49 protein-coding genes and 1 pseudogene (1 of these 50 only partly in view) are annotated in these 56,244 nt (G+C 72.6%); 26 read left to right on the top strand and 24 right to left on the bottom strand.

Translation table 11 applies throughout. The features are described from left to right. Together ACFWTE_RS04115 and ACFWTE_RS04110 are read right to left on the bottom strand one after the other, a co-directional pair. Positions 1 to 603, bottom strand: the 5' portion of a protein-coding gene (locus ACFWTE_RS04115) for a D-alanine--D-alanine ligase (RefSeq protein WP_378777833.1). The gene continues 378 nt to the left of window position 1, outside the view; 603 of the gene's 981 nt are visible here — the first part of the coding sequence; it begins with the start codon at positions 601 to 603; its stop codon lies beyond the left edge, outside the window. 27 nt (positions 604 to 630) lie between these two features. Continuing rightward, the gene (locus ACFWTE_RS04110; RefSeq protein WP_378777892.1) at positions 631 to 1,863 is read right to left on the bottom strand and encodes a PLP-dependent aminotransferase family protein; all 1,233 of its coding nucleotides are present in this window, start codon (positions 1,861 to 1,863) and stop codon (positions 631 to 633) included. 556 nt (positions 1,864 to 2,419) lie between these two features. Between ACFWTE_RS04110 and ACFWTE_RS04105 the strand changes: the two genes are divergently transcribed. After that, positions 2,420 to 3,034, top strand: a complete 615-nt coding sequence (locus ACFWTE_RS04105) for a hypothetical protein (RefSeq protein ID WP_378777831.1) — start codon at positions 2,420 to 2,422, stop codon at positions 3,032 to 3,034. A 302-nt stretch (positions 3,035 to 3,336) separates the two neighbouring features. On the opposite strand, the gene ACFWTE_RS04100 is transcribed toward ACFWTE_RS04105, so the two are convergent. Beyond that, positions 3,337 to 4,656 (bottom strand): GAF domain-containing protein, encoded by a 1,320-nt coding sequence (locus tag ACFWTE_RS04100; protein WP_378777829.1) that lies wholly within the window; start codon positions 4,654 to 4,656, stop codon positions 3,337 to 3,339. Positions 4,657 to 5,483: 827 nt separating this feature from the next. Between ACFWTE_RS04100 and ACFWTE_RS04095 the strand changes: the two genes are divergently transcribed. From ACFWTE_RS04095 to ACFWTE_RS04080, 4 genes are all read left to right on the top strand, one after another. Next, complete coding sequence (locus ACFWTE_RS04095; protein ID WP_378777891.1) at positions 5,484 to 6,680, top strand: multidrug effflux MFS transporter; 1,197 nt, start codon at positions 5,484 to 5,486, stop codon at positions 6,678 to 6,680. Between the two features lie 57 nt (positions 6,681 to 6,737). Continuing rightward, positions 6,738 to 7,256 carry a pyridoxamine 5'-phosphate oxidase family protein gene (locus ACFWTE_RS04090; RefSeq protein WP_378777827.1) on the top strand — a complete coding sequence of 173 codons (519 nt, stop codon included), beginning with the start codon at positions 6,738 to 6,740 and terminating at the stop codon, positions 7,254 to 7,256. Between the two features lie 170 nt (positions 7,257 to 7,426). Further along, entirely contained in the window at positions 7,427 to 7,636 is a 210-nt protein-coding gene (locus ACFWTE_RS04085; protein ID WP_378777826.1) for a hypothetical protein, read from the top strand. 180 nt (positions 7,637 to 7,816) lie between these two features. Next, entirely contained in the window at positions 7,817 to 8,572 is a 756-nt protein-coding gene (locus ACFWTE_RS04080) for a methyltransferase domain-containing protein (protein WP_378777824.1), read from the top strand. Positions 8,573 to 8,637: 65 nt separating this feature from the next. On the opposite strand, the gene ACFWTE_RS04075 is transcribed toward ACFWTE_RS04080, so the two are convergent. Together ACFWTE_RS04075 and ACFWTE_RS04070 are read right to left on the bottom strand one after the other, a co-directional pair. Beyond that, positions 8,638 to 9,876, bottom strand: a complete 1,239-nt coding sequence (locus tag ACFWTE_RS04075; RefSeq protein WP_378777822.1) for a cytochrome P450 — start codon at positions 9,874 to 9,876, stop codon at positions 8,638 to 8,640. Positions 9,877 to 10,263: 387 nt separating this feature from the next. Next, positions 10,264 to 10,347, bottom strand: a complete 84-nt coding sequence (locus tag ACFWTE_RS04070; RefSeq protein ID WP_378777890.1) for a cittilin family RiPP precursor — start codon at positions 10,345 to 10,347, stop codon at positions 10,264 to 10,266. Positions 10,348 to 10,774: 427 nt separating this feature from the next. On the opposite strand from ACFWTE_RS04070, the gene ACFWTE_RS04065 reads away from it, so the two are divergent. Beyond that, entirely contained in the window at positions 10,775 to 13,066 is a 2,292-nt protein-coding gene (locus ACFWTE_RS04065; protein ID WP_378777820.1) for a glycoside hydrolase family 3 N-terminal domain-containing protein, read from the top strand. A gap of 86 nt (positions 13,067 to 13,152) precedes the next feature. Here the strand turns inward: ACFWTE_RS04065 and ACFWTE_RS04060 are convergent, their stop codons facing one another. After that, positions 13,153 to 14,796 (bottom strand): glycoside hydrolase family 10 protein, encoded by a 1,644-nt coding sequence (locus ACFWTE_RS04060; protein WP_378777818.1) that lies wholly within the window; start codon positions 14,794 to 14,796, stop codon positions 13,153 to 13,155. A 296-nt stretch (positions 14,797 to 15,092) separates the two neighbouring features. Here ACFWTE_RS04060 and ACFWTE_RS04055 point away from each other — a divergent pair, with 296 nt between their 5' ends. The 3 genes from ACFWTE_RS04055 (at position 15,093) to ACFWTE_RS04045 (ending at position 16,942) form a co-directional block, all read left to right on the top strand. After that, a complete protein-coding gene (locus ACFWTE_RS04055; protein WP_378777816.1) occupies positions 15,093 to 15,485 on the top strand; it encodes a RidA family protein in 393 nt (130 codons plus the stop codon). A gap of 270 nt (positions 15,486 to 15,755) precedes the next feature. Then, a complete protein-coding gene (locus ACFWTE_RS04050; RefSeq protein WP_378777814.1) occupies positions 15,756 to 16,481 on the top strand; it encodes a hypothetical protein in 726 nt (241 codons plus the stop codon). A 35-nt stretch (positions 16,482 to 16,516) separates the two neighbouring features. Then, positions 16,517 to 16,942, top strand: coding sequence for a hypothetical protein (locus tag ACFWTE_RS04045; RefSeq protein ID WP_378777812.1), 426 nt, complete (start codon positions 16,517 to 16,519; stop codon positions 16,940 to 16,942). An 84-nt stretch (positions 16,943 to 17,026) separates the two neighbouring features. Here the strand turns inward: ACFWTE_RS04045 and ACFWTE_RS04040 are convergent, their stop codons facing one another. Continuing rightward, a complete protein-coding gene (locus ACFWTE_RS04040; RefSeq protein ID WP_378777810.1) occupies positions 17,027 to 17,593 on the bottom strand; it encodes a type I-E CRISPR-associated protein Cas6/Cse3/CasE in 567 nt (188 codons plus the stop codon). Between the two features lie 1,251 nt (positions 17,594 to 18,844). Here ACFWTE_RS04040 and ACFWTE_RS04035 point away from each other — a divergent pair. Both ACFWTE_RS04035 and ACFWTE_RS04030 read left to right on the top strand, forming a co-directional pair. Further along, positions 18,845 to 20,200, top strand: coding sequence for an OFA family MFS transporter (locus ACFWTE_RS04035; protein WP_378777808.1), 1,356 nt, complete (start codon positions 18,845 to 18,847; stop codon positions 20,198 to 20,200). 83 nt (positions 20,201 to 20,283) lie between these two features. Beyond that, the gene (locus ACFWTE_RS04030; protein ID WP_378777806.1) at positions 20,284 to 20,418 is read left to right on the top strand and encodes a hypothetical protein; all 135 of its coding nucleotides are present in this window, start codon (positions 20,284 to 20,286) and stop codon (positions 20,416 to 20,418) included. Here the strand turns inward: ACFWTE_RS04030 and ACFWTE_RS04025 are convergent. Next, positions 20,408 to 21,418: a DMT family transporter gene (locus ACFWTE_RS04025; RefSeq protein ID WP_378777804.1), complete on the bottom strand. Its 1,011-nt coding sequence runs from the start codon at positions 21,416 to 21,418 to the stop codon at positions 20,408 to 20,410. The genes ACFWTE_RS04030 and ACFWTE_RS04025 overlap by 11 nt on opposite strands. Between ACFWTE_RS04025 and ACFWTE_RS04020 the strand changes: the two genes are divergently transcribed. Continuing rightward, positions 21,417 to 22,832 carry a PLP-dependent aminotransferase family protein gene (locus ACFWTE_RS04020; protein WP_378777802.1) on the top strand — a complete coding sequence of 472 codons (1,416 nt, stop codon included), beginning with the start codon at positions 21,417 to 21,419 and terminating at the stop codon, positions 22,830 to 22,832. The genes ACFWTE_RS04025 and ACFWTE_RS04020 overlap by 2 nt on opposite strands. A 61-nt stretch (positions 22,833 to 22,893) precedes the next feature. On the opposite strand, the gene ACFWTE_RS04015 is transcribed toward ACFWTE_RS04020, so the two are convergent. The 7 genes from ACFWTE_RS04015 to ACFWTE_RS03985 form a co-directional block, all read right to left on the bottom strand. Continuing rightward, positions 22,894 to 23,793, bottom strand: coding sequence for a virginiamycin B lyase (locus tag ACFWTE_RS04015; RefSeq protein ID WP_378777800.1), 900 nt, complete (start codon positions 23,791 to 23,793; stop codon positions 22,894 to 22,896). Between the two features lie 93 nt (positions 23,794 to 23,886). After that, the gene (locus tag ACFWTE_RS04010; protein WP_378777798.1) at positions 23,887 to 25,392 is read right to left on the bottom strand and encodes a sodium:solute symporter; all 1,506 of its coding nucleotides are present in this window, start codon (positions 25,390 to 25,392) and stop codon (positions 23,887 to 23,889) included. A 102-nt stretch (positions 25,393 to 25,494) separates the two neighbouring features. Further along, positions 25,495 to 26,673, bottom strand: a complete 1,179-nt coding sequence (locus ACFWTE_RS04005) for an anhydro-N-acetylmuramic acid kinase (RefSeq protein WP_378777796.1) — start codon at positions 26,671 to 26,673, stop codon at positions 25,495 to 25,497. A gap of 226 nt (positions 26,674 to 26,899) precedes the next feature. Beyond that, a complete protein-coding gene (locus tag ACFWTE_RS04000; protein ID WP_378777794.1) occupies positions 26,900 to 28,060 on the bottom strand; it encodes an oxygenase MpaB family protein in 1,161 nt (386 codons plus the stop codon). Between the two features lie 17 nt (positions 28,061 to 28,077). Then, positions 28,078 to 29,130 (bottom strand): polyprenyl synthetase family protein, encoded by a 1,053-nt coding sequence (locus ACFWTE_RS03995; protein WP_378777792.1) that lies wholly within the window; start codon positions 29,128 to 29,130, stop codon positions 28,078 to 28,080. Continuing rightward, a complete protein-coding gene (locus tag ACFWTE_RS03990; protein ID WP_378777790.1) occupies positions 29,123 to 29,407 on the bottom strand; it encodes a hypothetical protein in 285 nt (94 codons plus the stop codon). The genes ACFWTE_RS03995 and ACFWTE_RS03990 overlap by 8 nt, the downstream gene beginning before the upstream one ends. A 492-nt stretch (positions 29,408 to 29,899) precedes the next feature. Then, positions 29,900 to 30,499 carry a class I SAM-dependent methyltransferase gene (locus tag ACFWTE_RS03985; RefSeq protein ID WP_378777788.1) on the bottom strand — a complete coding sequence of 200 codons (600 nt, stop codon included), beginning with the start codon at positions 30,497 to 30,499 and terminating at the stop codon, positions 29,900 to 29,902. Between the two features lie 292 nt (positions 30,500 to 30,791). On the opposite strand from ACFWTE_RS03985, the gene ACFWTE_RS03980 reads away from it, so the two are divergent. Beyond that, positions 30,792 to 32,219: a hypothetical protein gene (locus tag ACFWTE_RS03980; protein ID WP_378777786.1), complete on the top strand. Its 1,428-nt coding sequence runs from the start codon at positions 30,792 to 30,794 to the stop codon at positions 32,217 to 32,219. Beyond that, positions 32,216 to 33,406 carry a hypothetical protein gene (locus ACFWTE_RS03975; protein ID WP_378777784.1) on the top strand — a complete coding sequence of 397 codons (1,191 nt, stop codon included), beginning with the start codon at positions 32,216 to 32,218 and terminating at the stop codon, positions 33,404 to 33,406. Before ACFWTE_RS03980 ends, ACFWTE_RS03975 begins: the two co-directional genes overlap by 4 nt. Here ACFWTE_RS03975 and ACFWTE_RS03970 read toward each other — a convergent pair. Then, the gene (locus tag ACFWTE_RS03970; protein ID WP_378777782.1) at positions 33,384 to 34,115 is read right to left on the bottom strand and encodes a TetR/AcrR family transcriptional regulator; all 732 of its coding nucleotides are present in this window, start codon (positions 34,113 to 34,115) and stop codon (positions 33,384 to 33,386) included. The genes ACFWTE_RS03975 and ACFWTE_RS03970 overlap by 23 nt on opposite strands. A 77-nt stretch (positions 34,116 to 34,192) precedes the next feature. Between ACFWTE_RS03970 and ACFWTE_RS03965 the strand changes: the two genes are divergently transcribed. Then, on the top strand, positions 34,193 to 36,187 hold the full coding sequence (locus tag ACFWTE_RS03965; protein WP_378777780.1) for a type II CAAX prenyl endopeptidase Rce1 family protein: 1,995 nt from the start codon (positions 34,193 to 34,195) through the stop codon (positions 36,185 to 36,187). A gap of 184 nt (positions 36,188 to 36,371) precedes the next feature. After that, positions 36,372 to 37,142, top strand: coding sequence for an alpha/beta fold hydrolase (locus ACFWTE_RS03960; RefSeq protein WP_378777778.1), 771 nt, complete (start codon positions 36,372 to 36,374; stop codon positions 37,140 to 37,142). Positions 37,143 to 37,628: 486 nt separating this feature from the next. Here ACFWTE_RS03960 and ACFWTE_RS03955 read toward each other — a convergent pair whose 3' ends face one another. Next, complete coding sequence (locus ACFWTE_RS03955) at positions 37,629 to 38,801, bottom strand: epoxide hydrolase family protein (RefSeq protein ID WP_378777776.1); 1,173 nt, start codon at positions 38,799 to 38,801, stop codon at positions 37,629 to 37,631. Positions 38,802 to 38,904: 103 nt separating this feature from the next. Here ACFWTE_RS03955 and ACFWTE_RS03950 point away from each other — a divergent pair, with 103 nt between their 5' ends. From ACFWTE_RS03950 to ACFWTE_RS03930, 5 genes are all read left to right on the top strand, one after another. Next, positions 38,905 to 39,480 carry a CGNR zinc finger domain-containing protein gene (locus ACFWTE_RS03950; protein WP_378777774.1) on the top strand — a complete coding sequence of 192 codons (576 nt, stop codon included), beginning with the start codon at positions 38,905 to 38,907 and terminating at the stop codon, positions 39,478 to 39,480. Between the two features lie 482 nt (positions 39,481 to 39,962). Continuing rightward, positions 39,963 to 40,883 carry a ketopantoate reductase family protein gene (locus ACFWTE_RS03945; RefSeq protein WP_378777772.1) on the top strand — a complete coding sequence of 307 codons (921 nt, stop codon included), beginning with the start codon at positions 39,963 to 39,965 and terminating at the stop codon, positions 40,881 to 40,883. A gap of 47 nt (positions 40,884 to 40,930) precedes the next feature. Then, positions 40,931 to 41,119 carry a hypothetical protein gene (locus tag ACFWTE_RS03940; RefSeq protein ID WP_378777770.1) on the top strand — a complete coding sequence of 63 codons (189 nt, stop codon included), beginning with the start codon at positions 40,931 to 40,933 and terminating at the stop codon, positions 41,117 to 41,119. Positions 41,120 to 41,223: 104 nt separating this feature from the next. Beyond that, a complete protein-coding gene (locus ACFWTE_RS03935; RefSeq protein WP_378777768.1) occupies positions 41,224 to 42,642 on the top strand; it encodes an FG-GAP repeat domain-containing protein in 1,419 nt (472 codons plus the stop codon). A gap of 46 nt (positions 42,643 to 42,688) precedes the next feature. After that, a complete protein-coding gene (locus ACFWTE_RS03930; RefSeq protein ID WP_378777766.1) occupies positions 42,689 to 43,438 on the top strand; it encodes a YqjF family protein in 750 nt (249 codons plus the stop codon). Positions 43,439 to 43,558: 120 nt separating this feature from the next. Here ACFWTE_RS03930 and ACFWTE_RS03925 read toward each other — a convergent pair whose 3' ends face one another. Next, a complete protein-coding gene (locus ACFWTE_RS03925) occupies positions 43,559 to 44,443 on the bottom strand; it encodes an endo alpha-1,4 polygalactosaminidase (RefSeq protein WP_378777764.1) in 885 nt (294 codons plus the stop codon). A 443-nt stretch (positions 44,444 to 44,886) separates the two neighbouring features. Here ACFWTE_RS03925 and ACFWTE_RS03920 point away from each other — a divergent pair, with 443 nt between their 5' ends. Continuing rightward, positions 44,887 to 45,276: a roadblock/LC7 domain-containing protein gene (locus ACFWTE_RS03920; RefSeq protein ID WP_378777762.1), complete on the top strand. Its 390-nt coding sequence runs from the start codon at positions 44,887 to 44,889 to the stop codon at positions 45,274 to 45,276. Positions 45,277 to 45,333: 57 nt separating this feature from the next. Here ACFWTE_RS03920 and ACFWTE_RS03915 read toward each other — a convergent pair whose 3' ends face one another. Continuing rightward, on the bottom strand, positions 45,334 to 46,128 hold the full coding sequence (locus ACFWTE_RS03915) for an SAM-dependent methyltransferase (RefSeq protein WP_378777760.1): 795 nt from the start codon (positions 46,126 to 46,128) through the stop codon (positions 45,334 to 45,336). A 267-nt stretch (positions 46,129 to 46,395) separates the two neighbouring features. On the opposite strand from ACFWTE_RS03915, the gene ACFWTE_RS03910 reads away from it, so the two are divergent. Together ACFWTE_RS03910 and ACFWTE_RS03905 are read left to right on the top strand one after the other, a co-directional pair. Further along, a complete protein-coding gene (locus tag ACFWTE_RS03910; RefSeq protein ID WP_378777758.1) occupies positions 46,396 to 46,641 on the top strand; it encodes a hypothetical protein in 246 nt (81 codons plus the stop codon). A gap of 148 nt (positions 46,642 to 46,789) precedes the next feature. Beyond that, a complete protein-coding gene (locus ACFWTE_RS03905) occupies positions 46,790 to 50,197 on the top strand; it encodes a PHP domain-containing protein (RefSeq protein ID WP_378777756.1) in 3,408 nt (1,135 codons plus the stop codon). Between the two features lie 94 nt (positions 50,198 to 50,291). Here ACFWTE_RS03905 and ACFWTE_RS03900 read toward each other — a convergent pair whose 3' ends face one another. Continuing rightward, positions 50,292 to 51,086: an SDR family NAD(P)-dependent oxidoreductase gene (locus tag ACFWTE_RS03900; RefSeq protein WP_378777753.1), complete on the bottom strand. Its 795-nt coding sequence runs from the start codon at positions 51,084 to 51,086 to the stop codon at positions 50,292 to 50,294. 165 nt (positions 51,087 to 51,251) lie between these two features. After that, positions 51,252 to 52,109, bottom strand: a complete 858-nt coding sequence (locus ACFWTE_RS03895; protein ID WP_378777751.1) for an SDR family oxidoreductase — start codon at positions 52,107 to 52,109, stop codon at positions 51,252 to 51,254. 131 nt (positions 52,110 to 52,240) lie between these two features. Between ACFWTE_RS03895 and ACFWTE_RS03890 the strand changes: the two genes are divergently transcribed. Next, complete coding sequence (locus tag ACFWTE_RS03890; protein ID WP_378777749.1) at positions 52,241 to 52,627, top strand: winged helix-turn-helix transcriptional regulator; 387 nt, start codon at positions 52,241 to 52,243, stop codon at positions 52,625 to 52,627. Positions 52,628 to 53,012: 385 nt separating this feature from the next. Here the strand turns inward: ACFWTE_RS03890 and ACFWTE_RS03885 are convergent, their stop codons facing one another. The 3 genes and pseudogenes from ACFWTE_RS03885 to ACFWTE_RS03875 all read right to left on the bottom strand — a co-directional run. Beyond that, positions 53,013 to 53,195 (bottom strand): hypothetical protein, encoded by a 183-nt coding sequence (locus ACFWTE_RS03885; RefSeq protein WP_378777747.1) that lies wholly within the window; start codon positions 53,193 to 53,195, stop codon positions 53,013 to 53,015. Positions 53,196 to 53,353: 158 nt separating this feature from the next. Then, positions 53,354 to 53,758, bottom strand: a complete 405-nt coding sequence (locus ACFWTE_RS03880) for a DoxX family protein (RefSeq protein ID WP_378777745.1) — start codon at positions 53,756 to 53,758, stop codon at positions 53,354 to 53,356. Positions 53,759 to 54,227: 469 nt separating this feature from the next. Next, positions 54,228 to 54,425: pseudogene (locus ACFWTE_RS03875) on the bottom strand (ATP-binding protein); the annotation flags it as partial. Between the two features lie 270 nt (positions 54,426 to 54,695). Here ACFWTE_RS03875 and argG point away from each other — a divergent pair. Then, a complete protein-coding gene (argG, locus tag ACFWTE_RS03870; RefSeq protein ID WP_378777743.1) occupies positions 54,696 to 56,147 on the top strand; it encodes an argininosuccinate synthase in 1,452 nt (483 codons plus the stop codon). The last annotated feature ends 97 nt before the right edge of the window (positions 56,148 to 56,244 follow it).

Raw genomic sequence — 56,244 nt, 5'->3', positions numbered from 1 at the left:
GAGCTCGGTGCCCTGGACCTGCTCCTCGACCAGGGCCGAGTCGCTGTAGGCGAAGCAGGAGACCAGTGCGGCCGACAGGTCCTGCACCGAGGCGACCGGGGCGGCGCCGAAGGCCGACCCGCCCTTGTCGGGCTTGACGAACAGCGGCAGTCCCAGGCGCTCGGCGAGCCGGTCGAGGAGCGCGGGGGCGCCCAGGTCGTGGAACGCCGACTTGGGCAGCGCCGCGCCGCGCGGCACCCGCACGCCCTGCTCGGCGAGCAGGGCCTTGGCCGCGGGCTTGGAGTAGGCCAGGCGGCAGGCGGAGGGCCGGGCGCCCACGTAGGGCACGCCGACCAGTTCCAGGACCTCGCGGATGGCGCCGTCCTCGCCGGCCGACCCGTGCAGGACGGGGAAGACGACCTGCGGCGGGTCCTCGGCGAGGCGGTCGAGCAGTGTGGAGTCGACGTCGGCGACCTGGACCTCCACGTCCAGTCGGCGCAACGCCTCGGCGACGCTGCGCCCGGAGTGGACACTCACCTCGTGTTCGGGGGACAGTCCTCCCGCGAGAACGAGGACCCGGTCAAGGTCGGCCACGGCGCGGACCTCCTTCTGTGCTGCGGTCATGGTGCTTGGAGCCCTTGCTCGGGGGTGTCAGGGCAGGTCAGGAGCGGGCGCCTGGTGGCCCTCGGTGCTCGGGACCAGGGTGGTGCCGAACGTATCACGCAGGTCGACCTCCCCCTCGATGGCTCCGACGAGGCGGCGCACACCCTCGCGGATCTGTTCGGGGGTGGGGAAGCAGAAGCTGAGCCTCATGCTGTCGCGTCCCCGGCCGTCGGCGTAGAAACCGGTGCCGGGAACGTAGGCGACCCGCTCGGTGACCGCCCGGGGGAGCATCGCCTTGGCGTCGATGCCCTCGGGCAGGGTCGCCCAGACGAAGAATCCGCCCTCGGGCTTGGTCCAGGTGCACCCGGCGGGCATCATCGCGGTCAGCGCGTTGAGCATCGCGTCGCGTCGCTCGCTGTACATGGTGTTGAACACCTTGATCTGCTCGCGCCACGGGAAGGTGTGGAGGTAGCGGCGCACCACCAGCTGGTTGAACGTCGAGTGGCTGAGCATCGCCGACTCCGCGGCCAGGACGAGCTTGGCGCGTACTGCGGAGGGTGCGAGCGCCCAGCCGATGCGCAGTCCCGGGGAGAGGGTCTTGGACAGCGACCCGAGGTAGATGACGTTGCCCTCGCTCTGCGAGTACAGGGTGGGCTGTGGTTCGCCGTCGTAGCGCAGCAGGCCGTAGGGGTTGTCCTCGATGATGAGCACGTCGTGGCGCCTGCAGGCCTCGACCACCTGGGTGCGCCGTTCGGCGCTCATGGTGATGCCGGCGGGGTTCTGGAAGTTGGGGACGGTGTAGAAGAACTTGACCGGTCGGCCGTCCAGCTCGGCGCGGACGAGTGCCTCCTCCAGCTCGGAGGGGAGGACGCCCTGGTCGTCCATGGCCACGTGGCGGATGTCGGCCTGGAAGGCGGCGAAGGTGTTGATCGCGGTGACGTAGGTGGGGGCCTCGGTGAGGACGATGTCGCCCGGGTCGACGAACACGCGGGTGAGGAGGTCGAGTGCCTGCTGGGAGCCGACGGTGACGATGACGTTCTCGGGGCTGGCGGTGATGCCTTCGAGCGTCATGTACTCGCAGAGCTGCTCTCGCAGGACCGGGTCGCCCTGGGCCGATCCGTACTGGAGCGCGGCCGCGCCCTCCTCGGAGACGACATCCCTGACCAGTTCACCGATCTGGTCGAGGGGGAGGGCCGCGACGTTGGGCATCCCGCCCGCGAGGGAGACGATCTCCGGCCGGGACGCCACCGCGAAGAGTGCCCTGACCTCGGATGCGACCATGCCCTGTGCTCGACGTGCGTAACGGCCGATGTGGGGGTCGATGCGCGAGCCCTGTTGCGCGGGCTGCTGCTCTCGGTGGTCAGCGGACACGGTCCACCTCCGAAGGAAGGACGGTCTGAAGGGTCGACGGGGTGTCGGCCGGGACCCGGATGTGGTCTGCCGGTACGACGCCCCCGACGTCCCCGTGGTTCACACGGTGTTCCCGTGGCGGCTGGGCCGCCGGGGCCGGGCGAGATGGTCGGGTCGGTTGAGCCGTGGGTGAACACGATTCGGTAAATGTGCTGAGTGTAGCCCAGCCCACGGGCTCGGGTCCGGGGGGAAGAGCCATCCGTGCTGTTCGCCACACCGGTCACCCCCAACCACTTCGTCCCGAATCGTCCCCTCGTGGGTACCCACCACGCGGAGACGACTCACGCGGGGATGACGAGAACATGAGGAACTGTTCACTCTTTTCGCCTGAGTCGGACATAGATCCCATCCTTCCCATCGGTGACATTGGTTGCGTGGGACACGCACCTGTGGGGCCGCGTCCGGTCCGACATTCCAGGGGGAAGCCATGAGAGTCCGCTCGACCACCGCCACCGCCACCGTTCCGTTCGCCGTGCTCGTCCTGGGCGGGGTGCTCGCGACGTCCTGCTCGTTCGGCGCGCGCGACATGGAGGCCGACACGGCACAGGTGGAACTGGAGCGGGCGGCCGACGCCCTGTCCGCGACGGTCCTGCGCCCGGCGGCGGAGCGCGCCTTCGCCCGCGAGGGGCACCCCGTCCCGGGCGGTCTGACGTGCGGCAGCCGCCCGCGGCAGGAGCCGTCCGCGCCACCGTCCGACTCCGGCACCCCGGGTGCGAACCGGACCGCCGGAACGGAGGGGTTCGAGGCACCCGCCTCCCCCGAGCCGCGCGGCGGACGCCTGGAGGTCCACTGCAGCGGTGAGACGGAGGACGGCGCGCAGGCGGTGTTCGTGGGGCGGCTCCTGCGCACGGCGATGGCCGAGCGCGAGGCCGGCGACGACAGCCTGCCCGGAAGCTTCACCGGCAGCATCGACGGCGCGGAGGTCTTCGCCATGGACTGCTTCCAGTGCTCTCCCGCGGCCAAGGAGGCCGGGGAGCAGGTGCCCGGCGGCCAGGACGCGGGGAAGGAGAAGGCGGAGAACGTCGAGGAGGCCGACGAGTAGCGCCCGCGCCCCTGGTCCGCTTCCACCGCGGCGTGTGTGCGACGGGACGCCCCGGAGGAGACCACCTCGGGGACGTCCCGCCACGGTGCGCGGTGACCCCGGGGGCTCCCCCGACACCCCGGGGACCACCTGGGCCCTGCAGCACGTACGTTCCTCCCCGTGGCCCCCCTCAAGGCCCGAAGGTCGTGAACGTGCAGGCGGACCGGTCCCCGGCCCCGAGCCCTCTCCGGCCCGGTGACCGGCCCCGGTCGGGCCGCGCAGGCACAGTCCACCGCACCCGCGGACGAGCCGCAACGGTTGCACTAGGTTGCGATGACGTCGCTCAGGGCAACCGGCCTGTCGTCCGACTGCAGTGCCGCGCGCAGGTCCCGCACTCCGGGCGCCACCGACCCTGGCAGCAGGTCGGACGGAGAGGAGGGGGCGACGACCCGCACCGAGACCTCCTCGCTGAACCGGTAGGGGCGGCTCTCGATGATGCCGCCCAGGTGGCGGCGGAGGCGGGAGAGTTCGGCGCGCACCGTCACGACGTGCCCGCCCGCGCCGAACACGGCCTGCGACAGCTGGGCGCCCGTACGCCCCTCGCGGTGGCCCGCCAGCAACAGCAGCAGCTCCGCGTGGCGCGGTGTGAGCCGGTGCGTCCACTCCCCGCTGGTTCCGGCGACCGCCACCGTGGGGGCGGGGCGGGTCAGGTCCAGGGTGACCGTGGCGCCGCCTTCCTCCCGTTCCGGGCGGGGGCGTACCAGCCAGCCTCCCGGGAGGGGCTCCAGCGCGCATTCCCCCAGCGCGGGCAGCCAGGCCGTCCCGGTGTCCCGTTGCGTGGGCAGCAGGACCCTGCGGACCGGCTCCATGTGGACGGCGGCGGCCGTCCACCCCGCGTCGTCCACGACCAGTGCGCGCTCGCTCATCCCGGCCAGGAGGGGCGCGGCCACCGAGCGGAGCCGTTCCAGGTGCGTGTGGTGGATCCCCTGGAGGTGGGCCTCCGCGAGCTGCGCCACGGCGCTGACCAGAGCCAGGGTCGCCGGGTGGATGGTGCAGACGGGTCCGGTGACGTCGATGGCGCCGAGCAGGCGCCCGTCGCGGGGGTCGTGGATGGGCGCGCAGGCACAGGTCAGCGTGTGCAGGTTCCGGACGAAGTGCTCGGCCGAGTAGACCTGGACGGGGCGGCCCACGACCAGGGCGGTTCCGATGGCGTTGGTGCCCGTACTGCCCTCGTTCCAGAAGGCCCCCTCGACCAGCCCGACCCGGTCGCCGACCGACCGCATGCGGTGCGAGCCCTCCCGCCACAGGACCTGTCCCGAGGCGTCGGCGACCAGCATGATGTGGTCGGCCTCGTCCGCGACCGAGACCAGCGACCGGCGGATGAGCGGGAGGACCGCCGCGATCGGGGAGGCGTCGCGTGTGCGCTGGAGCTCGTCCACACGCGCCACCCTCGGGGGCGGCGCGCTGTCGGGGTCGATGCCGAAGCCGCGCATCCTTCCCCAGGAGTCCTCGATGACCGGACGCAGCGGAGCGGGTGCGGGACGTCCGGTGAGCGAGGCCTCGTGCACCCTGCGGAGCATGAGCGCGTGCTCGCGGGCGTCGGCCCCGACTGGCAGCGCCGTGTCCAGTGGAGGAAACGACATGTGACCCCCTGACTTCAGGTTCGCAAAGGAGATACCAAGTGTCCTGGTTGGGCTCCGGCAAGGTGAGGAAACCGGGACACACGCACGTTTCGGAGGCACATCCGGCACAGAGCTTCCGCTTCCGCCGTCCAACAACGGGCACGCGGTGCGCGGAACGGCCGGAGCACCCGCCGGGGCGGCGTCACCAGGATCGGCCACGGCACGCCCCGAACCGTGCGGTTGGCCGAAAGCGGCCATGCCCGCACGAAGGACCGCAGGTGGGAGGGTGCGGGACGTGATGGCGCACGTGCGCTTTCGCCGTGCATCGGTACGCGCGGGCCGCCCCGGGTTCCCCGGCCTCGGTGCGCCCACGGCCCTCCGGAGGCCGAAGCGTGGCGAAGACCCACAGGAACCCGGCCCGGCCGCTCCCGGGCCGGACGGCGGCCCCACCCGCATGGGCACCGTCACAGGCCACCGGATCCGCGTTCCACCGGGGTGATCGCGCCACGTAACACGGATCACGCGGATCACCAGGTCAAGCCAGGACTGCGGCGCCCCGGTCCCGTGTTGGAGCCGGGAGTGTCCCCGCGTGGGACTTCTTCGAGGGTGCCCCGCCCGAAGGCGGTTCACGGCGCCCGAGCACCTCCCCGGTTCTCTCCGTCCTTGCCCTTCCCTGTGCTGGAGCCCCTGTGACCCTTCTTTCCGTGCGTCCGAAGCGCCGTGCCCCGACGGGCGCCCCGACCGACGTCCAGGAGACCGCCGTCCGGAACGGTGCTGTCCAGGACACTGCCGTCCGGAACGCCGACGCCCGGAGCGGTACCCGGCACGGCGGCACCCGGCCGACGCGCCTGCGCGCGCTGCTGCTCGTGGTCGTCCTGGGCGTGCTGTCCGCGCTCGGCCCGCTCGCCACCGACCTCTACCTGCCCGCGCTGCCCCAGATCTCCGCCGACCTCGGCGCCAGCGAGGCCGCTGTCAAGCTCACCCTGACCTCGGTGATGGCGGGGCTCGCCCTGGGACAGCTGGTCATCGGGCCCCTCAGCGACCGGTGGGGGCGCCGCCTCCCACTCCTGGCGGGTATCGGCCTGTTCACCGCCACCACGTTCGCCATCGCCCTGGTGTCGAGCGTGGAGGCGTTCAGCGCGCTGCGCTTCCTCCAGGGGCTGTCCGCGGCCGCCGGGCTGGTGGTCTCCCGCGCGATCGTGCGCGACGTGTTCGACGGCGACGCCGCCGCCACCTTCTTCTCCCGGCTCGTGCTGATCGCCGGGCTGGCCCCGATGCTCGGTCCGGTGCTCGGCGGCCAGCTGCTCTTCCTCGGCTCCTGGCAGCTGCTGTTCGGGGTGCTCGGCGCCGCGGGCCTGCTGACCTTCGGGCTGGTCCTGTTCGGGCTGCCCGAGAGCCTGCCCCCCGAGGAGCGCCAGCGGGTGAGCCCGCGCGCGCAGCTGCGCGTGTTCGGCGGCCTGCTCCGCGACGTCCGCTTCACGGGCCCGACCCTCACGCTCGCGCTGAGCTTCGGTATGAGCTTCACCTACATCTCGACGTTCTCCTTCGTGTCGCAGTCGCGGTTCGGAGCGAGTGCCCAGGAGTTCAGCCTGGTGTTCGCGGTGACCACGCTCGGGATGATCCTCGGCAACCAGGTGAACGCCTTCCTGATCCGGAGGGTGGAGATCCACCGCCGTCTGCTCCTCGGGCTGGGCGGGTCGATCCTGTCGGTGGCCGCCCTCGCGGTGTTGGACACCGCGGGCCTCGCCGACCTGGTGACGGTGACCGCCGCCCTGTTCGTGATGATGGTGTTCACCGGCCTGGTGTCGCCGAACGCGACCGCGCTGGCCCTGAACGGGCAGCCGCCCCGGATCGCCGGAAGCGGCTCGGCCCTGTTGGGCACGCTCCAGTTCGGCATCGGGTCCGGACTCGCCGCCACCGCGGGGATGACCGGTCCGGTGACCCTGTCCAGCATGACGACGGTCATGCTCGCCACCGCCGTCGGCGCGGCCGCGGTCTTCGTCGGCTTCGCGCTGCGCGCCCGGCGGGTGGCGCCCGCCGCATGAGTGTCGGCCCCTCCGGCTACCCTGGTCTGTCCACGTCAGAGCCCAGAGGAGTGTGTCGTGTTCGCTTTTCCGGACCCCAAGGCCGAGTCCCTGACCGGTGAGCCCCCCGGTGTGTGGGCGCAAGTGCTCCCCCACCTGGAGGAGAGCGCCGGGACGTCCTGGCTGACGGTGGCCCGGCCGGACGGCCGCCCGCACACGCGGCCGGTACTGGTCGTGTGGGTCGACGGACAGCCCTGCTTCGCCTCCGGGCAGGAGTCGGCCAAGTCGCGTCTGATGGCCGACTCGCCCCAGGTGAGCCTGGCGTTCGGCGCGGGGCGGATGGACGTGGTGGTGGAGGGGTCCGTCGAGACGGTGCGGGACCCCGAGAGGCTGGGGCGGGTCGCCCGCGCGTACGCCGAACGCCATGGTTGGAAGCCGGTGCCCGGCGACGGCGAGCTGACCGGCCCCGCAGGTGCGCCGACCGCGGGCCCACCGCCCTATGGGGTGTTCGCCCTGGTAATGTCGACAGTGTTCGCATTCCCGAGCGGGGATCTGCCCCACGGGCCGACGCGGTGGCGTTTCGACGTGTGGCCCTGAGCCCCGGACGGGCACGCGGCGGCCGCAGGTCCCGGCGCGGACTCACCCGGGTCACGATCCGACCAGGTGGGCCGGGCGGATGAAACGTCTCGTCTCGCAGGTAGGTCTCCTTCGCAGCAACGCAGCCTCACCAGCTCATCCCCTTAGCTCACCCCCTTTGGAGGCAAAAAGTGCGCGGACGGATCGTTCTTTCGACATTGGTCGTGTTGTGGCTGCTCATCGGACTGTTCGCCGCGTTCCAGCGCGGACTGTTCAACTCGGATGAGGCCTCGTGTTCGACCCTGGGCCACACCGTGGGGACCGTTTTCGTCGGTCCCCTCAACTACTTCGGGGTCAACCCGACGATCGAGTGCCCCTCGGTCCCCGAGCCCTCCGAGTAGTCCTTCTTCCATGGAGCCGCGCACACCCCCCGGGTGTGCGCGGCTTCGGCGTTGCCGGAACTGCCCCTTCCCCCGACCGGGGAGGGGGCAGTTCGACCCCTCCGCCGAAGGGCACCCGGTCCACGGTGGGGCGGGGAAGGGGTCTTGCCGTACCACCGGCGAGGCCGCACACTCCCATCCATGCCGACTCCCGACCTTGCGGACACCGACCGGCTTCTGGCCCGGCTGGACCGATTCGACCTCACGCCGGAGGCGACGGGGCTGCGCTCCCGCGCGCGGGAGCTCCTGCGCGCGGGCCCCGACGACACTGTCGTGGACGTGGGCTGCGGCGCGGGGCGCGCGGCGGCCGAGATCGCCGCCGCGGGGCCGCACGTGGTCGGTGTGGACCTCGACGAGCGCATGCTCGACACCGCCCGTGAGCGCCACCCCGGTCCGGAGTTCCGACACGGCGACGCCTACGCGCTCCCCCTCGCCGACGGCAGCGTCCAGGGCTACCGGGCGGAGAAGGTGTTCCACTCCCTCGGCGACCCCGCACGCGCGCTCGCCGAGGCCCGGCGGGTCCTGGCCCCGGAGGGCCGCCTCGTCCTGCTCGGCCAGGACTGGGACGCGTACATGGTGGACTCGGCCGACCCGGTGCTGACCCGTGCGATCGTCGCCTCCTACGCCGACGGCATGCCCGACCCCCGTGCGCCGCGCCGCCAGCGCGCCCTTCTGATGGAGTCGGGTTTCAGGCGCGTGGAGGTGGAGGGGAGGGTGCTGCTGTTCACCGATGCGGAGGTCCTGCCCATGCTCACCGGACTGGCGTCCGCGGCCGTGGCGGCGGGAGCGGTCCCCGCGGAGCGGGCGGCCGCGTGGGTGGGCGAACAGCGCGGACGCGCCGAAGAGGGGCGGCTGTTCGTCGCGATCCCGTTCCTCCTGGTCAGCGCCGGACGTTAGAGGGCGTCGGCGGTGTGCGCCCGGCCGTGGGAAAGGTGCGCGGGGGCGCACCGGGCACCGCGTACTCAGCTCGGTGACACCGTCCGGACCACCGCACGCACACCCAGGGGCTGGAGCGCGAGGGCCGGACGCGGCCGTACAGCCTCCGGTTCCACGGGTTCCAGCCGCACCCTGGCGTACAGTTCCGCGGCGATCACCTGCACCTCGCGCAGGGCCATCGACGCTCCGACGCAGCCGCGCGGCCCCGCCCCGAAGGGGAAGTAGGCGTACCGGTGGGCGGGTCCCCCCGCGAGCCAGCGCTCGGGTCGGAACTCCCCTGCCTGCGGGAACCACCGCTCGTCCCGGTGGGTCACCCACTGGCTGAGACCGAGGACGGTCCCCGGGGGGAGGGTGTGGCCGCCCACCTCGAACGGGCGCACGGTCTCCCGGCTCATCACCCACGCCGGCGGGTAGAGGCGGATGGCCTCCTTGGCCGCGGCAGGCGCGAACCCCTCCTCCCCCATCCGGGCGCCCGCCTGCGGGTTGCGCCCCAGAAGGTGGAGGAGCCAGGTCAGGGCGTCCGCCGTGGTCTCGTAGCCCGACATCAGCAGGGTGGCGAGCTCGTCCCGGACCTCCTCGAAGGGCGGCCCGTCCGCGAGGAGGGCGCCCAGTGCGGTCCCGGTGCCGTCCTCCCCGTGCTCCCGGACCAGTGTGGCGAGGGTGTCGTCCAGAGTCCGCAGGGACCGCCGCAGGTCGCGGTTGACGCGGGTCGGCAGCCACGCGGGCAGGCGCGGGGAGGACGTGAGCCGCATGATGGCCGCCACCGCACGCGCCAGGGCCTCGCCGTGCTCACCGGGTTCGCGGCCCGCGATGTGGGTCGCGCCCACCAGCATGGCCAGGCGTGACATCTCGTGGTGCACGTCGATGGTCTGCCCCTCGGCCCACGATCCGACCGTGCGGGCGACGCCCTCCCGCGCGGCCTCCTCCAGGTGTGCGAGGCGTTCGCTGCGAAAGGCCGGGCGGAGCCGAGCACGTTTGCGCTCCCAGTCCGCTCCCTCGCTGTTCATCATGGCGAGGGGGAAGCCGGTGGGCCCCCGGCGTGTGCCGTCGCTGATCTTGACGACGTTCTCACCGCGGTCGACCAGGACGCGGCCGATGTCGTCGGGGTGGGCCAGGAGCACGTTGGAGGGGGTGAGGGAGACGACGTCGCCGAACTCGCGCACCGCCCGGGTGAGGAAGCCGAGGGGGTCCAGGGCGTAGTCGGCGGCGTTGGCCGTGCCGCGCCCTCCCCGGGGCCCCGGAGGGGCGGTGTACGTGGCCGTCATCGGGTCCGTCCTGGGGTGGCGGCGGGCCCGTGCCCCGGAGGATCGGCACGGGCCCTGAGAGCGGCGGGGTCAGGTACCGGGGTCCGGTGACCGGACCGGTTCGTGGCCTCGGGGGGGTTCGGGTGCCCGTAGGAGCCCGGTTACGTCGGCGGTCACGCCCTGCGGGGCGGCCTCGGATGCCCGGGAGGCGAGGGCGGTGGCCCAGGCCGTGTTCCGCGGATCATTCCGGGCTCGCGTCCCCCAGGCTGCCTCTCGCTGCGCCGAACGCGCTCGGACAGCCACACCCGGGCTGACCTGAGCTACTCATCCTGCGAGAGATGGCCTGGCAGCCGCCCGCGTCGATCGGCGCAAGCGCCGAGTCAACCGAAAGCATCCACGGACCACGCCCTAGTAGTAGATGTAGGGACGGGTCAGGCGCTCGCTGTCGACGATGCCCAGCCTGGCGGCGATGCGGTAGGCGAATTTCCTCATCGGTTCGTTCCCTTCTGCGGGGTTGCCCGGTGGCTCCGGGCGATCTGCTGAACACTACGCGGGGCCCCGCCGCCCGAGGCAGTGGCGGGAGAGTGAGCGATCGTAGGTGCGAAGGTAAGCCGCGGGTGGCGCCGCGGTCAGGTCCGTGCGGGCCCGCGGGTCCGCCCGCCCACACCTGGCACCCGGTACGTTCCGGCCCCCGGTTTGACGCGGGTGACGGGGACTGCCGTAGCGTACGACCGTACGCGGAGCGCGCCGACCCGGGACGGAGCCGTCCCCGGCTCCCGGACACCGGCGGCCCCCGTTCCCGAGGAGGGCCGCTCTCACGGAACGTGCTCATGGGAGCGTTCCCATGCCTGTCCGTGACAGTTCCACCACTGTCGACACGACACCGCGACCAGACGCCGACGCCGCAGGAGAGACCCCTTTGAACGCACCCCTTCCCTACCTCGATCCCGCGCTCGGCCACGCCGAGCGGGTCACCGACCTCCTCGGGCGCATGACGCTGCCCGAGAAGATCGGCCAGATGCTGCAACTCGACGCCAGGGACGGGGTCCGCCCCCTCATCGAGGACATGCATGCGGGATCGATCCTGCACACCTCCCCCGAGCTCGTCCTGGAAGCGGCCGCGCTGACGGAGCGGACACGTCTGCGCATCCCCCTCCTGGTCGCCGAGGACTGCATCCACGGCCATTCCTTCTGGGAGGGCGCAACGATCTTCCCGACCCAGCTCGGCATGGCGGCGACCTGGGACGCCGGACTCGTCGAGAGGGTCGCCCGCACCACGGCCGTCGAGGTCTCCGCGACCGGCATCCACTGGACGTTCTCCCCGGTCCTGTGCATCGCCCGCGACCTGCGTTGGGGGCGCGTCAGCGAGACCTTCGGCGAGGACCCCTTCCTCATCGGCGAGATGGCCTCGGCGATGGTCAGGGGCTACCAGGGCGAGGGGCTGGACGACCCGACGGCGATCCTGGCCTGCGCCAAGCACTTCGCCGGGTACTCCGAGACGCAGGGCGGGCGGGACGCGAGCGAGGCGGACATCTCGCGGCGCAAGCTGCGCTCGTGGTTCCTGCCCCCGTTCGAGAGGGTCGCGCGCGAGGGTTGCCGCACCTTCATGCTCGGCTACCAGTCGATGGACGGTGTGCCGATCACCGTCAACGACTGGCTGCTCAACGACGTCCTGCGCGGTGAGTGGGGGTACACCGGCACGCTCGTGACCGACTGGGACAACGTGGGCCGCATGGTGTGGGAGCAGCGCGTGTACGCCGACCACACCCAGGCCGCCGCGGCCGCGGTCCGCGCGGGCAACGACATGGTGATGACCACTCCGGGGTTCTTCGAGGGCGCACAGGAGGCGGTCGCCCGGGGCGCGCTCACCGAGGCGGAGATCGACGCCGCCGTCAGCCGCATCCTCATGCTCAAGTTCGAGCTCGGGCTCTTCGAGGCCCCGCGCCACCCCGACCCGGAGCGCCAGACCGCGGTCATCGGCGCACGGGAGCACACCGCGCTGAACCTGGAGGTGGCCCGCCGCTCACTGGTCCTGCTGGCCAACGACGGCACCCTGCCGCTGGACGGGGGGTTCGGTACCGACTCCTCCGGGAGGGCCGACGCGCCCGCGGACGCCCCGGACCGCACCATCGCCGTCGTCGGCCCCAACTCCGACGACCCCCAGACCCAGCTCGGCGACTGGGCCGGCTCCTCGGGCCAGGTCGGCTGGCTCCCGGACGGGCACCCGCGCGAGATGATCCAGACCGTCCTGGACGGTGTGCGCGACCACTCCCCGCAGGGGTGGAAGGTGCGGCACGCCCGCGGCGCGGACATCCTCCGACTCGCTTCGGACCCGGAGGGAGAGTTCTTCCCCGACGGGCAGCCGCGCCCCCGCGTCGTGGTCCCCGCCGAACCCGACGGGGAGATGATCCGCGAGGCCGTGGAGGCGGCCGAGGCCGCCGACTACGTCGTCGCCGTGGTCGGCGACCGCATCGAACTCGTGGGCGAGGGCAGGTCCACCGCGACCCTCGAACTCGTCGGCGGCCAGGTCGCGCTCCTCGACGCTCTCGCCGCGACCGGGACCCCGATGGTCGTCGTCGTGGTCGCCTCCAAGCCGCTCGTGCTCCCGGACTCGGCGCTGGGGGCCGCCGCCCTGGTGTACGCGTCCAATCCGGGCATGCGCGGAGGGCGCGCGGTCGCCGAGCTGCTGCTCGGGCTGGTGGAGCCCTCGGGGCGCCTGCCGATCTCCTTCGCGCGGCACGCCGGACAGCAGCCGACCTTCTACAACCAGGTGCGCGGCCAGCACGGCGACCGGTACGCGGACCTCACCCAGCGTCCGGCGTTCGCGTTCGGCGAGGGCCTCTCCTACACGACCGTCGAGTACGCGGACCTTCGGATCCCACAGCCCGCGGTCGGGCTCGGGGACACCGTGCGCGCACGGGTCACCGTGGCCAACACGGGTACGAGGCCCGCGTTGGAGACCGTCCAGGCCTACGTCGGTGACACGGTCGCGTCGGTCACGTGGGCGGAGAAGGAGCTCAAGGCGTACCGGCAGGTGCGGCTCGCACCGGGCGAGTCCCGTGTCGTCGAGATCGAGGTGCCGGTCTCGGACTGCACGATCGTCGACGCCTCGGGGGCCCGCGTGGTCGAGCCGGGCGGGTTCGAGCTCCTCGTGGGGCCGTCCTCGCGGGCGGCGGACCTGCTGCGCGCGGACTTCACCGTCGAGGGCTGAGGGCGGACGGGGCCGCGGGCGGCACGTCCGGGGGCCGTGCCCGTGGCACGGCTCCCGGACGCCGCTCTTCCCGGGGGTGGTCTGCGTCAGCGCACGTAGCGCGGGTTGCTCACACCGCTCTCGTGGTGCAGCCGGTCCAGGGCGGTCACGTAGTAGGTGCGGTCGCCGTCCCCGGCGGGCGCGGTGAACACCGTCTCCCCGTCGGCGGCGCGCACCGTGCCGACCATGGAGCGCGGGTCCTCGACACCGCACGCGACCCCGTCCCGTCCGGGCGGGCCGTCGAGGGCGTAGACCGCGTAGTAGGCGGGGTCCTGGCCGCGTCCGGGCCGGATGGTCACCTCGGTGCCGCCGTCGCCCCGCGCGGCCCGGGTGACCACGGGTGCGGCGGGGGCGGCCCCGCCGAGGCCGTCCTTGACCGGGATCAGGGCGGGGTGGGCGTAGTGCTCCTCCACCACGACGTCCATGGCCTCCCTCGCGTTGGTGTCCAGCGACGTCGCACTGAAGTAGACGTCGCCGTGCACCCCCGGGTGGTCGCGGTTGAACTCCAGGTGCCGGGCGAGTTCGCGCGGGTCGGACCAGGCGCCCGCGTTGCCCGCCTTGTAGGCGGCCTGGCCGATGTACAGGTGCGTTCCGGTGCCCTCCGCGACCTCCTCCCACCACGGGACCAGGACCGCGTAGTCGGCCACCGGCAGGCCGATCTCCCAGTAGACCTGCGGGTTGATGTAGTCGAGCCAGCCCTCGGTGACCCACTTGCGGCTGTCGGCGTACTGGCCGTCGTAGGACTGGGAGCCGTTGGTGTCGGAGCCTTCCGGGTCGCTGGAGGCGTTGCGCCAGATCCCGAACGGGCTGATGCCGAACTTCACGTGCGGTTTGGCGGCGTGCACGGCCTCGCTCATGCCCTGCACCATCAGGTCGACGTTGTTGCGCCGCCAGTCCGCGATGCCGTCGAACCCGCCGCCGTGCTCGGCGAAGGTGTCCTCGTCCGGGATCGTCTGCCCGGCCACCGGATAGGGGTAGAAGTAGTCGTCGAAGTGGACCCCGTCGAGGTCGTAGTTCTCGACCGAGTGCATCATCGCCTCGATCACGAACTCGCGGGCCTCGGGGATGCCCGGGTCGTAGTAGAGCCTGCCCCCGTACTCGAACACCCAGTCCGGGTTCTGCCGTGCGGGGTGGTCCTCGACCAGCCGCTCCGGGTCGGCGTGCATGGCCACCCGGTAGGGGTTGTACCAGGCGTGGAACTCCAGGTTGCGCGCGTGGGCGGCCTCGACGGCGAACTCCAACGGGTCGTAGCCGGGGTCGCCGCCCTGCTCGCCGGTGAGCCACTCCGACCACGGCTCGTGGGGGGAGGGCCAGAACGCGTCCGCGGTCGGCCGGACCTGCACGAACACGGCGTTGAGCCCGTTGTCCACCGCCCGGTCGTAGAGCGCGGCGAGTTCGGCCTGCTGCTCCTCGGGGGTGAGGCCCTGTTCGCTGGGCCAGTCGATGTTGTACACCCCGGCGATCCACTCGGCGCGCATCTGGCGTTTGGGCGGGGCCTGGGGATCGGTCTCGCACACCCCGTCCGGGGTGTGCGTCCCGGCCGCGCGCGGGGCCGCGCCGCTGGAGGGCGTGTGGACCAGGGACGTGGTGAGGACCGCGGCGAGGGCGCCGCAGAGGAGAGCCGTGCGGGGGATCAGAACCGTGGCCCGCGAGGACCGGGGCACGGGGCTGTTCCTGTGCGATGACGCCAACGTGGCTCCTTCCGACTTCTGCCTGCGTGGAGGGGGACGGGCCCGGAAGCGCCGGGGCGGCCGGTCTCGTCCCGCGACAACTGTGTGCGATGGTCAGCGTGCTTTTAGCAGAGAACCTTCATGATTTACCGAACGAAGGCAAGAGTCCTACGGAAGGTTGGTACGCACGTGAAAAAAGAGGCTTTTGGGCATACCTGTCCCACTCGAACGGCCAGACTGCCCACCACCTTGACCTCAATCACCCTTGAGGTTCTATGGTGGTCGGATTTCCCGGCCGTCCGAACAGGGGAGCCTCCGTGAGACGCACCGTGGTCAATCCGTGGACCTACCCGGAGGGCCTCGACCAGGGCATCCTGGTCGAGGGCCACCAGCGCCTGCTGTTCGTCAGCGGCCAGTGCGCCGTGTCGGCGGACGGGGCGTCACTCCATCCGGGTGACATGCGCGCCCAGACGGCGGCGGCGCTGGACAACGTCGAGGCGGTCCTGCACAGGGCGGGGATGACCCTCGCGAACATCGTCCGCATGAACACCTACGTCACCGACGTGGACGGTTTCCTCGATCGGGCCGGGAAGATGATGTCCGAGCGTCTGGAGGCGTTCGACGTCAGACCCCCCGGAGTCCTGGCGGGCATCACGCGGCTGGGCCGCCCGGAGCTGCTCGTGGAGCTGGAGGCCGTCGCCGCCGACTGACCGGCGACTCCCGACCCGGACGGTTCACCGGCCCCACGGCCCCGGGGCGGACCCGGCCCGCGCCCGCCCCTTTCGCGGAAACCGCCGCGCACACCCTAGAATGCCCGGGATTCCGGTCCTGCGTTCCCCCGAACGCGGGCGCCGGAGAGGGCGAGGCCCCCGGCCCCCGGGGCTGGTTCCCCGCCCGGCCGCTCCCCCGCGCCCCGGTGGTGTCCCATGCCCGGGCCGGGGCCGGCCCGCCCCCTCACCCCGTGGAAAGGGCCGTATCCGGTGGACCTCTTGCGCGTCGTCGTCGGCGTGGGCATCTCCGTGCTCCTCTCCTACAGCCTGCCGTGGGCCCGCCACACATGGTGGCGGGCCGCCCTGGTGGCCCTCGCCTTCGCGCTGTACGCGCTGGCGCCGTTCCTGCCCGGTTGGGGCCCGGTGGTCCTCGTCCTCGCCTGCCCGGCCATCGCGGTCGCCCTCGCGCGCCTGGCCAGGAGCGACGAGAACGCCCAGACGTCACCGTCCCTGTTCAACGACCGCCGCGGGCTCGTCCTGTGGCCCCTGGGCGCGCTCGCGGGCACCTGCCTGGTCGGCGCCCTGGTCCATGACGCGTCCGGTTTCCTCTCCCTGGCGGCCGGGCTGCTCGGCGACGACCGCGTCTTCGTGGTCGTCGCCGGGTTCTTCCTCGCGACGTTCGTCGGCGGGGAGGTCGTCACCCACCTCCTGCGCCCGTTCACGAACGCCCTCGACAGGGAGGAGGGCGAGGAGATGAGGTCGCTCAGGGGCGCGGGCGCGGTGGTCGGCTGGCTGGAGCGGTCGCTGATCTACACCTTCGTCCTCGTGGGCCGGCCCGAGGGCGCCGCCCTGGTGGTCGCCGTCAAGGCCCTGGCGAGGTTCCCCGACCTGCGGGCCAACCAGAAGGGTTTCGCGGAGTACTTCATGATCGGCACCCTGAGCAGTCTGGGGGTCGCGGCCTTCGTCGGATTCGCGGCCCGCACTATACTGTCGTGAGATGGGTGCGAGGCCACCCGGACCGGAGGGTTTCCGTGAACCTCAGAGAACACGACCTGATCAGGAAAGTCCTGTCGATCGGGCTCCCGGAACACGACTTCGTCATCGCCGGTAGCGGTCCGCTCCTGGCGCACGGCATCCGCTGGGACGTCGGGGACATCGACGTCGTCGCCCGCGGGGCGGCCTGGGAGAGGGCGCTGGCGCTGGGAGAGCCCGAGGACGCCCCCTTCGGGGACGGGGTCCGCAGGGTCCTGCTCTTCGACGGCCGGGTCGAGATCCTCAACGGCTGGTTCCCCGACATCTGGACGGTCGACGAGCTGATCGAGGGCGCCGAGGTGATCGACGGCCTGCGCTTCGCGGTCCTGGACAACGTGCGGGTGTGGAAGACACTGCTCGGCCGGAGCAAGGACCACCTCGACGTCAAGCTCGTCAACGAGTACCTGGACTCCGTGTTCCACTGAGGTGTGTCCGGCCCGCCCGCGCGGGCGGGCCACGGCGGCGGCCGCCCCGGCCGCCCCGCCACCGGAAGGCACGCCGCGCCGCCCCTACACGTTCGGCGCGGTGCTGGTCAGGAGCAGACCGGCGCCGGTGCTCAGGCCCGCGCCGATTCCTCCCAGGCACAGCTCCTGCAAAGCCTCGCTGTCCTCCACGACGGCCTCGCCCGTGAAGTGGTACCGGGCGGGCCTGCCGCCCAGCCGCTTCCACCGGGCGGAGGTCACCCGCAGCGCGCCCGCCGTCTTGGCCTGCAGCCACCCCTCGAACTCCGGCTCCTCCAGGGCGACCCGCTTGCCGCGCGGACGCGGGTCCTCGGCGGTCGGCTCGGCACCGCGCTGCCCGGTGGGCGCGGCGATCAGCTCCCAGCGGATGGTCTCGCCCTCCGTGTGCCGGGGCGGCGGCTGCATCGTCGCCGCATACGCGCCGGGGATCTTCCCCCACGCGGGGGCTGTGTCGGAGCTGACCACCAGGGTGGTCGGGGAGACACGCGCCCACAGGACCCGGGCGTCGGAGTCCGGGTCCGGGTCGACCGCTTGGCGCACGGCGCGGCCCATGGTCGCCCACTGCTCCATGGGTGTGCTGCGCTTGGAGTTGAGACTGATGCGAGCCAGGTACAAGGATTTCCGATCCGGGTCTGGTCCCCGCCTGGGCGGGGCACGTGTGCGGGCACGGACCGCCGGGGGCCTCCCCCGTCCGCGCTGGACCCTTCAGTCTACGAGGCGCGGACGCCCGTTCCGCCCACGGCGGGGCGGGACGCCGGAAGACGCGGGTGCGCCGGGCCGTCGAAGGGGGCACCCGCGTCTTTCCCGCGGCCGGCTCCGTTGTCCACAGGCGGCTCGGGCGACCCGGGCGGCGGAGAATGCGATCCCGCCTCCTCTGCCTTCCGCGCCGCCCTTTGCCGCCGTTCCCCGGTCCGCGCACGTGTGCGCACACACCTTTTCTCCCGTGCCCGCCGGGGCCGAATGCCTTCGATCACCGGTGCCCTGTCGTACGTTCCCCGGCCCTTCCCCGCCACGGAGGCCGCCCGGGTCGACCGGTGGGCGGAGGGGGTGCGCGTCGCGCCCGCCCGCGCGGAGGAGGCAGGGCGGCCGGTGCGCCTGAGAGCGCCCTCACCGGCGGTGAGGGCCCGCAGGTGCGCGCGTTCGACCGGCGGCCGATCGCCGAGGACCGGACCGAAGCACCCTGGGGAGTCGACAGTGCAGTTCAGGGGCATGGATCGGGGCGCGTTCGATCCGGCCGGGGGTCACGTCTGCGCCCCGGCTGGAGCGGCTTCCTCCGATGATCCGATCACCCAAGGTGATCCATGATGTGCCGCTCCCACCGCAGTCGGCCCCGCCCTTGTTCGGTGGGATACGCGCCTGTACTGTGTCCGCATGTTGTCGAGCCAGCTCAGGTACCTCGCAGCGCTGGCGAAAGAGCGTCACCCCACCCGGACGGTGAAGGCGTGTCCCTTTACCCGGACCGCGATCTCTGCCGCGACGAGAGAACTCGAATGCGGGTTCCGCACCACCGCCGCGAAGCGCAGAAACCGTTCCACCCGTCCCGTTTCCGGGGGCGGGAGAACCGTCCGGCGATCCCGGCAGATCCCCACCGGGCACGACACTCCGGCTGATCCGGAAGTCGACAACACCATCGGGCCCGTCATCGCGGGTGGGCCCCCTGGCCCCGTGCTCGCCCCCGCCTCCCGGTCCGCAGTGTCCGGGACCGGCGTCAAGGGCGGTCCGGGCCGGCACCACTCCGGCCGGCCCGCCCCCGCGGATCCCCCCGCCCCGCATCGTATGACCCCGTGAAGAACGGGAACCGCACCTGAAAACCCACGCGCGGCGTCCGGTACGCCGCGCGTGTCCGATCTGTGAAGAGGATGGTCCATGCCGTCGTTCCTTGACCGCGAGAGAAGTGTGGCTCCCCCGGGCTACAGCCGGTGGCTCATCCCTCCGGCAGCACTCGCCGTCCACCTCTCCATCGGCCAGGTGTACGCGTTCAGTGTCTTCAAGACCCCCCTCGTCGAGCGCTTCGACACCTCGCTGACCGCGATCGGGGTCGTCTTCAGCATCGCCATCGTCATGCTCGGCCTGTCCGCCGCGTTCGGCGGCAAGTGGGTGGAGCGCAACGGTCCGCGCAAGGCCATGTTCGTCTCCGGGGTGTGCTGGGCGGGCGGGTTCCTGGTCGGCGCGCTGGGCGTGGCGACGGGCCAGCTGTGGCTGCTCTACCTCGGCTACGGGGTCCTGGGCGGGATCGGCCTCGGTATCGGGTACATCTCGCCCGTCTCCACGCTGATCAAGTGGTTCCCCGACCGGCCGGGGATGGCCACGGGCATGGCCATCATGGGGTTCGGGGGCGGTGCGCTCATCGCGTCCCCGCTGTCCTCCGCCCTGCTGGACCGGTACGCCGAGACGCCCTCCGAGGCGATCGTCCCCACGTTCCTCACCCTGGGAGCGGTGTACTTCACGGCCATGATGCTGGGGTCGGCCACCGTCAGGGTGCCGCCGCCGGGCTGGACCCCCGAGGGCGGGACGCCCGTCCGGGCCCCCTCCGGTGACGAGCCCGCCCAGGAGGGCGTCAGCGTGGAGACGGCCTTTCGCACCCGGCAGTTCTGGTTGCTGTGGATCGTGCTGTTCTGCAACGTCACCGCCGGGATCGGCATCCTCGAACAGGCCGCCCCCATGGTGCAGGACTTCTTCGGCGGCGTCGGCGCGGCCGAGGCGGCCGGGTACGTCGGCGTCCTCTCCCTGTGCAACATGCTGGGGCGTTTCGTCTGGTCCTCCACGTCCGACGCCCTCGGGCGCAAACGCACCTACATCGGCTACCTCGGGATCGGCTGCGTGCTGTACCTGCTCATCGCCGTGGCGGGCACGAGTTCGGTGGTGCTCTTCGTGGCGGTCACCGGCGTCATCCTGTCCTTCTACGGAGGCGGTTTCTCGACGATCCCGGCCTACCTGAAGGACCTGTTCGGCTCGTTCAACGTCGGGGCGATCCACGGCCGGCTCCTCACCGCCTGGTCGTGCGCGGGTATCGCGGGGCCGCTGATCGTCAACGTGATCGCCGACAGCCAGCTCGCGGCAGGCCGTTCGGGCGCCGACCTGTACACCGCCTCCCTCTACCTCATGGTGGTGGTGATGGCGGTCGGTTTCACGGCCAACATGCTGGTGCGCCCGCTGTCGGCGTCCGTGACCCGGCACCCGGGGGCGGCCGGCCCGGAACGGTCCCGCGAGGCCGTCTCGTGAGCCCCGGTCGCACGACCGGGGCATCCGGCGGACAGCGGGAACAGGAAGCGCCCGGAGGTACCGGGCCGCGGAAGGAGGCCCCTGTGGGCGGTGGAGAACGAGGCGGGCAGCCGCTGTCGAAGGCGGCGGCGCTCTTCCTGTGGGTGGTCGTGGTCATGGCCCTGGGCTACGGGGTGGTGCAGACCGCGGTCCAGGCCACGGCCCTGTTCACCGGCTGACAGAGGGGGGCCGGCGCGGAGGCGGGGCCGCGGTGCCCGCCTCCGCGGCGGTCCCGGCCACGGCGCCGGCCCCCGCGGTCGGTCGCAGGCGGACGCGGACGGCGATCGCGGCGCAGGCGACCACCGCGGCCCCACCGAGGACAGTGGGCCAGGTGAGCTGCTCGTGCAGGAGCAGGGCGGCCCATCCGATGGTCATCACCGGCTGGACGAGCTGGACCTGGCCGACCCGCGCCATCGGACCGATGGCGAGCCCCCGGTACCAGGCGAAGAAGCCGAGGAACATGCTCACCACCGCCAGGTAGGCGAACGCCGCCCACTCGACCGGGGTACCGCTCGGGGGCTGCCGGACCACCGCGACACCGGTGAGGACCGCCATCAGCGGCGCGGACAGGACGAGCGCCCAGGAGACGGTCTGCCAGGCACCGAGTTCGCGCGCCAGGAGTCCGCCCTCCGCGTAGCCGACCGCGGCGGCGGCCACGGCACCGAACAGGAGCAGGTCGGGCCAGTGCGGCCCGCCGGGACCTTCGCCCTGCAACGCGGCGAACGCGGTGGCGGCCACCGCGCCGACGGCCGCCATGGTCCAGAAGGACGCCGGGGGCCTCTCACTCCCCCGGAGCGCCGCCGTCACCGCTGTCGCAGCGGGCAGGAGGGCGATCACGACAGCTCCGTGGCTTGCCTGTGCGAAGGTGAGCGCGAACGAGGTCAGGACGGGGAAGCCCACGACGACGCCTCCCGCGACGACCGCCAGGCGGCCCCACTGGGCTCCGCGGGGCAGGCGCTGCCCCGTCCACGCCAGCGCCGCGGCGGCGAGGAGCGCGGCGACGACCGCCCGGCCCGAGCCGGTGAACAGCGGCGACATCGCGCCGCCCTCGACGGTGACGCGCGTGAGCGGGACGGTGAGGGAGAAGGCCGCGACTCCGAGCAGTCCCCAGAGCAGACCGGCACGGGAGGTCGATAGCGCTGTCGGCGCCGGAGGAGTAGCGCTACTCTTATCATTCATGAACAACGATAGCAGTGCGCGTATTGTCGCGGGACTCCGCGCGTGGATCGCCACAGCCCCGCCGGGGGCGAGGCTGCCGTCCACGAGGGCGTTGGTGGCGCAGTACGAGGCGAGTCCCGTCACGGTGCAGAAGGCGCTGCGGACACTGGCCTCGCAGGGGTCGGTGGAGAGCCGCCCCGGTGTGGGCACCTTCGTGCGCGCGGTCCGGGTCGCGCGCCCGAACGACTACGGGTGGCAGACCGCGGTACTCGGCTCACCGGCCCCCAGGGCCCCTCACTCCGCCGCGGCGCTGCGGACCGTGCCCAACGACGTGGTCGCGCTGCACTCGGGCTATCCGGACCGGGAGCTCCTCCCCGAGCGCCTGGTACGCGGCGCGTTCACGCGCGCCGCACGCAGCGGGGCCGCCGTCGGCAGGCCCCCGGCTGCGGGCCTTGCCGAGCTCCAGGCCTGGTTCGCGACCGAACTGGGCGCGGCCTCCCCGGTCGGGGTGGCCCCGCCCGCGCCCGGCGACGCGGTCGTCCTCCCGGGGAGCCAGAGCGGGCTCAGCACCGCCTTTCGCGCACTGGTCGGCGCGGGTCGGCCGCTCCTGGTGGAGTCGCCCACCTACTGGGGCGCGCTCCTGGCCGCCGCGCAGTCGGGCGTACGGGTCGTGCCCGTGCCCAGCGGCGCCGACGGGCCGGACCCGGACGGCCTGGCCCGCGCGTTCGAGCGCACCGGGGCGAGCGCCTTCTACGCCCAGCCGAACTTCGCCAACCCCACCGGCGCCCGCTGGTCGCCGGACCTGGCCGACGGGGTACTGGACACCGTGCGCCGGTACGGTGCGTTCCTCGTCGAGGACGACTGGGCGCACGACTTCGGGATCGATGCCGGCCCCGCGCCCGTGGCCGCCCGCGACGACGGCGGGCACGTCGTGTACCTGCGTTCGTTGACCAAGAGCGTGTCCCCTGCCGTGCGCGTCGCCGGGATCATCGCCCGCGGCCCCGCCCGGGAGCGGATCCTCGCCGACGCCCGGTCCGAGTCCCTGTACGTCAGCGGCATGCTGCAGGCGGTGGCGCTCGACGTCGTCACACAGCCCGCGTGGCGCACCCACCTGAGAGGGCTGCGCCACCAGTTGGCCGCCCGGCGCGACCTCCTCGTGGGGGCCCTGCGCGAGCACGCCCCCGGCGCGCACCTGGAGGCCGTGCCCCGGGGCGGGCTGAACCTCTGGGTGCGGCTCCCCGACGACACCGATCTGGCACGGTTCGTCCCGGACTGCGAGGCCCTCGGAGTCGTCGTCGCCCCGGGCGACGAGTGGTTCCCCGCCGAACCCACCGGTCCCCACCTTCGGCTCAACTACGCCGGCCCGAACCCGGGGTCCTTCCCCGACGGGGCGCGGGCGATCGGTCGGGCGATCGCCCGACGCGGCTCCCCCTGACCTCGCCGGGGCGGCCCCGTGGTCCCCCGGGGCAGCGGAGGGCCTTCCTCCGTCCCCCGGTTCAGGTGGCCAGGCGGACCAGGTTCCCGTTCTCCAGAGCCGCCCAGACCGCACCGTCGGCGGTGACCGCGATCCCGTGGGGCTCGCTGTCCGGGGTCGGCAGGTCGACGAGGTCGATGTCGCCCTCCGCCGTGACGTGTCCGATCCGGTTCGCGCCCCACTCGGTGAACCAGCACCCGCCGGCGGGGTCGGCGGCGATGGCGTGGGGCCGCGCGTCGCGGCGGGGCAGGGGGAACTCCCGGACGTCTCCGTCCACGGTGAGGCGTCCGACCTGGCCGGCGCCGATCTCCACGAACCACAGAGCCCCGTCCGCGCCCGCGGTGATTCCCACGGGGGCCGCGCCCCCGGTGGGGAGGGCGTGGACGGTGACCATGCCGTCGACGGTGATCCGGCCGACCGCGTCGGCCTGGTTGAGGGTGAACCACAGGGCACCGTCGGGCCCGGCGGTGATGACCGAGGGCAACCCGCCCCGTGTCGGCAGGGGGAACTCCGTGATCTCTCCGTCCGTGGTGACGCGCCCGACCCTGTCGGTGTTCATCTCGGTGAACCACAGCGCCCCGTCGGGCCCGGCGGTGATGCCGAAGGGGCGTGCACCGGGAGCGGGCAGCGCGAAGGATCCGGCCTCCCCGTCCGCAGTGATCCGGCCGATCCTGTCGTCCTGGGTGCGGGTGAACCAGAACGCCCCGTCCGGGCCCGGGGTGATGAGCGAGGGGCCGCAGGTGGCGGAGTCCAGCGGGTACAGGGTCGCCGCGCCGTCCGGGGCCATGCGCGCGATCTGCCCGTGGTGGACGAGGGTGGCCCAGAGGGAGCCGCCCTCCCCGCCGGTGACACCGTAGGGGCCGGCGTCCCTCGCGGCCAGCGGGTGTTCGAGGACGGTACGGGCACGGGCGTGGTGGGTCATCGGCGTTCTCCTGTCACGCGGGCCATCGTGGTCGCTGGGGGAGCACGTGCGCAACCGCTTTTCGGTGGGACGTGTGAAGGCCGGGTGCGCGGGTCAGGGGTGCTCCTCCCCGGTGGTCCTCGCGGGCTCGTCGCCGGTCTCGTCCGCAGGGGCCGGCCCGCGGTGGCGGAGCGAGAGCAGGGAGCCGAGGCCGAGCACGATGGCCGTGCCGATCGCCGTGTACCAGGTGAAACCGACCAGGTCCGGTGCCAGGAGGAACAGGGAGGCCATGGTCGCGACGGCCGCCCCGAAGGCGACGGCTGCGTCGAACTGGCGCGCCCTGCGGACCCACAGGCCCAGGAGGAACGCGCCGAGGAGTCCGCCGTAGGTGAGGCTGGCCACGGACAGGCCCAGTTCGACGACGGGGGTGTCGGTCCCGGTGAACATGGCCCCGGCACCGACGAACACCAGCCCCCAGCCGAGGGTGAACAGGCGGCCGAGCCGCAGCCCCTGGGCGTCGGAGAGCGCACGGCGGGTGAACCGCTCGTACAGGTCGGCCATGGTGGAGGAGGAGAGCGCCGACAGCGACGAGGACAGGGTGCTCATCGCCGCCGCGATGATCCCGGCGAGTATCAGCCCCGAGAGGCCGGCGGGAAGTCCCTCGACGATGAACACCGGGAACAGCTCGTCGGAGTTGGCGAGCCCGAGCTGGGCGGTCGAGGCGCCCTCGAAGTAGGAGTACAGCGCGAGACCCACGGTGAGGAACAGGGCGAACTGGAGGAACACCACGACGGCGCTGCCGATCACCGCCTTCTGGGCGTCGCGGAGGCTGCGGCAGCCCAGCAGCCGCTGCACGATGATCTGGTCGGCGCCGTGGGAGGCGGTGGAGAGCAGGGCACCGCCCAGAACCGCGGTGACCGTGGCGTACGGGGAGGAGACCGGGTTCGACGTCAGGTCGAGGAACCGGGTCTTGCCCTCGTCGGCCGCGACCGCGAGGAAGTTCACGTCGAGGCTGTTGACGATGACGGCCAGGGCGACGACGCCGCCGACCACGTACAGCGCCATCTGGAGGACGTCGACCCACACCACGGCCCTGATCCCGCCGACGAGGGTGTAGAGGACCGTGAACCCGCCGAGCAGGGCGATGATCGCGAAGTAGGGCAGTTCCAGCCCGTAGGAGTCCAGGACGATCTTGACCGGGATGGCGGCCGCGAACATCCGCACGCCGTCCGCGAGCAGCCGGGTGAACAGGAACGTGACCGAGGCGGTGCCCTGCATGCCGCGGCCGAAGCGCAGGCCCAGGTAGGCGTAGGCCGTGGTCATCTCCCCCTGGTAGTACCGCGGCAGCAGCACGAAGGCGACGACCACTCGCCCGATCAGGTAGCCGACGGCCACCTGGAGGAAGGTCACGTCGCCCAGGTAGGCGACGCCGGGGATGCTGATCACCGTGAGGGCGCTGGTCTCGGTGGCCACGACGGACAGGCACACCGCCCACCAGGGCAGGTTGCGGCCTCCGATGAAGTAGTCGCGTGTGTTGCGCTGGCGGCCGGACAGTCTCAGGCCGAGCCACGCCGAGCACAGCAGGTACACCACGATGACCACGAGATCGACGGCATGCACGGGAGGGCTCCGGAGGGTGGGGGGCGGGTGGTCGTGCGGGCGGGTCACGGCGCCGGGGTGGGGCGGAGTCGGGGCGGAGGGGCGGTTCGGCGTGCGGTCTGTTCAGGGGCCCCGGACGTCGACGCGCAGGCGTGCGGGGGCGGTGGCCGCCGGTTCGGGGAGCCGGAGGGGGCCGGCTCCCGGGGTGAGGCGGCCCAGGAGCGGTGACCTGCGCGCGCCCGTGCAGGCCGGGACCGACCCGGAGAGCCCGTGCCAGGTGAGGAAGCCGATCAGCGCGAACAGGTAGGCCTCCTTGGCGTCGTTGTCCAGCCCGAGGGCGTCGAACGGGCGGAGCCGCGCCGGGTGGAGCCGGGCGGCGAGCCGTTCCATCAGCGCCGGGTTGCGTGTTCCGCCACCGGACGCGAACACCTCGGCCGTCCCGTAGGGGCGCAGCGCGTCCGCGACGGTGACGGCGGTGACCTCGACCAGGGTGGCCAGGAGGTGGCCGGCGCCGGGTGTGCCCGTGCGCCGCAGCGCCGCGTCGAGGTGGGCGGGGCCGAACAGCTCCAGCCCGCTGGTCTTGGGCGGGGCCAGCCGGTAGTAGGGCTCGGCGAGCAGGAGTTCGAGCAGGGCGGGGTCGGGGCGGCCCGACCGGGCGAGCGCCCCCTCGGCGTCGAAGTCGGAGCGCCCGCCGGTCACCCGGCGCGTGGCCGCGTCGAGCAGGGCGTTGCCCGGCCCGGTGTCGAAGGCCTCGGGCGGGGCCCCGGACCGGACGACGGTGGCGTTGGCGATGCCGCCGAGGTTCAGGGCCGCCGTGGGTGCGGCGCGTCCGCCGAGGAGGAGGACGTCCAGCAGCGCGGCCAGCGGCGCCCCCCGGCCTCCGGCGGCCACGTCGGCGGTGCGCACGTCCGAGACCACGGGCAGGCCGGTGGCCTCGGCGATCCATGCGGGCTGGCCGAGCTGGAGGGTTCCGCGCACCGCGGCCCCCTCGACCCAGTGGAAGAGGGTCTGCCCGTGTGAGGCGACCAGGTCCGCGCGGCCCCCGGCGAGCTCCTCGGCACCGAGCCGCGCCGCCTCGCCGAACGCCTGCCCGATGCGGGTGTCGAGTCGGCACACGGTCTCCATCGTGGTTCCCTCTGGAGGCAGTGCGCCCCGGATCTCCTCCCGCAGACCCGCCGGGTAGGGCACGGTGCGGTGGCCCAGGGGTGCCAGTCCCACCAGGTCGGCGTCCAGCTCCAGGTCGGCGGCGGCGACGTCGATCCCGTCGGCCGAGGTTCCCGAGGACAGTCCGAGGACGATCACGGGGCCTCCCCGCCGGGGGCCGCTGGACCCCGACGGCGCGTTCCGGGTTGTCTCCGGTGCTCTCGGACACGTCCGGTACCCATCCACACCTCCGGTAGCAAACTGTCCACCAGGCTTATACCGTGCGTGAGGAACGCGTCAATCCCCCTTCTGCCGAAGGGGTGTCGGCCCGGTGCGGCGGGGCGGCTGCCCCGCCCTCGGCAGATGTGCTGGGACGGCCGGGCCCTCAGACGGGCGTCGGGGGCGGCGGGGTCCAGCGGTGGAGTCGGGGTGCGGCGGAGGCGACACCGTACTCGGCCTTGAGCCGTTCGGGAATGGCGTACTGCATGATCCGGCCGCGGGTGAGGGAGCTGAGCTCCAGGTGGGTGGTGAGATGGCCGAGGCGGTCCAGGGCCCACTCCCCCAGCGGCGAACGGTCCTCGATGTGTTCGAGGACCCCGAGCAGGGCGGGCGAGGCCTTGACCGCCGTGTCCCATCCGGTGCGCGGGACCTGGAGCCAGTCGGCGCAGGTGTCTCCCATGAGGTAGCGGATGAGAGCGGCGACCACCGGGTCGAGGACGGTCCCGGGGACGACCTCCTCGTAGAGGTCGATGAGCTGTCGGGTCAGCCGCGCCCCCTCTGCGGAGGGGCCCATGTACCGGGTCATGTAAAGGTCGGAGAAGCGCCGGGCCTCGTCCATGTCGGTCGGAGCGTGTTCGGGGCTGACCCCGAGCATCGCGCCGACGATGCGCCAGGCGTAGAGGTAGGACTCCGCGCCGTCGACCGACATGTGGATGCCCAGGCGGTGCAGTGCGTCCAGGACCTGGATGGAGAAGATCATCTGACCGCCGATCATGTCCTCCTGACAGATCGGCGTGCCGAGTGCGGCTGTGTCCCAGCGGCCCTCGCGGCGCATGTGGTAGCGGATGGAGGCGTGCAGCAGACGCACCTTCTGGGCCGCGGGGACGAACCTGCTCCCCGCCTCGAAGGCGTCGGGCTGCATCAGGTAGACGGTGAACTGACCGGTCTCGGCCATACGCCGTGAGGGGTACTCCAGTGCGTGGGTCGCGCTGAGAAGCCTGGCCACGTGCGGGATGACATAGCAGGCGGGCATCGCGGAGAAGGCCAGGGCGGTGGAGATGTGCACGTTGTTGTCGATGAAGAACAGTCGGGCCTTCTCCATCTCGCCCCAGTCGACCCAGGCCGGGGGTGCGGAGGTGGTGTGCAGGTACTCGCGGGCCACGTCGGGCAGCCCGTCCGGCACCTCCTGGCCGACCGTGGTGAAGTAGCGCATGAGGGTGTTGAACGTGCCGACCTCCCCGCGCTCGAACAGCGTTTCCACCGTCGCGTCCGCGAGTTCGTCGCCCATGAGCCGCAGTGCGTCCATGGAGTCGGGTGTGTAGGACATGGGGGCCTTTCGACGGGTCAGGACTGGCGGGCCGCGGCCGCGGCGACCATCAGGGACAGTGCGGCTGCGGCCTCGTCCGGCAGGTCCGTGCGGACGAGCACGTCGGTCGCCGCTTCGACGCGCTGGGCGATCATCTCCTCGACCCGGCCGGGGGCCCCGGTGCGCAGCGTGATCGAGCGCACCTTCGACAGGCCCTCGCCGTCCAGGCTGCGTCTGCCGAGCAGACCGCGCAGTTCCCGGCGTTCGGTCGCGGTGGCGGCCGACCAGGTCTCGGAGAACAGGGCGGTCGGCCGGTTGCCCCGGATGTCGTCCAGGTTCGGCTTGCCCGTGACCTCCGGGTCGCCGAAGAGCCCCAGCAGGTCGTCGCGCAGCTGGAACGCCTCGCCCAGGGGGAGTCCGTAGGCGGTGAAGGCCTCCATCAGCGCACCCGGGGCGCCGGCCAGGGCTCCGCCGATGCGCAGGGGGTGTTCGACCGTGTACTTGGCCGTCTTGTACCGGACCACCTGGAGCGACCTGGCCGTGTCGGGCGGGGCGCCGGTGCGCAGGACCTCCAGGCACTCGCCGGCGATCAGTTCCCTGGCCATGACCGCCCACAGCTCGCGGGCGCGGGACAGGTAGGCCGAGGGCAGGCCGCAGGAGACGAACAGCTGCGCGGCCCAGGACATCAGCAGATCCCCGGTCAGCATGGCCAGGGAGCGGCCGCCTGTGCGGGGGCGCGCCCTGCCGGTGAGCGCCGCGCTGAGGGCGACGTGGGCACTCGGCAGGCCGTGTCTCATCGCGCTCTCGTCGATGAGATCGTCGTGGATGACGGCCGCGGCGTGCAGCAGTTCCATCGCGGCGGCAGCCCTGACCAGCGCGTCGCTGTCCGGCTGCCCGGCGGCGCGCCACCCCCAGTAGCAGAACGCCGCGCGCAGGCGCTTGCCGCCGTTCACCGCCGCGAGCAGCTGTTCGACCACCGGGAGCAGGTCGGCGTCGATGGCGATGAGCTTGTGCGTCTCCTGCTGCGCGAACACCTGGAGCGCCGCGTCCACCCGTGCCCTGAGCAGGATCTGTTCCTGGGTCTCAGTCATCGCTGCGGCCGGTACGGTCGGCGGCCCGCCGGGCCAGCAGTTCCATGTGGCACTCGGGCACCGACACGTAGCGCCGCAGAGCGAGCTGTCCCCGCCGGCGCAGCTCCTCCCGGCCGTCCGCGGCCAGCTCAGGCAGGTCCGACCGGCCCAGCAGCGACCTCGCTCCCCGCAGGGCCCCTCCGACCCGGTCGAACACCAGGTCGGCCACCCCGGCCGCGAGCAGCACCGGCTCGCTCACGCGTTCGGGCCCGTCACCGTCATCATCACCGGTGCGCATACGGCACTCCCCATCCCCGACTGACACGAAAAAGGACCGCGGTCGAAAACACGTGGAAGGTCCGTGAGAAATACGTTCGGACGGCGGCCCACTGCGAATCCCCTGCCGGTCGATCTTCTTCCGCAATCACCGTTTTTGTCAATGCGATGGCGTTATCCGGTTCTCTTACGAGAGGACCGAAATGCCAGAGGATGGCGCTGACCGGGGAAAATGCTTTCGGGGTGTGCCGAAAATACTCGGGCGACACCTTCCCCCTGCAGGTGCCATGCACGAGGGCTCGTCAATCGAATATTACCCTTTTTCGGAAATAAGGGAATATGAGGCAACCAGAAAGAAAGGTTCGCAGAACCACCCCTTCTACCGCAATCTTGTACTTATAGCGATTTTAAGCGTCGAAATAGACGATAAGTACAAGATCATCGAGGTCAGAGGCTCCCGCGTCCCACCGGCAACGTTCTTACTCGGTCCACCAGGTGCGCCGGGGGGCTCTGTTCACTCCGCGGCGCGCCGGAACCGGTACCACTTCGGCGAGGTCCGGTTCATGGGCCACCCCAGACCGGTGGGGTCGGCGTCCTCGACCGTGAGGAGCTCCCACCCCGGGAACGCGGCCTCGACCTCGGCCCGCGAGACGCCCTCGACGAGCCGCCGGTACCGTGACGGCCCGAAGGCGAGCATCACCAGGGTGGCGCCCCGTGCGGCGACCGCCGTCACAGCTCGCCCCTCCGCGGCCCGCTGGTCCGGGTCGAGGCCCTGGAAACAGCCGATATCGAGGAAGAGGTCGAACGTACCCAGGTCGGCCGGGCGGAGGGCAGTCACGTCACCCACCACGTAGGTGACCTCCTCCGGCCCCTTGCGCCGGGCGGCCCCGATCGCCTCCGGCACGATGTCGACGCCCACCGCCTCCCAACCGTGCCGGGCCAGCACGGGAGTGAACTGCCCGCGTCCGCACCCCACGTCCAGAGCCCGCCCGGGGCCGGTCGGACGTTCCCTCCCCTCACGGTCGAGGAGGCCCTCGATCTGTGCCCCGCCCGCGGCGCCGTAGCGCTCCCAGGGGGTGAGACCGAGGCGATACATCCACGCGTATTTCGCCATGGCCTCAACGTAGGCCGTCCCCTCGGCGCGAGCCGTTCGGCCCCCGCCGACCGGCGCCGGGGGAGCGAAGCGGAGCGTCCGGGGCCCACCTGCCCCACCCGTCCGGGACCCGGTGGGCCACAGCTCGGCGTTCGCGAAACCCGGTACCGGCGGTGGCGGGGGGTTTGCTACGGTCGGCGCGGGGTGGGCCGTGGGACTCGACCGCGACTTCCGAGAACTGCCTTTCAAGCACCCTTCACGCTGATCGCGCCACCACTTCCCGGCCCGCCCTCCTCCTCGCGCTGGAGTTTTGATGACCGACACCTACGCCGACCTGCTCGCCTGTGAGGACCTGCTGCTGTTCGCGGGCGCCGCGATCTCCTCCACCGGGCAGCGCGAGTTCCACTCGGGTGCGGCAGAGCAGCGGTTGTCCCTGGAGTTCCTGCACGAGTACGTGCACGGGACCCATCCGGACGTGTACGCGTTGACGCTGGCCCTGCACGTCAACGACCACAACGCCGCCATGGTCGTCCACCGGCTGCTGTCGGCTCCCCGCTCGGTGGCACCCGCCGAGGAGCGGGCCAGGGAGAACGGCCTGATCCGGCGCCGCCTCGCGAAGATGCCGCCGCAGCGGGTGTACCGCCTGTTCACACGGCTGGCCCGGGAGCGGGTCAACAACCGCCGTACGCGGGCCGTGATGCGCGCGTGGATCGGAGCCCGCCCGAACCTGGCCCTGGACGCGGTCAAGTACCGGTCGGGCCTGCGCGCGGCCGCCCGGCACGCACGCGTCGACCTGCCCGGCGAGGTGGGCGTGTTCCTGTTCTCACCCCCCGCGAAGAGGCGGCGGCACCGGTACGGGTCCCCGCTGCTGCGGGCCCACGGCAGGGCCCACTACTCGGCGTCGGACCTGTACGACCTGCCGTACACGGTGGCCGAGGGGTTCGCGGCCCATCACCGGGTGCCACGGGTCGTGTTCCTGGAGGGCGTTCGCGAGCGCGCCACCCGCGCGGAGCGACTGCGTCTCAGCGAGGGGGCCCGGCGCCACGGCGTGGACACACGGGTGGACCTCACCACCGCCCCGCTGCTGCGCCTGTGCGTGTACGTTCTGTCCCTGCCGCTGTCCGAGCGCCGCGACCGCCGCGCGGAGCTGGAGGACGCGCTTGCCGGGTCGGCGCTCCGCGCCGCGGGCACGGCGGCGGGGACGTGGCCGCGCACGGCCGCGGTGCTGGACGACAGCTACTCCTCGATCGGCTCCCCGGTGCGGCGCCACCACCCGCTGGCGGCGGCGCTGGCCTGCCACCACCTGATCCGGGCCCTGGCACCGGAGGGCTCCTCACACTGGGTGTCGGGGCACACCGACCCCCTGACGGTGCGCCCGACGGGCCCCACCCACCTGGCGGAGCGGATCCTGGACGCGCTTGAGACCGGGCCCGCGCGCGTGGTCGTGGTGTCCGACGGACACGACAGCACCCCGCCGCTGCTCGCCGACACCCTCACGCTGTGGCGGCGGCACGTGGACCCGGGCCGCGAGACCGCGATGGTGCACCTCAACCCGGTGTTCGACGCCGAGGGGCTGGGTATGCGGCCGCTCTCCCCCGCGGTGCCCACGATCGGCCTGCGCGATCCGCACACGCTGCCGTCCCTGGTCGAACTGGCCCGGTTCGGCGAGGGTCGCCTCGGCCTGTCCGACCTGCGCGAGCACCTGCGCGCCACCGCCGACGCCTACCTGGAGGCCACGTGAGCGAGGGGTTTCCGGGGCTCTCCCTGGGCGAGGACGTGCGCACCGGCCCGGCCCAGCAGTGGGGGAACGTCCGCCTGGTGCCGCTGCTCCGGTCCGCTCCGGTCCCACGGCTGCGACTGCACCCGCTGGCGGCCGGTGACCTGGTGGACGACCCGGACGCCCCCTACGACGAAATGCACTGCTTCGTCCCCCACGCGTACGTGCTGACCTGGGAGGGTGATCCCGCTCCCAGCGCCTCCTACGGAACCCAGATCGTTGACCACCGGTCCCCGCCCCCGCGCCGCGTGCACCTGGACTTCCGTGGCCGTCAGGTGCGCGCGGCCGTCCGGGGCAGGGCGCGGTTCCTGCCCCTGCACATGGCGGCGGACGGGTTGGTGTCCCTGCAGTCGGGAGGCCCCTCGATCGCTTGGGCGGAGTGGTCCAGGTCCACCGTCCGCCACGGCCTGTCGCCCGCCGCACTGACCACGTACCTGGGCGGGGAGGTCGAGGGCCTGGCGGAGGCGCTGCGGGTGTTCGAGATCCACCCGGACCAGTGCGGCGTGGTGGTCCACGTCGCCGACGTCCTGGCGTCGGCTCACCTGTACCCGCACCCGGAGGACTACCGGGCCCTGCACGCCAGCCTGCTCATGGACATGTTCGGGGAGAGCCTGTACACGTACGGGCTGCTCGCGGGCGGGGTACAACCGCTGTACACGCCGGTCCGGGCGCGCGGCGTCAGGTCCCTGGGGGACCTGCGCGCGCGGGTGGAGCGGAGCCGCGGCGACACGCTGCGCGCGCACGACGACCTGATGCTGTCCTCGTTGACGGGGAGCCTCCACGAGACCGGGGGGAGGTGGGACTTCGGCGGCCCCGCTGACGCGGACCCCCGCGAACGCGCGTTCACGGTGGGGTGGCTGGCCCCGGCCTTCACGCGCGGGAGCGCCGACCACGTCGGGGAGGTGATCACGGACCGGTACGGGCGCGTCGCCTACCTCAAGTCGCTGCGGCTCTCCACCGCCCAGAGCCGCCGCGGGCACCTGATTCGGGTGATCGGGGAGGCCGGCTGGGAACTGGACCGCGCGGCCCGCTCCCTGGGCGTCACACGCCTGGACCTGGTCACCCGGATGGAACGGGCGCGCCTGGCCCACCTGCTCTCCCCCGGCCTGCTGGCGGAGCACCGCGCGGTTACCCGGCGGCGCGCTCCCTGATCCGCTGCGCGACCCCGTCCAGGAGCCATGCGAGCCCCGCCTCGAAGGCCTCCTCGGGGCCGGGGGCCCCGGTGAGGCGTTCGATCGCCGGGTAGCGTCCGGGCTCGGCGCGGGCGTCCAGGAAGGCGTCCTGTACCGAGTCCCACGAGCGGCCGTCGGGGGTGGTCCACCGCGCGGCCCGGTCGGCGTCGACCACCTTGGCGACGTGGCCCCGCACGTAGCCGTCGACGGCCTCGACGACGGTGAGCGCCTCGCGGCCGGTCAGCCCGGTGCCGTCGAAGACCCGGAGCGCCGAGTCGGCCCAGGCGAAGGCGTGGGGTCCGACGGGGCGGGCGGCGCTCATGAGGCTGACGAGCCAGGGGTGTTCGCGGTACCCGCGCAGGTCCTCGCGCGCCCATGCCTCGACCCGCTCCCGCCAGGTCCCGGGGCGGGTGTGCGGCAGCGGCGCCTCGCCGATCATCGTGTCCACCATCAGGGCGATCAGGGCCGACTTGTCGGGGACGTAGGTGTACAGGGTGGCCGCGCCCACGCCGAGCCGGGCCGCGACCCGGCGCATGGAGAGGGCGTCGACACCCTCCTGTTCCGCGACCTCCAGTGCGGCGCCGACGAGTGCCTCGACGGTGAGGTGGTGCCGGGGTCCCCGCCGGGGGCGGCCCGGGCCGCCCCACAGCAGTTCGAGGGTGCTCCTGGGGTCGTGGACGTCCGCCACCGTTGTCTCCTCCCGAAAACTCCGTACACTGTTCGATAAGCCGAACGGCGTACGGAGTTTATCTCGGGGAGGCCCCCATGCCCGAACAGACGCCCCCACCGGGGCAGGAGTCCCGACCTGGGCAGGAGCCCCCGTCGGAGCGGGTGCCCCGGCCTGCGCAGAAGACCCCGGCAGCGGGGGACCCGTCCCCGGCCCAGCCGCCGTCGGCGTCCCGCCCTGCCCCTGCGCCGCGCGCGACGCCGCTCGTCCGGGCGGTCCTCGTGGCCGCGGCCGCCACCGTGATCGGGGTCCTGGCCACCGCCTCCACCACGTTGTTCCCGGGGCCGGACGCCGCCGCGGACGCACCGCTCGTCCTGGCGGTGCGCACCGCCTTCACCATGGCCGGGGTGGTGCCCCTGGTGTGGGCCGCCGCCCGCTTCCTGGACCGCCGCCCCCTGGCCGCGTTCGGCCTGGGCCGCTCACCCCGGGGCTGGGCCACGCCTCTGGCCGCCCTGCTCGCGCCCCTGCTCGCCACCGCGCTGCTCCTGGGGGTCGCGGTGGCGGTGGGCGCCGCCTCCGTCGACCCCGACGCCGCGACCGACGCAGCCCTGACACTGGCCGTCGTGCTTCCACTGCTCCTGCTGGCCCAACTGCTGCCCGAGGAACTGGTGTTCCGCGGCTACGCGCAGCACGTCCTGGGCGACCGCTTCTCCCCCTGGGCGGCCCTGCTGATCCAGGCCGCCCTGTTCGCCGTGTCGGCCGCGCTGGTCACCGGCGCGTACGCGAACACGGGATATCTGTTCCTCCTGGGCGTGTTCACCGGCGTCCTGCGGATGAACACCGGCGACGTGTGGACGGTGCTCGCGGCGCGCACGGCCCTGGCCGCCGGAGGCCTCGTGTTCACCGCGCTCGACCTGCGGCTGCTCCAGGCGCCCGGCCTGTGGGAGGCACTGCTGGTCTTCGGTCCGGCGCTGGCGGCCCTGTGGGCCGTGACCGCGCTCCGCAGCCGCCGGCCCGCACTCGCCTCGGGTGTCCCGGACGCCGTGCCCGGCCCCCGCCGCGAACTCCAGCAGAAGGGGATCCTGTACGACGTCGGCTCCAGCTACCTGCCGGGGCAGCACTCGCGGCCCCGCTGGCGGTCCGACGTGGTGGACGAGGAGATGCGGGTGATCCGCGAGGACCTGCACTGCACGGCCGTGATGGTGTTCGGGGAGGACCTGGGGAGGCTGGAGGAGGCGGCCCGCCTGGCCCTGGCCCATGGGCTGTACGTGTGGGTCCAGCCCCGGCTGGTGGACGGCGCCCAGGAGGAGGTCGTCGCCCGCCTCGCGCGGACGGCGGAGTTCTCCGAGCGGCTGCGCGAGGAGCACCCGGACAGGGTCGGCGTCAACGTGGGCTGCGAGCTCAGCGTGTTCGTGCGGGGCATCGTCCCGGGCCGTGACTTCGGCTCGCGCAGCTCGGCTCTGGGCCTGCTGTTTCCGCTGTTTCCGCTGTTCAACCACCGCCTCGGCCGCCTGTTGGGCAAGCTGGCCGCCACCGCGCGGGCGCGGTTCGGCGGACCGCTCACCTACGGCGCGGGGACCTGGGAGAGCGTGAACTGGACCCCGTTCGACGTCATCGGGGTGGACTACTACCTGGACGTGCTGACCCGCGCCACCTACCGGCAGGGACTGCGGCGGCTTCGGGCCACCGGCAAACCGGTCCTGGTCACCGAGTTCGGCTGCTGCTCGTACGAGGCGGCACGGTACCAGGGGGGCTCCGGCGCCGACATCATGGACTGGGCCGACCTGGACGATAGACGGGTCACGGGCGACCACGTCCGGGACGAACGCGTCCAGGCCGAGGTCATCGGCGAGATGCTGGACGTGTACGAGACCGAGGACGTGATGGGCGCGTTCGTGTGCATGTTCATCGAAGGGGACTGCCACCACTCCTGCGACCCCACCCGCGACCTGGACATGGCGAGCTTCGGGATCGTGCGTCCGCCGACGCCGGAGTCGGGGCTGTCCCCCGACGACGGCCACTGGGAGCCCAAGGAGGCCTTCCATACCCTGGCCGCGCGGTACGCCGCGAGGGTCACGGCCGAGGACTCCTGACCCTCGCCCCGCCCGGGTTCCGGTGCCGCAGGACGGCACCGACCGGGCGGCGGCCCTACCGTGGGGCGCGGGAAGGAGGCGGGGGCGCTCATCGCACTCCCGTCTCCCCCGTTCACCTCACCCGCGCACGGGCCCGGCCCCGATACGACGCCCGCGCTCCCGACCCGAGGAACACGCCGCCCACATGATCGCCCAGACCCCCGTCACACTGCGCGGCCGCGCCTTCAGCTACCTCGACCACGGCGGCGACGGCGTCCCGCTGGTCGCACTGCACGGGGCGTTCGGCCGCGCCTCCTCCTTCGCCGCGCTCGCCCCGTACCTGGCTCCGGAGTTCCGGATCATCGCCCTCGACCAGCGCGGCCACGGACTCTCCGAGCACGGCGGCGACTTCGGCCGCGACGCCTTCGTCGAGGACGCCGCCGCCTTCCTGAGGCATCTCGGGCCCGGCCCGGCACTCGTGCTGGGCCACTCCCTCGGCGGGGTGACCGCGTACCAACTGGCCGCCCGCCACCCCGGACTCGTGCGCGCCCTGGTCGTCGAGGACGCCGGGGCCGTCACCGACGCCTCGGAGATCGACCCCCCGGTGCTCGACATCACCGGCTGGCCGCAGACGTTCCCGAGCCGGGACGCACTGGCCGGGTTCCTCGTCGGCGAGGGCGTGCCCGCGCTCGGGTACTTCATGGACAGCGCCCACGAGCGGGACGGGGCATGGCGCATGAGGTTCGACCACCAGGACGTGATGGCCGCCCAGCGCGGCAACGTCGGGAACTTCTGGGACGACTGGCTGGGGTCCCCCCATCCCGCCCTGCTCATCCGCGGCGGGCTCAGCCCACTGCTGTCCGCGCGGCAGGCCGCGGCCATGGCGAAGCGCCGGGCCGGCGCCCGGCTGCGGGTGCTGCCGGGCTGCGGGCACTGGAATCGGAGGAGGACCCCTTCTAGGTGTACTGACCACTGAGGTTGGTAACACCCGCACCGCGCGACACAGGCGAAGAGGGCCTCCGGTAACGGTGTGGATCGCGACGTCCACCACCGGACCGGCAGGCCCTCGATGCCCTGCACCACCCACGCCAACGCGCCCCTGCCCCCGCAGGGCGCCTCGCGTCGGCCCGCTGCGTCGTCGAGGAGGGCCGTCCCCTGCGCAGGCCGGACAGGTCGCGTCCGGCCACGGCCCGCCCGGCACTGGTCCATCCCCACGTGCGTGACACGAAGGCGGGGATTCGACAAAAAAACACGACCGGCTCTTCGCATGAAGGGTGCGGTCGGGGCGGTGGCGGGTAGCCGCCGAGGCCTACATCCGAAGGACCTCGGCATGTTCCACGCCGTCTTCGCCGCGCCCTGTCCGACCACGTTCTGCCGTCTCGACGAGCTCGGTCCGAAAGCCGTCGGGCAACGCCTTGAGTCGGATCAGGCGGGGACCGGGTGCCGGATCGCCGAGCCGCGTTCACCGATGGGCGGCCAGTACTGCCGCGAGGCCTTCCTGTAGGTCCTTGACGAAACACTCGGGGACCTCCAGCGACGGGAAATGTCCCCCCTTTTCGGGCGACCTCCACCGGACGATGTTCCGGTACCGCTCCTGTGCCCAGGGGCGCGGACACTTCTCGATGTCGCGGGGGTACATACTGATCGCCGACGGGACGTCGACCCGAAGTTCGGGATCGAGCGAGTTGTGGCTTTCGTAGTAGATGCGGGCCGACGACGCGCCGGTCCGCGTCAGCCAGTACAGGGTGACGTTGTCAAGAACCCTGTCTCTGGAGATCGTCTCGAACGGGCTGTCCTCGGTATCCGACCACTCGGCGAACTTGTCGAGGATCCAGGCGAGAAGCCCGACCGGCGAGTCGACGAGCGAGTAGCCGATGGTCTGCGGTCGGGTCGCCTGCTGCTTCGCGTACGCCGCGCGGTGGCGCCAGAAATCGCGGGTTTGTTCGGTCCACTCGCGCTCGACCACCGTCAGCCCGTCCGTTGTCAACCCGGGCGGCGCCTCCGCGAACGTCGTGTGGATGCCCAGAACGTGCGCCGGGAACCTGCCGCCGAGAACCGTGGTGATATTACCTCCCCAGTCGCCGCCGTGGGCTACGAACTTGTCGTAGCCGAGCCTTCCCATCAGTTCCACCCATGCGGCCGCGATCTTCTCGGTTCCCCACCCGGTGGTGGCCGGCTTGTCGCTGTAGCCAAAGCCTGGCAGCGACGGGGCCACGACGTGGAACGCCGTCGTGTCTGCCTCTTTGGGATCTGCCAGCTCGTCCACTACATCGATGAACTCGGCGATGCTGCCCGGCCAGCCGTGCGTCAGGATCAGCGGAGTGGCATCCGCGCGCGCGGATCGGCGGTGCAGGAAATGGATTCCCAGATCGTCAATGGTCGTGCGGAACTGGCCGACACGGTTGAGGCGCTCTTCGAACGACCGCCAGTCGTACCCGGTGCGCCAGTAGTTCACGACATCGACGAGGTCGGCGAGAGGAACGCCCTGTTCCCATCGGCGAGGGTCGGGCGCGGCGTGATGGACCGTCTCGGCTTCCGGTAGCCGCGCCGCGGCCAGTCGCGCGCGCAGATCGTCGAGGTCGGCGTCGGTTGCGTGGACTTCACATGCTTGCACGTCGCTGGTTGGACGGGGCACGGGACCTCCTGGCCATCGCGGAACCGGCTGCGAACTATTGCGAACCGGCTAAGGCGGTTCTAGCAGGCCTTTGCGCCAGAGTGCAACCTGCTAAGGTGGTTCCATGCGCGCCGAGTACCCTGACTTCCGCCTCGGCAACGTGCTGGCGACCAGCTTCACGGCGACTCTGACGGAGCGTCGTGGCAACGCTGTGGAGCGCATTCCCACGCCGCACCGACTCATCGACTGGTTGGCCGTGAACGGCCTCGCCGTGGACTCCTGCACCGCTGCCCAGCTCGACCTCGCCCGGGAGCTGAGGGAGTCGATTCACGCCGCCGCGACAGCGTCCGCGATCCAGGGCGCTCTCCCCGCATCCGCTGTCCAGGTCATCAACGACCGCAGCGTTCAGGGCCGGGCCGCGGCGATCCTGACGCCCGAGGGTCAGCGGCGATGGCGGCTCGGCTCGGCTTCCCGCGTGGAAGACGCCCTCAGCGTGATCGCCGCCGACGCGATCAGCGTCATCGCAGGCGAACGAGACGGAAAACTGGCCTTGTGCGCATCTCCGACCTGCCAGGCCGCCTTCTTCGACACCAGCCAGAGCCGCACCCGCAGATGGTGTGACATGAACACGTGCGGGAACCGTCAGAAGAAAGCGCGCTTCCATGCCAACCGGCGCAAAAACACCAGATCAGCGGAGTGATCGTCACCCCGGTGCATCCACGTGGGCCCCACGCCCGCGCGCTCTCCTCCGGCTTGCCGCAGTGCCCCCGCACAGCTGCGGCGACCGGTGGACCACCTCTCCCGGTTCCCCCGGTGCCACGTCCCGTGCCTCGTCTTCCACCGCCTGCGACCTCCCCGGGGTGCCGGAGCCCCAGCTTCCGAACGCGTCCCCGGTGCGGGGTTCGTCGTGTCCCATGCCGAACGAGCCTTCCAGGGCGAGCCGGATCGCGCACCCCCTTTCACGGATCCGGTCCGGCAGGGGAGGCGGGCCCGTGCCGGGCGTGCACGTGGCGGCGTCCGGGTTGAAGGGGTTCCGGAGTTGAAAGGCAGTGGTCGTGGCCCCTGACACCTCCCGGGGAAGGTCGGCACCGCGGCCCTGTGCGAGCGGGGGCACCCCCTTGCCTGCGGGTGTCCCATGGTCATACGTTTTGCGGTGTTCACCAGACACCGGGTAGGAGAATCATGAAGATCCTTGTCGTGGGTGCCGGAGCCGTCGGCGGCTATTTCGGTGCACGCCTGGTTCAGGCGGGCCGGGACGTCGACTTCCTCGTCCGCCCCGCGCGCGCCGAACTCCTCCGGCGCAAGGGGATGGTCCTTCGCGGCGTGGACGGCGGTGTGGAGACGGTCCCCGTCACCCCGGTGACCGCCGACCGGCTGGGGGCGGACTACGACCTGGTCGTCCTCGCCGTGAAGTCGTACGGCTTCGACGCCGCTCTCAAGGACGCCGCCCCCGCGGTGGGGCCGGACACCGTGGTCCTGCCGTTCCTCAACGGCATGCGGCACGTCGACGCGCTGGTCGAGCGGTTCGGTGCCGACCGGGTCTACGGCGGTGTGGCCATGGTGATGACCCGGCTGGGCGCGGAGGGCGAGATCGTCGAGGTCGGCAGGATGGGCCGACTGATCTACGGCCCCCTCTCCGAGCACCCCGTGGTGGCTCCGTCCGACGTGCACGCCGCCCTGGACACGGGCTCCTACGCGGCTTCCCTCACCGGTTCGGTGCGCCAGGAGCTGTGGAACAAGTGGGTGTTCCTCGCGGCCCTGGGCGCGTGCACGTGCCTGATGCGCGCACCGATCGGCCCGATCAACAGCGCGCCCGGCGGCCAGGAGTTCACGTCCGGGATGTTCGCCGAGGCCATCGCGGTGGCGACGGCGGCCGGGTACCCGCCCGGCCAGGACGCCCTGGACCGGGCCGACGCGTTCGTCGCCGACACGACGGCGACGACCACGACCTCGATGTACTGGGACCTGACACAGGGCAACCCGGTGGAGGCCGACCAGATCATCGGGGACCTGGTGGCGCGGGGTCGCGAGCTGGGGGTGCCCACCCCGCTGTTCTCGCTGGCCTACACCAGCCTGAGTGCGTACTCGGCCGCACGCGCCTGAGCCCCGGGGCCGCGCCGACGAGCAGGACCCGGTCGGCGAACAGGTCCATGAGTCCTCGCCCCGTCCCCGGGGGCCGGGGCGGCTGGGTCGCCGACGACGTCGACGGTGACGGCCTCGCGGACCTGCTCTTCCTGAGCGCCTCCACCGAGGTCGGGGAGGTTTTCGGGGCAGAGCCGCGCCCGGTGGTGGTCCACGGCTCGGAGAGCGTGTTCGACAGCGGTTCCTTCGGCCGCTGAGCCCGGCTCCGTGTGCCCTTCGAGCCTCCCACTACCCTGGCGGGATCCCCGAAGGCCGACCGGGCACGCCCGCCGTGCCGGCTCCCCGACGATCGGACGATCCCATGTACCCCCTCCGCCCCGTCCCGCTCGCCCTCGCCTGCGTCCTCCTCCTGGGCGCGTGCGCGAACGCCCCTGAACCCGGGGGTTCGTCGGACGGGCAGGACCAGGGGGCCGACGAGGTGTACGGACTCGCCCCCGTCCCCGAGGGCGGTGGCGGCGAGGTCCCCGACGACGTCAACGGGGACGGCTACGCCGACCTCCTCTTCCTGGGGCCCGTGGAGACCCCCGGACGCGAGGGGGCCTGGGAGCAGACCCGGCGGCTGGTGGTCGTCTACGGCTCGGAGCACGGCCCCGAGCCGACCACGCGCACGGGCCTCGAAGCCGGGGCCGTGACCGCCGTCGCCTCCGTCGGCGGCGGTCAGCACCTCCGGGCGGGGACCGCCGACCTGGACGGGGACGGTTTCGCCGACATCCCCGTCACGACCGCTCCGCCCTCGGGGCAGGGGATCGGCGAGGCAGCGGTGTTCTGGGGCGGCCCCACCGGACCCGCCGCGGACGAGGCGCCCGTGCCCGTGGCGTCCGCGTCCTCCGGGGAGGGCGAGGACGACGAGTGGTCGCCCAGCGGGGCGGCCCCGGCACCCGGCGACTTCGACGGCGACGGCCGCGCCGACCTCGTCTCGTTCGAGGAGTCGGACGGGGGTTCGCGTCTGAGCGTCCTGTACGGGCCGTTCGACCGTGAGGGCGTTCCCGAACGCACCGGCCACCGCACGGTCGGGGCCCGGGCCGGCGACCTGGTGCCCGCCCCTGTCGCGGAGGGGGTCCCCACCCCTCTGCTGGTGCGGCGCGGCGACGACGGCGAGCAGCCCGGCAACACCCTCTTTCTGACCGGGGAAGGCGACCCCGAGGAGTGGGGGGAGGCCGAACTGCGCGCCGGGGGGATGTCCGTGTTCGGTGACTTCGACGGCGACGGCGAGACCGACCTGGCCGTCGGCGACGACGGGGGCAGGAACAACGAGCCGGGGTACGGGACCGAGCTCCCCGAGGTGGACGACAAGCTGAACGTGTACCACGGCCCCTTCGGCACGGACGCGCCCGAGCCCTCCTCCGTCTCGCTGCCCCGGGACGAGGGCTCCTACGGAGTCTTCCGCTCGCTCGGCGGGTGCGACCTGGACGGGGACGGCGCCGACACGCTCGCGGTGGGCCTGGGCGGCCACGGCGTCGACCTGGTGGACGACACGGACGCGGGCCCCGTCCTGAGCGGGGCGCCTCCGCTGGTGCGCCCGGCTCCCGGAACCGGCTCCTCCGGCGGCGGCGCCCCGGCGGCCCACGTCTTCGCCTGCGCGGACCACAACGCCGACGGATCCGACGAACTGGTGCTGTACCAGGTACCGAAGGCGGACTGGTCGACGCCGCTGCGCTGGTGGGTCACCGACGGGAGCGAGGACGAGGTGGCCTTCGACGGCGCGGGCTTCGAGGACTGAGGCGGTCCGCGCACCCCGGCGGCGGCCGGGCTGACACCATGCCCGCATGACTCCCGAACCCAACCCCCCGCGGCTCCCCGCGCTCACCGCCCCGCCGCTCCCCCGGCCCGCCCTGATGCTCCAGGAGTGGCGGGACGTCGCCTTCTGGCACTGGCCGCTCCCTCCGGAGGCCGCGGCTCCGTTCCTGCCCCCGGGCACCGAACCGGACGTGCTCGACGGTGTCACCTACGTCGGCGTCGTCGCCTTCCGCGTGGCGCGCACACGCCTGCCGGGAGGGGTTCCGGGCGGCGGCTACGGCGAGGTCAACGTCCGGCTGTACTCCGTCGACGGCCTCGGCCGCCGGGGGGTGGTCTTCCTGTCACTGGAGGCCTCCTCCGCCCACACCGTCCTCGCCGGACGCGCGGCCGCGGGGCTCCCGTACATGTGGTCGGACGTCAGTGTCGGCAAGCAGGGCTGCGGTGTCGCGTACGCCTCCCGGCGGCGCCTGCCCCGGTCACCGGACCCCGCCCGGGGGCGGTTCCACCTGCGGGTGGGCGGGCCGGTCGACGACCCGTCCCCGTTCGAGCGGTTCGTGACCGCCCGGTGGGGTCTGCACACGCGCCACGCGGGCCGCACCCGCTGGGTGGCCGCCTCCCATCCGAGCTGGCGCCTGTACCGGGCGGTCCCCCTCGGCTGGGACGGGACTCTCCTGGAGCACGCGGGGCTCCTCCGCCCCTCGGGGGAGCCGAGCGTGCTGTTCTCACCGGGCACGGACACCCGGTTCGCGCCGGGTGGGGCTCTCGTGCGCCCCAGGTGAGGAACGCCCGCCCGCTCCGCCGCCTTCCGGCGACGGACCGCCCCGGCCCGGAAGAAGCGGGCCGGGGCGGTCCGTCGGGGCGGAAGCCGTGCGCATCCGGCAGGGACGGGCCCTCCCTCGTCAGCAGGCCTCGAAGAGGTACTCCTCCTCCTGTGGGCCGACCAGGTCCAGGTCGCGCAGGATCATCCTGGTGGGCGCCCCGGGGGAGGCGCAGGCCTCGGCGAAGGTCAGCCCGGCCTCCTCCAGGGCCTCGGGGTACTCCACCGCCAGCACGTCGTCCCCGTAGGCGTCGGTGTAGGCGCCGCACTCGTTCCAGACGGAGCATTCCTCGGCCATGGCGAAGTCGAAGCCGACCTCGTCCCTGCCCTGCTCGGTGACCTCGGCCGCGTTCTTCTGCCCTGCGGCCATCCCGTGCCCGTGGGTCAGGGCGACCAGCTCGGCGGCGAGCGCCAGGTTGTCGTCCGGTGTCAGCAGGCCCTCGGAGCGCAGGTCGGAGTCCAGGTTGTCGAACTCGACCGCGTCGAACCCCTTCTCCGCGCAGGAGGCGACGGTCTCGGCGAGGACCCCGGCGATGTCGGACCTCTTGTCCTCGGTGGAGGTGTCCAGGAGCCGCTCGTCCGGCCAACCCGGGTCGACGACCGGTTCGCCGGAGCCGTCGCGCAGGATGAGGTCGGGGTGCTCGGTGAGCCACCACTCCAGGTCGCCCGGCTGGGTCTGGAACCCGTTGACGTAGCAGACCGAGTACATGTCCGGCTCGGGTTCGGCCGTGGAGTCGCGGACCACCGTGCCCACCCCGGCGGGGGGTTCGTAGGACGCGCCGAGCTGGTAGTCGAAGGTGCCCTCGGGAAAGTCCACGTCGGACGCGGACGCGCTCTCGTCCGCGGTGTGGGAGCTGACGGGTGTGCTCTCGCCCGGCCCGGCGCAGGCCGAGGCGGTGATCACGGCCAGGAGTGCCGCCAGGAGGCCGCCCGGTGCCGTTCTCAGGATCGGTCGTGGTGCGGGCATGGGTGGGTCCCCGTTCTGTCGGGCGGGCGTGTCCGCCGCCGTCTCGTGCCGGCCGGGTGGTTCCCGGACGAAGTGTGGTGATCCTCCCGCAGCGCCCCGGTGCCGTGCGCCGGAAGCGGAAGTGATCCTTCGCACTCGCGTTCGGCCGCCCCGGGGCGGTCTCCGCCAACAGGGTGCGTGCCCGGTCCGCTCCGGCGCCGGACGGTGGCACGCCCCATCCCTGTGACCTGGCCCCGGGCCCCGCGCTCCGGGGCAGGGCCGCCGCACGCGGCGACCCCTCGCGGCGAAGTGCGCGGTATGCGGCTTTACCGACAAGGAAGTTGAATTTTGAACGAGATGCAGCACAGTGTATCTTCACGGTTTCCGAGCGTTATATCCGTTCTGCGTCCGATCCCCCGCGGTGCGCCCGGTTCCGCCTCCACCCGACTGCCGGAAGGTCCGCGATGAACAAGACCGCCCCTCCCAGTACCAGCCCGGCGTTGAGCACACTCCTCGCCCAGGTCCCGGGCGTCGAGCACGTGGTGCTCTGCACGGAGGGCGGCCTGGTCCACACCCTGGCCCTCGGCGCGGAGCGCCGCCAGGCCGACCAGCTCTCGGCCCTGGGCAGCTTCCTCTTCAGCGGAGCCGAACGCATCGGCTCGCTGACGAGGTACGGCTCGGTCGACCACCTGGTGATCCGTCTCCAGGGGGGAGGCTCGATGCTGGTGCGCCCGGTCGGCACGCTCCTGAGGGTCGTGATGCTGACCAGCACCGACACCCCCCTCCCCCGCGCGGCGGTCTCCCTCGACCGGCTCGTGCGGGAACTGGAGGGCAACCTCCCCGCGACTCCGTAGCCCGCCCCCCCGGGCGGAGGTGCCGGGAGCCGCCAGGCGGCGGCTCCCGGCGCGTCGTCAGGCCTTCCTGCCGACGCCGCCGTACTGGTCCAGCTCGGCGGGCTGCTCGGCCCCCACCGCCAGGGGCCGCCACCGGGTGACCGGGACCAGGCCCGGCTCCAGCAGCTCCAGCCCCTCCAGGTAGCCGCCGATCTGCTCGGGGCTGCGGGAGATGTAGGGGACGGCGCCGCTCTCGTTGTACTCGTCCTGGGCCGCGGCGTTGGCCTCGCTGTGGACGTTGCTGCCCTCGCTCACCGTGAGGTGGCTGCCCGGGGGGAGGCCCGCCATCAGCCGCTGCACGAGGAAGACGGCCTCCTCGTACTTCTGCACGTGGCCGAGGACGCCCATGAGCATCAGCGAGACCGGCTGGTCCAGGTCCAGCAGCTCGCCCGCCTGTTCCAGGACCGACTCGGGCTCGTACAGGTCGGCGTGGATGTACTGCGTGCGCCCCTCCGGAGTGCTGGTGAGCAGCCCCCGCGCGTGGGTGAGGACGAGCGGGTCGTTGTCCACGTAGACGATCCGTGACTCGGGCGCCACCGACTGGGCCACCTCGTGGGTGTTGTTCGCGGTGGGCAGGCCCGTGCCCACGTCCAGGAACTGCCGGATGCCGACCTCGCCCGCGAGGTGGCGGACGGCGCGCTCCTGGAAGGCCCGCGAGGCCCGCGCCATCTGCGCGATCCCCGGGAAGGTCTCCAGGAACTGCTCTCCCGCCTCACGGTCGACCGGGAAGTTGTCCTTGCCGCCCAACCAGTAGTTCCACACTCGCGCCGAGTGCGGAACCGTGGTGTCGATCGTCGGTTCCCGCCCGCTCATGGGTCGCCCGCCTCACTGCTGTCGCTGTACCGGGACCTCGATCCTACGGTTCGCTCGATCCGCTGTATCCCTTACGCCACAGTCGTTTCGCGTTTGTCCCGCCCGTCCCGCCCCCGGCGCCGGGTCCGCGTCGGGGTGGCCGGGAACCGTCGCGGTCGCGGGCACGACACCCCGGAAGCCGGCGGCCCGCCCCTGGGGCGGCCCCGCGTCGGAGGACCTGGCGCGAAGACCCCGGACACTCACGATCCCACCTGCGACAATGGGCACATGCCGAGTCCGCTGACCCGTGTGCCGCCCCTCGTCCGCGCCCGTGAGGCGGGCGGATACGCCTATCTCCTGGCGTGGGTCGAGACGCGCGCCGGGCTCCGTGCCCGGATCACCTGGGTGGAGCAGTACCGCGAGGAGCCCTACCAGTGGCGCTGGGAGGTGGCCGAGGTCCCTGCCACGCGGGTGACACAGATGGCCGGGCAGTCCTACCAGGGGGTTCCCCGGGAGCGGCGTGTGGACGGCTGACCGCGCCGCCGCCCCCGCGGGCCGGTCGGGGGTGCCACCACGCCTCCCATGGTCTAGAATTCGTACACAAGTTCGATCGTGTCGCTTCTTCCCCACCGGCACCAGGACCGGGCCGGATCCCGGCACGCCACACGGGGAGGGAGAGCGCATGCGGCACGGCGGCGAGCACACCGACTTCGCCCACCTGGGGGTCGTCTCCTCGTTCTCGACCCACCACGGCACCTGCCCTCCCGACCGGTTGGCCGCCCGCGCCGCCGACCTGGGGCAGGGCATCCTCGCCCTCGCCGACCGCGACGGCGTGTACGGCATGGTCCAGCACGTGCGCGCCTGCCGGCGAGCGGGCATCCGTCCCGTGCTGGGCTGCGACCTGGCGCTGGCCTCCCCCGGCGGCGGCCGCGTGACCCTCCTGGCCCGGGGGCGCCCCGGCTGGGCCGCCCTGTGCCGCCTCGTCACCCGTGCCCACGCCCACACCCGCACGGGCGCCGACCTCCCGGACTCCCAGCGGGTCCAGGGCGCGGCCCGCGCCCCTGCCCTCCCCCGCACCGCGGTGGCGGAGGACTCCGCGGGCGTGGTCGTGCTCCTGGGACCGGGGTCCGACGTGGGCGAGGCCCTCGCCCTGGACCGCCCCACCCGTGCCCGCCACCTGCTCGCCCGTTGGAAGGACGCGGCCGAGGTCGCGATCGCCGTGGCCGACCACGACCTCCCCGGGCAGCGGCGCACCGCCCGCGCCCTGCTGTCCCTGGCCTCGCAGACCCGAACTCTCGCCGTACTCACCAACGCCGTCCGCTACCCGGTGGCGGAGGACGCCGAGGTGGCGCACGTCCTGGACCAGGCCCGGCGGTGGGCACCCGGCGGTTCCCGCCCCGGCCCCGCCACGGACCAGGCGTATCTCAAGAGCGGCGCCGAGATGCTCACCGTCGCCGAGCGGCTGTGCGGCGGGGACACCGCCCGGGCCCGGCGCCTGGTCGCCCACACCACGGCCCTGGCCGCGTCCTGCACCCTGGACCCCGTCGCCGACCTCGGTATGGACGACGTCCACCTGCCCGATGTGCCCCACGCGACCGACCGGCTCCTGCGGGCCTGCGAGGACGGCCTGGTCCGGCTCGGGCTGGGGCGCGACCCCCGGGCCCGGCGCCGCCTGTCCCACGAGATGGGGATCATCGAGGGCAAGGGGCTGTCCGCCTACTTCCTGACCGTCGCCGACGCCGCCGCGCGCATCCGCGACAAGGGCATCCGCTGCTCCATCCGCGGTTCGGGCACCGGCAGCCTGGTCAACCACCTGACGGGTATCTCCGCCGTCAACCCCCTGGACCACGGGCTGGTGATGGAGCGGTTCCTCAGCCACAGCCGCACGGGGCTGCCCGACATCGACCTGGACGTGGAGTCCGCCCGCAGGCTGGAGGCCTACGACGCGGTGTTCGGCGGCTACCCGGACGGGACTGCGTGCGTGTCGATGATGGAGACCTACCGGGCCCGCAGCGCCCTCCGGGAGGTCGGTGCGGCCCTGCGCCTGCCCCCGCTGGAGGTCGACCGCCTCGCCAAGGCGTTCCCCCACCTGCGTGCGGGCCGCATCCGCGAGGCCGCCCGGGAACTGCCCGAGCTGCGGCGCTACGACGGCACGGGGCTCGACGACCCCGCCACCCAGGACCTGTTCCGGTTGGCGGAACGGTTGGACGGCCTGCCCCGGCACGTGGCCATGCACCCCTGCGGCCTGGTCGTCTCCGACGCCTCCCTGCACGACCGCGTCCCGGTGGAGCCGTCCCTGGCCGGCTACCCCATGGTCCAGCTGGACAAGAACGGCGTGGAGCGGATGGGGCTCGTCAAGCTGGACGTCATCGGGGTGCGCATGCAGTCGTCGCTGGCCCACGCGCGGTCCGAGGTGGAGCGCACCACCGGCCGGGCACCGGACCTGGAGGCCCTGCCCCGTGACGAGACCTACCAGATGATCGGGGCCTCGCTCACCCTGGGCTGCTTCCAGATCGAGTCTCCCGGCCAGCGCGAACTCCTCAGCCGCCTGCGCCCCACCGGTATGGCCGACCTGATCGCCGCCATCTCCCTGTTTCGACCCGGGCCGGTCAAGGGCGACATGATCACCCCCTACCTGTCGGCCCGCGACGGCGCGCCCCCGGCCAGGTCGCTCACCCCGCTCCTGGACGACGTGCTCGCCGAGACCGGCGGGGTGGTGATCTGGCACGAGCAGATCATCGCCCTCCTGCACGCCATGACCAGCTGCGGCCCGGACCGGGCCGAGGCGATGCGGCGGCGGCTCGGTACGGTGCAGGGGCGCGCCGACGTGCGGGAGGCCTTCACCTCCATGGCCTACGACTGCGGACACGACGAGGAGACCGTCGAACGCGCCTGGGAGGTCGTCGCCTCGTTCGGCTCCTTCGGGTTCTGCAAGGCGCACGCCGCCGCGTTCGCGCTCCCCACCTACCAGTCGGCGTGGCTCAAGCGGCACCACCCGGCCGCCTTCTACGCGGGCGTCCTCACCCACGACCCCGGGATGTACCCGCGCCGCGTGCTGGTCGCCGACGCCCGCCGCTTCGGGGTTCCCGTCCTGGGGGTGGACGTCAACCGGTCCGAACGCTCCTGGCGGGCCGAGCGGACGCCGAAGGGCCGGTGGGGCGTGCGCGCGTCCCTGGCCGACGTCCGGGGGATCACGGGGGCGGAGGTCGACCGGGTCCTGGCCGAGCGGCCCTTCCTGTCGCTGCCGGACGCCGCGGACCGGGCGCACCTGTCCCGCGAGGCACTGGACAACCTGGTGCGGGTGGGTGCCTTCGACGCCCTGTGCGGGGTGGACACGGGCGCGCGGGGCGGCCCGGGCGGGGCGGACACGGCACCGGGGCCTCCCGACCGCCGCGACCTGCTCCTGCAGGTGTCCGCCCTGGAGCGCTCCCGCAGGACGCGGACCGACCGGGGGCAGCTCCCGCTTCCGCTGGGGGGCACCGCTCCCGCGCGGGGCTCGCTCCCGGCGACCACCGCGGACGAGCGGGTGTCGGCCGAGCTGGAGGTACTGGGGTACGAGGTGGAGCGGCACCTGCTCGACGGCTACGCCGACTTCCTCGCCTTCCTGGCCGTCCACCACCGCCTGGTACGCGCCCAGGACCTGCACCTGGTACCCGCGGGAGAGGAGGTGCTGGTGGCGGGGGTGAAGGTGGCCACCCAGACCCCGGCGGTGCGCTCGGGGCAGCGGATCATCTTCGCGACCGTGGACGACGCGACGGGGCTGGCCGACCTGACCTTCTTCGCGTCGGTGCAGCACCGGTGCGCGGCCACGGTGTTCTCCTCCCTGCTGCTGGCGGTGCGCGGCAGGGTGCGCAGGGCCGGGTCGGGGATGGCGACCCTGACCGCCTCCCACGCCCACGACCTGGCCGACCTGCACCGCGTCTGGGAGGAGCGGGGGGCCGGCGGGTTGGCGGAGGCGATGCGCGCGGACCCGCCGGCGACCCCCGTGGGGGTGCCGGCGGGGCGTGCGGCGCGGCACCTCTCCCCCGGGCCCGTCCCGGGAACGGTCCGGCGCCTGTGGCACGCCAGCCCGGGCAGCTCGGGCCGCTGAGGCCCGCGGGGCCGGTGTGCGCCCCCGGCCGAAGGGGGCCGCGAGGCCCCTCCCCGCCCCGGCCCCGCGGGGCTCGGGGCTCAGGCCTCGGGGATCAGGGCAGGATCGAGTCCACGTACCCTCCGTCGACGCGCAGCGCGCCCCCCGTGGTGGCGGAGGCCAGGGGCGAGCTCAGGTAGACGACCATGTTCGCGATCTCCTCCGGTTCGATCAGCCGCTGGAGGAGGGACTGCGGCCGGTGCTCCCTCATGAAGGTGCGCTGTGCCTCGTCCCACGGCAGGTTCTTGTCGACGAGTTCGTACACGAAGTCCTCCACGCCGCCGGTGTGCGTGGGGCCCGCGATGACCGAGTTGACCGTGACACCCGTGCCCGCGGCCTCCTTGGCAAAGCCCCGGGACACGGAGAGCAGCGCGGTCTTGGTCACGCCGTAGTGGATCATCTCGGCGGGGACGACCACGGCGGAGTCGCTGGCGATGTTCAGCACCCGCCCCCAGGCCCGCTCCCGCATGCCCGGGAGGTAGGCACGCGTCATGCGCACCGCCGTGAGGACGTTGACCTCGAAGTAGCGGCGCCACTCGTCGTCCTCCACCTCCAGCGCGGGCCGGGCGCCGAAGATGCCGAGGTTGTTGACGAGGACGTCGGTGTGCTCCACGGCGTCGAGGACCCGGCGCGCACCCTCGTCGGTGGCGATGTCCCCGGGGGCGGCGATCAGGTCCGCGCCGGGAAGCTCCGCGGCCAGGCGTTCGAGCGCCCGCCCGACGGACTCCTCCGTCCGACCGTTGACGGCGACCCTGGCGCCGGCCCGGGCCAACCCCAGTGCGATGGCGGCTCCGATCCCCTGGGTGGATCCGGTGACCAGCGCGGTCTTGCCGGACAGGTCGATCTGCATGCGGACTGCTCCCTACCGTCGCAACATCGCTCCGGGACGACGGAGCGCGGGACACGAAGGTAGTTGCACACGCTGTCTTTACGCAAATGCATCTATCGGGGTGTCGTCAGGAGGGGTCGCCCGGGGCGGCCCCGGGCGACCGGCGGCACGGCCTCCCCGCGGGTGTCAGACCAGGGAGCGCAGGGTCTCCACCAGAGGGGTGGTCGGGCGGCCGATCAGGCGGGAGAGCTCACCGCTGGTGGCGTCGAGCTCCCCGTCCCGGATGTTGGCGTCCAGGGCGACGAGGAACCCGGCGGTGCCCTCGTCCAGCCCGGCGCCGGTCAGGGCCGCCAGGTGCGCCTCGGGGGTGAGGTCCCGGTACACGACCTCGCGGCCGAGCACCTCGCCGAGGTCCCGGGCCAGGGCGGGGAAGGCCCAGGCGGTGTCTCCGGACAGCTCGTACACGGCGCCCGTGTGGGCCCGGGGGTCGCGCAGGACGGCGGAGGCGGCCTCGGCGAAGTCCTGCCGTGAGGCGCTGGCGACCCTGCCCCCGCCGGCGCTGCCGATGACGACTCCGCTCTCGCGCGCCGGGCCGAACTGCTGCTCGTAGTTCTCGTTGTACCAGCCGTTGCGCAGGATCGTGGTGGGGATGCCGGACGCGGCGAGGACCTCCTCGGTGGCCTTGTGCTCGGGGGCCAGGACCAGGGTGGTGACGGTGGCCCTGGGCGCGCTGGTGTAGACGATGTGCCCGACGCCGGCCTCCCTGGCGGCCTCGACGGCGTTGGTGTGCTGGGCCACCCGCCTGCCGACCTCGCTACCGGAGATCAGGAGCAGGGTGTCGGCGCCCCGGAAGGCGTCCTTCAGCGAATCCGGGTCGTCGAGGTCCACGCGCGCGGTCCGCACACCGGTCGCGGCCAGGGCCGCCAACCTGTCGGCGTCCCGGCCGGTCGCGATGATCCGGTCGGCGGGGTGGCCGTGGGCCAGGAGGTCGGCGACGACGAGGCGGCCGAGGTGGCCAGTGGCACCGGTGATGACGACGGACATGCTGGTCCTTCCGATCGCGGGCCGGGGGTCCCCGGCCTTCGTGGGGTGGTAACCGGCCCGCTCTTCGGAGCATTCCAGAAGTCATGTACCCACCTTTAGGTGAGGTACCTACCTTTTGGTAAGGTCGAGTCATGACAACGTCGGAGAAGACCCCCGTCGGCCCGCCGCTCCGGGGAGAGGTCCTGTCCTCCGACTGCCCCTCCCGGAGGCTGCTGGGCGACATCACCAGCAAGTGGGGGGTGCTCGTCCTGATCTCCCTGTCCAGGGGGCCGCTGCGCTGGAGCGGACTGCTGCGCACCATCGGCGGCATCAGCGAGAAGATGCTCGCCCAGACCCTGCGCACCTTCGAGGCCGACGGGCTGGTCCTGCGCGACGCCCGTCCGGTGGTCCCGCCGCACGTGGTCTACAGCCTCACAGGCGAGGGTCGCCAGGTGACCGACCTGCTGCTGCCGCTCGTGGAGTGGGCCCAGGACCACGTCGCCCCCGCACCGGGCGCCGAGGCGGACGGGGAACGGTAGGGCCCCGGGCGGCCGGCCCCGCCGCCCCGAGCCGACCGGGCAGCGCGCCCCGCACGCCGTTTCCCTTCTTTCACACCGCACCCAAAAACAACTCGTTTCCCCGTGAATCCGGGTTCAAGCCCGCGGGACCCATGGCGGCCCCGGGCGGAAAACCCCCTGACAACACGCAATCCTTGATAAAAGGGATTCCCCGCTTTTCATGAGCCCCCGACGGTGGCCCACCTCCCCACCTGCGGCGCGCCACGAAAACACTTCCGCACATCGTTCGCCGACGCCTCGTACTGCCGGACGGGGCCGGTGGCAGCCGGTGAAGCCCTACTTTGGTCCATGTTCTGATCTGGGAGAACGTCGCGAAAGCGGGAGCGACGGGCCACCGGAGCACCGTTCACCGCGCGGTCACGGTACGTCGGCGGCGCGGGGCGATGCCAGTGCCCCTGACCGCGACCGTCAGGTCGGCGCCGAGGTCCTTCGCACTCACTTGTTCGGCCAGCGTGAGCAGGTACCGGCGCTGGGGTTCGGTGATCGGGATCAGCGGCCGACTCCGACCGCAGCCGCGGTCAGCGGGCACACGGTGAGCGTCACCGCCAACGCCGCGGGCGAGGGGCACCAACGGTGCTGGCCCTGCCATGACGTCTGGTGGAAGGCCAATGAGGGCCGCCTCAAGGCCCAATGCCGAGGGGTGCCGCGGCACTCGGCTTCGCCGGTCGGGCCCGCAGGTGATGCCCATCAGCGGCGCACCATCCGGACGAGGGCGGCGGTGTCGTGTCGGCGGAACCAGGCCACGACACAGACCAGGACCAGGGTGCACGCCGGGATGGCGACCAGGTCCGGGGTCACGACGGCGCTCAGGACCGTCGCGCCGATCATCAGCGGGACCTGGCAGAGCGAGGCGAGGCCGCACAGCCGGGGAACGAGCAGCGCGATCGCCCCGGCGAGCTCCAGCCAGCCGACGACGACCATGCCGGGGATGCCGAGCCCGATCAGATCGAATGGCGCGACGGCGATGGGGTCGGCCATCGCCTTCGGGAGGGCGATGAACGCGAACACGACGGCCAGCAGCACCTGCAACGCCCAGAGGGCGACGGTGCCGGCGATGGGTCGGGGTCGGGTTGAGGGCGTCGTCGTGGGCATGTCGGTTCCTGTCGTCGTGGTCGACCGTGTCCCGGTCGGAGTCGGTGGAGGCAGGCGTTGCCCCGGCTCGCCGGGGCGAGCCCGGCGTGCGAGCCTGCGGGGTGCCCCCCGGCCACGAGGTCGATGACGGCACGGCGTTCTTCCTCCGACGGCCCGCGCGAACCCCATGTCTGAGGTGGCGCAACAAATGAGAATCCGTGCCGTTGCGGCATACTCAAGCCGAACACCCCCGTTCGTGGCGGAGATCACGTGCCATTCCTGCGGTTCCAGTCGGGCGGCGCTGGCGCTGGGCCGAAGACCCCTCTCCCGGCCCGGTCGAGCCGCGGACGCCTGCGGCCATAGGGATGAGGGGGGTCTACCGCCAACGGCTGTAGCAATCCTCCTCGACCCCCGACTTCCACTGGGCGAGAGCACGAGTGGAGGGCGGGGCCGTGGCCCCGCCCTCCATCAAGAACTCCCTGATCGGTGGTCAGCTCGCCGTGGCCTGCTCGTTCCTGGCCCGAGTCTGCGCCAGCCGGTAAGGGTCGGTACCGGTCTCGATGATGGTCCCGCCGAAGGTGAGCCGGTCAACGATCGCTGCGCGGAGCCGAGGGTCGGTGAAGGTCTTGGTCCATCCGCCGAAGGACTCGTTGGAGGCGATGGCCAGGCTGTTCTTCTCCTCGCGTTCGGCCCCGGGGACGAGGAGACGCTGGTGCTGGAGTGTTGTGACCGCAGCGTCCCGGACAGGGCCGCCCGTGGGGGCGGGTCCGCCTCCGGTGCGTTCGACCCGGTGCGCTGGAGGCACCTCGCCCCGGACCCGTGAGTCGGGGGCCGGGTCCCGCAGGTCGGGCGCGGGGTCGGGGTCCGCCCTCGTCCCCGAGGGCGGGAACGACCACGTCAGCGGCACGGACCGCGCCCCGTTTTGCATGTTCATTCATTTTTCTGCATACTTATTTCTATGTCCAAGGTACTCACTTCCCTTCCTGTCGGCGAACGTGTCGGAATCGCCTTCTCCGGGGGCCTCGACACCTCCGTGGCCGTCGCGTGGATGCGCGAAAAGGGCGCTGTCCCGTGCACCTACACCGCCGACATCGGCCAGTACGACGAGCCCGACATCGCCTCGGTGCCCGGTCGCGCCAACGCCTACGGCGCCGAGGTCGCCCGGTTGGTCGACGGTCGCGCCGCCCTGGTCGAGGAAGGGCTCGCCGCCCTGGCCTGCGGTGCGTTCCACATCCGCTCGGGAGGGCGCCCCTACTTCAACACCACCCCGCTGGGGCGGGCCGTCACGGGCACCCTGCTGGTCCGCGCCATGCTCGAAGACGGCGTCCAGATCTGGGGCGACGGCTCCACCTACAAGGGCAACGACATCGAGCGGTTCTACCGCTACGGCCTGCTCGCCAACCCCTCCCTGCGCATCTACAAGCCGTGGCTCGACGCCGACTTCGTCAACGAGCTCGGCGGCCGCAAGGAGATGTCCGAGTGGCTGTCCGAGCGCGACCTGCCCTACCGGGACAGCACCGAGAAGGCCTACTCCACCGACGCCAACATCTGGGGCGCCACCCACGAGGCCAAGGCCCTCGAACACCTCGACACCGGCATCGAGATCGTCAACCCCATCATGGGTGTGCGGTTCTGGGACCCCGAGGTCGAGATCGTCCCCGAGGACGTCACGATCGGCTTCGAGCAGGGCCGACCGGTGACCATCAACGGCCGTAGGTTCCCCACCGCCGTGGACCTGGTGCTGGAGGCCAACTCCGTCGGGGGCAGGCACGGCCTGGGCATGTCCGACCAGATCGAGAACCGCGTCATCGAGGCCAAGAGCCGCGGCATCTACGAGGCGCCGGGCATGGCCCTCCTCCACGCGGCCTACGAGCGGCTCGTCAACGCCATCCACAACGAGGACACCATCGCCAGCTACCACAACGACGGTCGGCGCCTGGGCCGGCTGATGTACGAGGGACGCTGGCTGGAGCCGCAGGCGCTCATGGTGCGCGAGTCGCTCCAGCGCTGGGTGGGCACCGCCGTCACCGGCGAGGTGACCCTGCGGCTGCGCCGCGGTGAGGACTACTCGATCCTGGACACGACCGGGCCGGCGTTCAGCTACCACCCGGACAAGCTGTCCATGGAGCGCACGGAGGACTCCGCGTTCGGCCCCGGCGACCGCATCGGCCAGCTCACCATGCGCAACCTCGACATCGCGGACTCCCGCGCGAAGCTGGAGGAGTACGCCCGGATCGGCATGGTCGGCAGCGCGGACGCGCACCCGACGTCGATCGGAGCGGCCCAGGCCGCGGCGACGGGGCTGATCGGCGCGATGCCCGAGGGCGGCGCCGAGACGATCGCCTCGCGCGGCCAGGCCGCCGACGACGACTGGCTCGACCACGTCGCCATGGAGTCCGGCACCGACTAGGTCCAATGCCGTTCGGTTAGCCGTCTGGTGGGCTTGGCAAGGCTTCGATCGTGATGTGGACGACTGTTCTGTGGGTGCGGTGGTCGATGTCGCGGCC

Source organism: Nocardiopsis sp. NPDC058631, assembly GCF_042716955.1.
Lineage (GTDB): Bacteria > Actinomycetota > Actinomycetes > Streptosporangiales > Streptosporangiaceae > Nocardiopsis.
The sequence above is the reverse complement of the archived record's forward strand: the minus strand, read 5'-3'. Positions and strand labels throughout refer to the sequence as shown.

What these genes read in the sequence shown, in the direction of transcription:
- ACFWTE_RS04110 (WP_378777892.1), bottom strand. Translation starts at nt 1,863, where the DNA reads ATGGTCGCATCCGAGGTCAGGGCACTCTTCGCGGTGGCGTCCCGGCCG.
- ACFWTE_RS04105 (WP_378777831.1), top strand. Translation starts at nt 2,420, where the DNA reads ATGAGAGTCCGCTCGACCACCGCCACCGCCACCGTTCCGTTCGCCGTG.
- ACFWTE_RS04100 (WP_378777829.1), bottom strand. Translation starts at nt 4,656, where the DNA reads ATGTCGTTTCCTCCACTGGACACGGCGCTGCCAGTCGGGGCCGACGCC.
- ACFWTE_RS04080 (WP_378777824.1), top strand. Translation starts at nt 7,817, where the DNA reads ATGCCGACTCCCGACCTTGCGGACACCGACCGGCTTCTGGCCCGGCTG.
- ACFWTE_RS04075 (WP_378777822.1), bottom strand. Translation starts at nt 9,876, where the DNA reads ATGACGGCCACGTACACCGCCCCTCCGGGGCCCCGGGGAGGGCGCGGC.
- ACFWTE_RS04070 (WP_378777890.1), bottom strand. Translation starts at nt 10,347, where the DNA reads ATGAGGAAATTCGCCTACCGCATCGCCGCCAGGCTGGGCATCGTCGAC.
- ACFWTE_RS04035 (WP_378777808.1), top strand. Translation starts at nt 18,845, where the DNA reads ATGCCGTCGTTCCTTGACCGCGAGAGAAGTGTGGCTCCCCCGGGCTAC.
- ACFWTE_RS04020 (WP_378777802.1), top strand. Translation starts at nt 21,417, where the DNA reads ATGAACAACGATAGCAGTGCGCGTATTGTCGCGGGACTCCGCGCGTGG.
- ACFWTE_RS04025 (WP_378777804.1), bottom strand. Translation starts at nt 21,418, where the DNA reads ATGAATGATAAGAGTAGCGCTACTCCTCCGGCGCCGACAGCGCTATCG.
- ACFWTE_RS04015 (WP_378777800.1), bottom strand. Translation starts at nt 23,793, where the DNA reads ATGACCCACCACGCCCGTGCCCGTACCGTCCTCGAACACCCGCTGGCC.
- ACFWTE_RS04000 (WP_378777794.1), bottom strand. Translation starts at nt 28,060, where the DNA reads ATGTCCTACACACCCGACTCCATGGACGCACTGCGGCTCATGGGCGAC.
- ACFWTE_RS03995 (WP_378777792.1), bottom strand. Translation starts at nt 29,130, where the DNA reads ATGACTGAGACCCAGGAACAGATCCTGCTCAGGGCACGGGTGGACGCG.
- ACFWTE_RS03990 (WP_378777790.1), bottom strand. Translation starts at nt 29,407, where the DNA reads ATGCGCACCGGTGATGATGACGGTGACGGGCCCGAACGCGTGAGCGAG.
- ACFWTE_RS03985 (WP_378777788.1), bottom strand. Translation starts at nt 30,499, where the DNA reads ATGGCGAAATACGCGTGGATGTATCGCCTCGGTCTCACCCCCTGGGAG.
- ACFWTE_RS03980 (WP_378777786.1), top strand. Translation starts at nt 30,792, where the DNA reads ATGACCGACACCTACGCCGACCTGCTCGCCTGTGAGGACCTGCTGCTG.
- ACFWTE_RS03965 (WP_378777780.1), top strand. Translation starts at nt 34,193, where the DNA reads ATGCCCGAACAGACGCCCCCACCGGGGCAGGAGTCCCGACCTGGGCAG.
- ACFWTE_RS03960 (WP_378777778.1), top strand. Translation starts at nt 36,372, where the DNA reads ATGATCGCCCAGACCCCCGTCACACTGCGCGGCCGCGCCTTCAGCTAC.
- ACFWTE_RS03950 (WP_378777774.1), top strand. Translation starts at nt 38,905, where the DNA reads ATGCGCGCCGAGTACCCTGACTTCCGCCTCGGCAACGTGCTGGCGACC.
- ACFWTE_RS03945 (WP_378777772.1), top strand. Translation starts at nt 39,963, where the DNA reads ATGAAGATCCTTGTCGTGGGTGCCGGAGCCGTCGGCGGCTATTTCGGT.
- ACFWTE_RS03940 (WP_378777770.1), top strand. Translation starts at nt 40,931, where the DNA reads ATGAGTCCTCGCCCCGTCCCCGGGGGCCGGGGCGGCTGGGTCGCCGAC.
- ACFWTE_RS03935 (WP_378777768.1), top strand. Translation starts at nt 41,224, where the DNA reads ATGTACCCCCTCCGCCCCGTCCCGCTCGCCCTCGCCTGCGTCCTCCTC.
- ACFWTE_RS03930 (WP_378777766.1), top strand. Translation starts at nt 42,689, where the DNA reads ATGACTCCCGAACCCAACCCCCCGCGGCTCCCCGCGCTCACCGCCCCG.
- ACFWTE_RS03925 (WP_378777764.1), bottom strand. Translation starts at nt 44,443, where the DNA reads ATGCCCGCACCACGACCGATCCTGAGAACGGCACCGGGCGGCCTCCTG.
- ACFWTE_RS03920 (WP_378777762.1), top strand. Translation starts at nt 44,887, where the DNA reads ATGAACAAGACCGCCCCTCCCAGTACCAGCCCGGCGTTGAGCACACTC.
- ACFWTE_RS03915 (WP_378777760.1), bottom strand. Translation starts at nt 46,128, where the DNA reads ATGAGCGGGCGGGAACCGACGATCGACACCACGGTTCCGCACTCGGCG.
- ACFWTE_RS03910 (WP_378777758.1), top strand. Translation starts at nt 46,396, where the DNA reads ATGCCGAGTCCGCTGACCCGTGTGCCGCCCCTCGTCCGCGCCCGTGAG.
- ACFWTE_RS03905 (WP_378777756.1), top strand. Translation starts at nt 46,790, where the DNA reads ATGCGGCACGGCGGCGAGCACACCGACTTCGCCCACCTGGGGGTCGTC.
- ACFWTE_RS03900 (WP_378777753.1), bottom strand. Translation starts at nt 51,086, where the DNA reads ATGCAGATCGACCTGTCCGGCAAGACCGCGCTGGTCACCGGATCCACC.
- ACFWTE_RS03895 (WP_378777751.1), bottom strand. Translation starts at nt 52,109, where the DNA reads ATGTCCGTCGTCATCACCGGTGCCACTGGCCACCTCGGCCGCCTCGTC.
- ACFWTE_RS03890 (WP_378777749.1), top strand. Translation starts at nt 52,241, where the DNA reads ATGACAACGTCGGAGAAGACCCCCGTCGGCCCGCCGCTCCGGGGAGAG.
- ACFWTE_RS03880 (WP_378777745.1), bottom strand. Translation starts at nt 53,758, where the DNA reads ATGCCCACGACGACGCCCTCAACCCGACCCCGACCCATCGCCGGCACC.
- argG (WP_378777743.1), top strand. Translation starts at nt 54,696, where the DNA reads ATGTCCAAGGTACTCACTTCCCTTCCTGTCGGCGAACGTGTCGGAATC.